Origin of the sequence: Nocardia sp. NPDC005825 (genome assembly GCF_040630175.1) — a bacterium.
In the GTDB taxonomy this organism is placed as follows: Bacteria; Actinomycetota; Actinomycetes; order Mycobacteriales; family Mycobacteriaceae; genus Nocardia.
This window is the reverse complement of sequence record NZ_JBEXXC010000002.1, coordinates 749,730-807,400: the sequence shown is the minus strand read 5'-3', so window position 1 is coordinate 807,400 and position 57,671 is coordinate 749,730. Positions and strand designations below refer to the sequence as shown.

46 protein-coding genes and 1 riboswitch (2 of these 47 cut by a window edge) are annotated in these 57,671 nt (G+C 68.0%); of the genes, 15 read left to right on the top strand and 31 right to left on the bottom strand.

Going from position 1 to position 57,671, the window contains the following annotated elements; all coding sequences use genetic code 11:
• The 3 genes from ABZ382_RS08295 to ABZ382_RS08285 all read right to left on the bottom strand — a co-directional run.
• A protein-coding gene (locus ABZ382_RS08295; protein WP_357085691.1) for an FAD-dependent oxidoreductase crosses the window boundary here: on the bottom strand, nt 1-213 show its start. The gene continues 1,524 nt to the left of window position 1, outside the view; 213 of the gene's 1,737 nt are visible here — the first part of the coding sequence; it begins with the start codon at nt 211-213; its stop codon lies off the left edge, out of view.
• A gap of 73 nt (nt 214-286) precedes the next feature.
• Nucleotides 287-1,030 carry an SDR family oxidoreductase gene (locus ABZ382_RS08290; RefSeq protein ID WP_357085689.1) on the bottom strand — a complete coding sequence of 248 codons (744 nt, stop codon included), beginning with the start codon at nt 1,028-1,030 and terminating at the stop codon, nt 287-289.
• 230 nt (nt 1,031-1,260) lie between these two features.
• The gene (locus tag ABZ382_RS08285; RefSeq protein ID WP_357085688.1) at nt 1,261-2,265 is read right to left on the bottom strand and encodes a ferritin-like protein; all 1,005 of its coding nucleotides are present in this window, start codon (nt 2,263-2,265) and stop codon (nt 1,261-1,263) included.
• 263 nt (nt 2,266-2,528) lie between these two features.
• Here ABZ382_RS08285 and ABZ382_RS08280 point away from each other — a divergent pair, with 263 nt between their 5' ends.
• Both ABZ382_RS08280 and ABZ382_RS08275 read left to right on the top strand, forming a co-directional pair.
• Entirely contained in the window at nt 2,529-5,252 is a 2,724-nt protein-coding gene (locus tag ABZ382_RS08280) for an AAA family ATPase (RefSeq protein WP_357085686.1), read from the top strand.
• Nucleotides 5,253-5,452: 200 nt separating this feature from the next.
• Nucleotides 5,453-6,202: an SDR family NAD(P)-dependent oxidoreductase gene (locus tag ABZ382_RS08275; RefSeq protein ID WP_357085684.1), complete on the top strand. Its 750-nt coding sequence runs from the start codon at nt 5,453-5,455 to the stop codon at nt 6,200-6,202.
• A gap of 13 nt (nt 6,203-6,215) precedes the next feature.
• Here the strand turns inward: ABZ382_RS08275 and ABZ382_RS08270 are convergent, their stop codons facing one another.
• The gene (locus tag ABZ382_RS08270) at nt 6,216-8,969 is read right to left on the bottom strand and encodes an AAA family ATPase (RefSeq protein WP_357085682.1); all 2,754 of its coding nucleotides are present in this window, start codon (nt 8,967-8,969) and stop codon (nt 6,216-6,218) included.
• Nucleotides 8,970-9,318: 349 nt separating this feature from the next.
• On the opposite strand from ABZ382_RS08270, the gene ABZ382_RS08265 reads away from it, so the two are divergent.
• Both ABZ382_RS08265 and ABZ382_RS08260 read left to right on the top strand, forming a co-directional pair.
• Nucleotides 9,319-10,041, top strand: coding sequence for a sigma-70 family RNA polymerase sigma factor (locus tag ABZ382_RS08265; protein ID WP_357085680.1), 723 nt, complete (start codon nt 9,319-9,321; stop codon nt 10,039-10,041).
• Between the two features lie 130 nt (nt 10,042-10,171).
• The gene (locus ABZ382_RS08260) at nt 10,172-10,906 is read left to right on the top strand and encodes an alpha/beta hydrolase (RefSeq protein ID WP_357085678.1); all 735 of its coding nucleotides are present in this window, start codon (nt 10,172-10,174) and stop codon (nt 10,904-10,906) included.
• A gap of 150 nt (nt 10,907-11,056) precedes the next feature.
• Here the strand turns inward: ABZ382_RS08260 and ABZ382_RS08255 are convergent, their stop codons facing one another.
• Genes ABZ382_RS08255 through prpD form a run of 3 tightly spaced genes read right to left on the bottom strand, consistent with a single transcriptional unit; the run spans nt 11,057 to nt 14,597 of the window.
• Nucleotides 11,057-12,181, bottom strand: coding sequence for a bifunctional 2-methylcitrate synthase/citrate synthase (locus tag ABZ382_RS08255; protein WP_357085676.1), 1,125 nt, complete (start codon nt 12,179-12,181; stop codon nt 11,057-11,059).
• A complete protein-coding gene (prpB, locus tag ABZ382_RS08250; RefSeq protein ID WP_357085674.1) occupies nt 12,181-13,095 on the bottom strand; it encodes a methylisocitrate lyase in 915 nt (304 codons plus the stop codon). The genes ABZ382_RS08255 and prpB overlap by 1 nt, the downstream gene beginning before the upstream one ends.
• Complete coding sequence (prpD, locus tag ABZ382_RS08245) at nt 13,095-14,597, bottom strand: 2-methylcitrate dehydratase PrpD (RefSeq protein ID WP_357085672.1); 1,503 nt, start codon at nt 14,595-14,597, stop codon at nt 13,095-13,097. The genes prpB and prpD overlap by 1 nt, the downstream gene beginning before the upstream one ends.
• A gap of 154 nt (nt 14,598-14,751) precedes the next feature.
• Between prpD and ABZ382_RS08240 the strand changes: the two genes are divergently transcribed.
• Nucleotides 14,752-16,176: a short-chain fatty acyl-CoA regulator family protein gene (locus ABZ382_RS08240; protein WP_357085670.1), complete on the top strand. Its 1,425-nt coding sequence runs from the start codon at nt 14,752-14,754 to the stop codon at nt 16,174-16,176.
• Between the two features lie 58 nt (nt 16,177-16,234).
• On the opposite strand, the gene ABZ382_RS08235 is transcribed toward ABZ382_RS08240, so the two are convergent.
• The 4 genes from ABZ382_RS08235 to ABZ382_RS08220 form a co-directional block, all read right to left on the bottom strand.
• Complete coding sequence (locus tag ABZ382_RS08235) at nt 16,235-17,206, bottom strand: methylenetetrahydrofolate reductase (RefSeq protein ID WP_357085668.1); 972 nt, start codon at nt 17,204-17,206, stop codon at nt 16,235-16,237.
• 140 nt (nt 17,207-17,346) lie between these two features.
• A complete protein-coding gene (gene metE, locus ABZ382_RS08230) occupies nt 17,347-19,611 on the bottom strand; it encodes a 5-methyltetrahydropteroyltriglutamate--homocysteine S-methyltransferase (RefSeq protein WP_357085666.1) in 2,265 nt (754 codons plus the stop codon).
• Between the two features lie 138 nt (nt 19,612-19,749).
• Nucleotides 19,750-19,983: riboswitch (cobalamin riboswitch) on the bottom strand.
• 162 nt (nt 19,984-20,145) lie between these two features.
• Nucleotides 20,146-20,910 carry a helical backbone metal receptor gene (locus ABZ382_RS08225; RefSeq protein WP_357085664.1) on the bottom strand — a complete coding sequence of 255 codons (765 nt, stop codon included), beginning with the start codon at nt 20,908-20,910 and terminating at the stop codon, nt 20,146-20,148.
• A gap of 148 nt (nt 20,911-21,058) precedes the next feature.
• Nucleotides 21,059-21,622, bottom strand: coding sequence for a GPP34 family phosphoprotein (locus tag ABZ382_RS08220; RefSeq protein WP_357085662.1), 564 nt, complete (start codon nt 21,620-21,622; stop codon nt 21,059-21,061).
• A gap of 83 nt (nt 21,623-21,705) precedes the next feature.
• Here ABZ382_RS08220 and ABZ382_RS08215 point away from each other — a divergent pair, with 83 nt between their 5' ends.
• Nucleotides 21,706-23,103, top strand: a complete 1,398-nt coding sequence (locus ABZ382_RS08215) for an ATP-binding protein (protein ID WP_357085661.1) — start codon at nt 21,706-21,708, stop codon at nt 23,101-23,103.
• Here the strand turns inward: ABZ382_RS08215 and ABZ382_RS08210 are convergent.
• A complete protein-coding gene (locus ABZ382_RS08210; protein WP_357085659.1) occupies nt 23,079-23,753 on the bottom strand; it encodes a response regulator transcription factor in 675 nt (224 codons plus the stop codon). The genes ABZ382_RS08215 and ABZ382_RS08210 overlap by 25 nt on opposite strands.
• Before the next feature lie 192 nt (nt 23,754-23,945).
• On the opposite strand from ABZ382_RS08210, the gene ABZ382_RS08205 reads away from it, so the two are divergent.
• On the top strand, nt 23,946-24,770 hold the full coding sequence (locus tag ABZ382_RS08205; RefSeq protein ID WP_357085657.1) for a hypothetical protein: 825 nt from the start codon (nt 23,946-23,948) through the stop codon (nt 24,768-24,770).
• A 1-nt stretch (nt 24,771) separates the two neighbouring features.
• On the opposite strand, the gene ABZ382_RS08200 is transcribed toward ABZ382_RS08205, so the two are convergent.
• Nucleotides 24,772-25,521, bottom strand: coding sequence for a hypothetical protein (locus ABZ382_RS08200; protein ID WP_357085655.1), 750 nt, complete (start codon nt 25,519-25,521; stop codon nt 24,772-24,774).
• A gap of 268 nt (nt 25,522-25,789) precedes the next feature.
• Between ABZ382_RS08200 and ABZ382_RS08195 the strand changes: the two genes are divergently transcribed.
• Genes ABZ382_RS08195 through ABZ382_RS08180 form a run of 4 tightly spaced genes read left to right on the top strand, consistent with a single transcriptional unit; the run spans nt 25,790 to nt 30,543 of the window.
• Nucleotides 25,790-27,310: an ABC transporter substrate-binding protein gene (locus tag ABZ382_RS08195; RefSeq protein ID WP_357085654.1), complete on the top strand. Its 1,521-nt coding sequence runs from the start codon at nt 25,790-25,792 to the stop codon at nt 27,308-27,310.
• Between the two features lie 28 nt (nt 27,311-27,338).
• A complete protein-coding gene (locus ABZ382_RS08190; protein ID WP_357085652.1) occupies nt 27,339-28,292 on the top strand; it encodes an ABC transporter permease in 954 nt (317 codons plus the stop codon).
• Entirely contained in the window at nt 28,289-29,095 is an 807-nt protein-coding gene (locus ABZ382_RS08185) for an ABC transporter permease subunit (RefSeq protein ID WP_357085650.1), read from the top strand. The genes ABZ382_RS08190 and ABZ382_RS08185 overlap by 4 nt, the downstream gene beginning before the upstream one ends.
• A complete protein-coding gene (locus tag ABZ382_RS08180) occupies nt 29,095-30,543 on the top strand; it encodes an ATP-binding cassette domain-containing protein (RefSeq protein WP_357085648.1) in 1,449 nt (482 codons plus the stop codon). Before ABZ382_RS08185 ends, ABZ382_RS08180 begins: the two co-directional genes overlap by 1 nt.
• Before the next feature lie 55 nt (nt 30,544-30,598).
• On the opposite strand, the gene ABZ382_RS08175 is transcribed toward ABZ382_RS08180, so the two are convergent.
• Entirely contained in the window at nt 30,599-31,360 is a 762-nt protein-coding gene (locus tag ABZ382_RS08175) for an ABC transporter permease (protein ID WP_357085646.1), read from the bottom strand.
• A 331-nt stretch (nt 31,361-31,691) separates the two neighbouring features.
• Between ABZ382_RS08175 and ABZ382_RS08170 the strand changes: the two genes are divergently transcribed.
• The 4 genes from ABZ382_RS08170 (at nt 31,692) to ABZ382_RS08155 (ending at nt 36,524) form a co-directional block, all read left to right on the top strand.
• Nucleotides 31,692-32,321 carry a DedA family protein gene (locus ABZ382_RS08170; RefSeq protein ID WP_357085645.1) on the top strand — a complete coding sequence of 210 codons (630 nt, stop codon included), beginning with the start codon at nt 31,692-31,694 and terminating at the stop codon, nt 32,319-32,321.
• 103 nt (nt 32,322-32,424) lie between these two features.
• The gene (locus tag ABZ382_RS08165) at nt 32,425-33,633 is read left to right on the top strand and encodes a hypothetical protein (RefSeq protein WP_357085941.1); all 1,209 of its coding nucleotides are present in this window, start codon (nt 32,425-32,427) and stop codon (nt 33,631-33,633) included.
• Between the two features lie 117 nt (nt 33,634-33,750).
• Entirely contained in the window at nt 33,751-34,698 is a 948-nt protein-coding gene (locus ABZ382_RS08160; protein ID WP_357085643.1) for an undecaprenyl-diphosphate phosphatase, read from the top strand.
• Between the two features lie 731 nt (nt 34,699-35,429).
• Nucleotides 35,430-36,524, top strand: a complete 1,095-nt coding sequence (locus ABZ382_RS08155) for a cytochrome P450 (RefSeq protein ID WP_357085641.1) — start codon at nt 35,430-35,432, stop codon at nt 36,522-36,524.
• Between the two features lie 82 nt (nt 36,525-36,606).
• On the opposite strand, the gene ABZ382_RS08150 is transcribed toward ABZ382_RS08155, so the two are convergent.
• From ABZ382_RS08150 to ABZ382_RS08070, 17 genes are all read right to left on the bottom strand, one after another.
• Nucleotides 36,607-37,758: a cytochrome P450 gene (locus ABZ382_RS08150; protein ID WP_357085640.1), complete on the bottom strand. Its 1,152-nt coding sequence runs from the start codon at nt 37,756-37,758 to the stop codon at nt 36,607-36,609.
• A gap of 243 nt (nt 37,759-38,001) precedes the next feature.
• Nucleotides 38,002-38,853: an SAM-dependent methyltransferase gene (locus ABZ382_RS08145; protein WP_357085638.1), complete on the bottom strand. Its 852-nt coding sequence runs from the start codon at nt 38,851-38,853 to the stop codon at nt 38,002-38,004.
• A 40-nt stretch (nt 38,854-38,893) separates the two neighbouring features.
• Nucleotides 38,894-44,377 (bottom strand): carboxyl transferase domain-containing protein, encoded by a 5,484-nt coding sequence (locus ABZ382_RS08140; protein ID WP_357085636.1) that lies wholly within the window; start codon nt 44,375-44,377, stop codon nt 38,894-38,896.
• 95 nt (nt 44,378-44,472) lie between these two features.
• The gene (locus tag ABZ382_RS08135; RefSeq protein WP_357085634.1) at nt 44,473-45,048 is read right to left on the bottom strand and encodes a sigma-70 family RNA polymerase sigma factor; all 576 of its coding nucleotides are present in this window, start codon (nt 45,046-45,048) and stop codon (nt 44,473-44,475) included.
• 115 nt (nt 45,049-45,163) lie between these two features.
• A complete protein-coding gene (locus ABZ382_RS08130; protein ID WP_357085632.1) occupies nt 45,164-45,655 on the bottom strand; it encodes a TetR/AcrR family transcriptional regulator in 492 nt (163 codons plus the stop codon).
• A gap of 59 nt (nt 45,656-45,714) precedes the next feature.
• Nucleotides 45,715-46,461, bottom strand: a complete 747-nt coding sequence (locus tag ABZ382_RS08125) for an alpha/beta fold hydrolase (protein ID WP_357085630.1) — start codon at nt 46,459-46,461, stop codon at nt 45,715-45,717.
• The gene (locus tag ABZ382_RS08120; RefSeq protein WP_357085628.1) at nt 46,451-46,969 is read right to left on the bottom strand and encodes a DUF2505 domain-containing protein; all 519 of its coding nucleotides are present in this window, start codon (nt 46,967-46,969) and stop codon (nt 46,451-46,453) included. The genes ABZ382_RS08125 and ABZ382_RS08120 overlap by 11 nt, the downstream gene beginning before the upstream one ends.
• A gap of 31 nt (nt 46,970-47,000) precedes the next feature.
• On the bottom strand, nt 47,001-47,396 hold the full coding sequence (locus ABZ382_RS08115; protein ID WP_357085626.1) for a hypothetical protein: 396 nt from the start codon (nt 47,394-47,396) through the stop codon (nt 47,001-47,003).
• Nucleotides 47,397-47,433: 37 nt separating this feature from the next.
• Nucleotides 47,434-49,626, bottom strand: a complete 2,193-nt coding sequence (locus tag ABZ382_RS08110; protein ID WP_357085625.1) for an MMPL family transporter — start codon at nt 49,624-49,626, stop codon at nt 47,434-47,436.
• A 27-nt stretch (nt 49,627-49,653) separates the two neighbouring features.
• Nucleotides 49,654-51,099 carry an MFS transporter gene (locus ABZ382_RS08105; protein WP_357085623.1) on the bottom strand — a complete coding sequence of 482 codons (1,446 nt, stop codon included), beginning with the start codon at nt 51,097-51,099 and terminating at the stop codon, nt 49,654-49,656.
• A 73-nt stretch (nt 51,100-51,172) separates the two neighbouring features.
• Complete coding sequence (locus ABZ382_RS08100; RefSeq protein ID WP_357085621.1) at nt 51,173-51,700, bottom strand: TetR/AcrR family transcriptional regulator; 528 nt, start codon at nt 51,698-51,700, stop codon at nt 51,173-51,175.
• A gap of 5 nt (nt 51,701-51,705) precedes the next feature.
• Nucleotides 51,706-53,628 (bottom strand): anthranilate synthase family protein, encoded by a 1,923-nt coding sequence (locus ABZ382_RS08095; RefSeq protein ID WP_357085619.1) that lies wholly within the window; start codon nt 53,626-53,628, stop codon nt 51,706-51,708.
• Nucleotides 53,625-54,251 carry an isochorismatase family protein gene (locus ABZ382_RS08090; RefSeq protein ID WP_357085617.1) on the bottom strand — a complete coding sequence of 209 codons (627 nt, stop codon included), beginning with the start codon at nt 54,249-54,251 and terminating at the stop codon, nt 53,625-53,627. The genes ABZ382_RS08095 and ABZ382_RS08090 overlap by 4 nt, the downstream gene beginning before the upstream one ends.
• Before the next feature lie 48 nt (nt 54,252-54,299).
• Nucleotides 54,300-55,064, bottom strand: a complete 765-nt coding sequence (locus ABZ382_RS08085) for a 2,3-dihydro-2,3-dihydroxybenzoate dehydrogenase (RefSeq protein WP_357085615.1) — start codon at nt 55,062-55,064, stop codon at nt 54,300-54,302.
• Nucleotides 55,061-56,551, bottom strand: coding sequence for an amidohydrolase family protein (locus ABZ382_RS08080; RefSeq protein WP_357085613.1), 1,491 nt, complete (start codon nt 56,549-56,551; stop codon nt 55,061-55,063). Before ABZ382_RS08080 ends, ABZ382_RS08085 begins: the two co-directional genes overlap by 4 nt.
• On the bottom strand, nt 56,548-56,817 hold the full coding sequence (locus ABZ382_RS08075) for a phosphopantetheine-binding protein (protein WP_357085611.1): 270 nt from the start codon (nt 56,815-56,817) through the stop codon (nt 56,548-56,550). The genes ABZ382_RS08080 and ABZ382_RS08075 overlap by 4 nt, the downstream gene beginning before the upstream one ends.
• Nucleotides 56,814-57,671 carry the 3' portion of an AMP-binding protein gene (locus ABZ382_RS08070; protein ID WP_357085609.1) on the bottom strand. Its footprint extends 750 nt past the window's final position, so the window shows 858 of its 1,608 coding nt (coding positions 751-1,608); its start codon lies off the right edge, out of view; the stop codon is at nt 56,814-56,816. Before ABZ382_RS08070 ends, ABZ382_RS08075 begins: the two co-directional genes overlap by 4 nt.

Below are 57,671 nucleotides of genomic sequence, written 5' to 3'. Positions count from 1 at the left end.
CTGCCAGCTGTCCTCGGCATCCATCGTCGACAGCGCTGCATTGATTCCGCCCGCCGCCAGCGTGGTGTGAGCGTCCGCTTTCGGCCGTTTGCCGACCATGAGGACGTCCACCCCGCGCTCGGCCAGTTCGATCGCCGCGCGCAGCCCGGCGCCGCCGGTTCCGATCACCAGCACCGAGGTCGTGAATTGTCGTCGGGTCGAGGAGTCGACCATCGGGTTCATTCCTTTCCGAATTCGAACCAGGGCACGCGGGCGGCCGTGGCAGCGACCGCCCGCGTGCCGGAATTCACTTGCGGGCCAGCCACTCCGCGAGCCGCGTCGTCCCGATCTGCGCGTCCCGGCCGGGCAGCAGGCTGTCCTGCTTCGGGACGGCTCCGAAGTAGCGCGCGTGCGGGTCGGTGACGACCTCGCGCGGATCCGATCGCGCGATCAGCACGGTGCGGATCCACTGGTCGAGACCGAACACCTCGGGGCCGCCGATCTCCACGATTCCGTCGAGCGGCTTGCCCGCGGCGGTCTTGCCCACCATGGCCGCCACTTCTTCGGCGGCCACCGGTTGTACGCCCGAGCCCGGCAACCTGACCTCGCCGTCGACGGTGGCGGAATCGGCGATCCCACCGGCGAACTCGAAGAACTGCGTCGCGTGCACCAGCGAGTAGGGCAGGCCCGATGCCTTGACGAGTTCCTCCTGTGCCACCTTCGCCCGCAGATATCCGGATTCGGGCTCGCGGTCGGCGCCGACTACCGACAAGGCGACGTAGTGGCCGACGCCCGCCCCTCCGGCGGCCTCGAGCAGAGTGGTGGTCGAGGTCCGGAAGAACGACATGACGTCGTCATCGGCGAACGACGGCGAATTGGAGACGTCGACGACCACGTCCGCACCCTGCAGCACCTCCTTCACTCCCTCGCCGGTCAGCGTGTTCACACCGAGGCTGGGCGCCGCCGGAACCGCCTGGTGGCCGTGCTCACCCAAACGAGTGACGACCGTCGAGCCGATGAGCCCGGTGCCGCCGATGACGACGATTTTCATGCTCTTTCCTTTCGTGGTGGAGACTTCTCGGGGGCCGAAGAACCTGCCTGTACCGAGGACAGGACAGGCCGTCGATTTGTGACGATTGGTTGGTTGGATGGGTCCGGCGGCGGGTGGGACCAGCCACGATCTGCTTGACGCATACTCCTGGGAGCCGTCTGAAACCCGGTGTTCCCGCTCTTATCTCGCGACTCGGCCGAACCTGGCCGGAGGGCGTTCCGCCCGGGCGCTCACGCTCGCTGATCGAGCGGCACGAATTCGAAGGTCGGGCCCGCGGTGGTGCGGCCGTCGCCACTGGGCATCTTCATCAGCGCCTGGGCCTGGGATTTCAGTGCGTACATCGCCCCGACGGCGTCTCGCATCTGCGCGGGGTTGCCGTTGAAGGTGTCCTCCAGCAGATACAGCAGCAGGCAGTAGGTGTTGTTGAACTCCTCCTGCGCCAGCCGCACCGGACTGCCCTCGGGATAATCGGTGGTGCGCGGATTGGCCCGCATCGGGAGCACCCCGCCGGGATCCGTCGCGATCGGCTCGCCGGTGGGGCCGGACTGCGGAGTGTCGCCGCTGCGGAACCGGCGGCCCTGCTTCAGCTCGACGAAACGGTAGTAGTGGGCGACCTGTTCACGCTCGGGATGGAAGACGTCCTTGTCGCCGTCCCACACCTCGGTGCGGGCCGCGCCTTCGCCCTGCTCGATGATCTCGGCCACCGCGGCCAGCGCGGACTTCAGATCCCGCACCGGAATGACCTGCCCCCCACCGCTGCTGAAATGCATCTCTTGCAGCTGCCGGTCCGGGTCGCCGCAGAAGACCACGTCCTCACCGAGGGTTTCGGTCAAGGTGCGCAGCCCGGATTCGAGCGCGGCATAGAACTGCCCGATCGTGTGGTAGCCCTCTGCTTCCGGTTGCCCCTCGACCGAGGCGGGCCGCTCGACGTTCAGGAACAGATCCAGCGCCTCGGGTCCATACGGCAACAGGTTGATCTGGACCGACGGATCCCCGTGCGGCAGTGGATGCGGGTACGCCGGGAGCAGGTGCGGCGCATCCAGCTTCGGTTCGCCGCCGACGGCGTTGAGCAGATTCGCGGCCAACGCCAGATGCAGCATCTCTTCCACGAACACGCCGCTGATCACCTGCGCCGCTTCGACGTTTCGACCCGGATCCAGCGAGTACAACGCGCACAGATAGGGCGGGATGGTCGCGTGCTCGAGCTCGATCGCCCATTGCAGATGTCGGCGCAAGTCTGCGAGTGAATCGATGGCAGGAAGGCCGGTGTCCATGCGGGTACCTCGTCTCGGCAAAGTCGTCGGAGTCTGTCGGCAACTAGGACAAGACATCTCGGCGATTCGTGACGAAGCGTCGCCGTCGGGGTAACCGCCGGTGGCGCCGGCCGGCGGACCCGGTCCGGCACGGCCCTTTCGAATCGGGTTGTTTCCGTCCAGGATGATCTCCGAGTGATTGCTGGGAGTTTCCAGCGCGGGTCGACGGGTGAAGGTAGGGCAAGGTGGCGTTTCGGGGACTGGTGGGCAGGGCATCGGAATGCGCGGCGCTCGATCAGCTGATCGCCGCCGTGCGCACGGGCGAGAGCCGAGTCCTCGTCGTTCACGGCGGCGCCGGAGTCGGCAAGTCCGCGCTGCTGGAGTACCTCGAGGACACCGGGGCCGGGCTGCGCGCGCTGCGGGCGGTCGGCGTCGAATCCGAGATGGAGCTGCCGTTCGCGACCCTGCACCAGCTGTGTGTACCGCTGCTGGATCGGCTGTCCGCACTGCCCGCGCCGCAGGGCGACGCGCTGCGGACGGTCTTCGGAATGCGCACGGGCACACCGCCGGAACCGTTCCTGGTCGGCCTCGCGGTGCTGAGCCTGCTCTCGGACGCCTCCGAGCAGGGCCCGGTGCTGTGTGTCGTCGACGACGCGCAGTGGATGGACCAAGCCTCCGCGCAGGTCCTCGGCTTCGTGGCCCGTCGACTGCTCGCGGAGTCGGTGGCCCTGGTCTTCGCCGCTCGACTGCGCACCCAGCATCTGCTGGGCCTTCCCGATCTCGAGGTCGCGGGTCTCGCCAAGGCCGACGCCCTCGCGCTGCTCGACGCGGCCACGCATGCGCGACTGGACAGCCACATTCGCGATCGGGTCGTCGCCGAAGCGGCCGGCAATCCGCTCGCCTTGCTGGAGTTACCGCGCGAGCGCACCGTCACCCAGCTGGCGGGCGGATACGGTCTACTGCACGCCGATACGCTCCCCACCCGTCTCGAGCAGAGCTTTCTGAGCCGGATCGCGGCGCTGCCCGCACCGAGCCGATTGCTCCTGCTGATCGCCGCCGCCGAACCGGTCGGGGATCCCACTCTCGTGTGGGGCGCCGCCGAGCTGCTCGGTGTCACACAGGCGGCCGCCCTCAACGATGAGACCGACCGGCTGGTGTCGTTCGATATCCGGGTGACCTTCCGGCACCCGCTGGTGCGATCGGCCGTCTACCACGCGGCCGAGGACGCCGAACGCCGCTCGGTGCACCGTGCTCTGGCGACAGTGACCGACTCCGGTACCGATCCCGACCGGCGGGCATGGCATTTGGCCGCGGCGGCCGCTGGACCGGACGAAGCCGTCGCCGCGGAACTCGAGCGATCCGCTGATCGCGCGCAGGCGCGCGGGGGGCTGGCCGCGGCCGCGGCGTTCCTGCAGCGATCGGTCGTGCTGACCGGCGACTCGACGCGACGCGCGCAGCGTGCCGTGACCGCCGCCGATGCCAGTGTGCGGGCAGGCGATCTGGATGCCGCGCGGCGGTTCATCGAACTCGCCGACCTGGAGGGGCACAGTGAATTGCTGCGTGCTCGCTCGGATCTGGTGCGCGGCCGCATCGCTCACGCGGCCGGGTTCAACAACGAGGCGCCGCCGCTGCTGCTCGCGGCGGCGCGGCGACTCGAACCCTTCGACACGGAGCTCTCACGCGAGACGTACCTGCTCGCGTGGGGCGCGGCGGCGTGGGGCGCGGCCGATGCCGACAATCTGGTGGCGATCTCGAAGGTCATCCGGGAACTTCCTGCCCCCCAGGGCGATCCGCGTCCGATCGATGTCGTGTTGGAGGCCTGTGCGCTCCTGGTCACCGAGGGACCGGGCACGGCCATCACCACCTTGCGCCGAGCGATGGGCGCACTCGTGGATCTACCGGTGCCCGACCTCCTGAAATGGGGATGGGCGGCGTGTGGCCTGAGCCCCGCGGTGTGGAGCGAGCAGATCATGATCGAGACCTATACCCGGGCAGCCGAAGTGGTCCGCGCCGCCGGAATCCTGACCGAGCTGCCCATCTACCTGGCGTCGCTGGGAGCGGCGACCTCCCTGATCGGGGATTTCACGACAGCGGCCGGGATCGTCGCCGAATCCGAGGGCCTGGCCGCCGCCACCGGCATTCCGCTCGCGCCGTACACCACGCTGATCCTGACGGCCATGCAGGGCCGGGAGGACGAGGCCGCGGCGATCATCGCCGCCACGATCGAACAGACCAGCGCCGACGGGCAGTTGACCGGTGTCACCACGGCGCACTGGGCGGCCGCCGTGCTCTACAACGGGCTCGCCCGCTACGAGGAGGCGCTGTCGGCGGCGCGGGCCAGTATCCGGATCACCCAGTTGATCGTCTCGGTGTGGGTCCTGCCCGAACTCATCGAAGCCGCCGTCCGTGTCGGCGACGACAAGGCCGCACGGGAAGCACTCGGCCGCCTGGTGGAGGCCGCGGAGTCCGGCGACACCGACTGGTCGCACGGCATTCTCGCGCGCTGCCGGGCGCTGCTGGAGGACGGGGACGCCGACCGGCTCTATCGCGAATCGATCGTGCGACTCGAGGGCACCCTGCTGCGCCCGGAGCTGGCGCGGGCCCACCTGCTCTACGGCGAGTGGTTGCGCAGGCAATCCCGTCGACTCGACGCACGTCGCGAATTGCGCACGGCCTACGAGATGTTCGTATCGATCGGCATGGCGGCCTTCGCCGAACGCGCCCGCCGCGAACTGCTCGCCAGCGGCGAGAAGGTCCGCAAGCGCACCATCGAAACCACCGATGACGAACTGACACCGCAGGAAAGGCAGATCGCGCTGCTCGTCGGCGCGGGACTGTCGAACCCCGAGGTCGGTGCGCGACTGTTCCTCAGCCCGCGGACAGTCGAGTGGCATCTGCGCAAAATCTTCGCGAAGCTGTCGATCACGTCGCGGCGTCAGCTCCGTGACGCCCTGCCACACGGCGAATAACCGCGCCGCGCAGGAGAACAGCCTCGCCGGTGCGTGACGACGAGATCCGGGGCGGTCGCCGCGCGCCGGTCCCTGGTCCGAGAGAACCAGGGACTCTCCCGGGGGCGACCGGGGAGCCGGGCACGCGAATCTGAGCGTGTCGGCGCTGCGTGCCGATCGTCCTCGAATCAGGAAGTGAGGCAGTCATGTCAGATCGCCCGTTGAGCGGAGCCGTTGTGCTCGTGACCGGCGCCGGCGGCGGCATCGGGGCGGCGACCGCGCGCCGTCTGGCCCGCGAAGGCGCGGCCGTCGCACTGGTCGCCGGCCGTGGTGACCGGCTGGACCGTGTCGCGAGCGACCTCACCTCCGGGGGCGGCCGCGCCATCACGGTGGCGGCCGACATCACCGAACCCGCGCTGGCCTATCAGGCGGTCGAGGAGGCACACGAGCGGCTCGGACGATTGGATGTCGTGGTCAACAGCGCGGGTCTCATGGTGCTCGACACCGCGCTGCACGCACCCATCGAGGAATGGGACCGGATGATCTCGCTCAATGTGACGGCACTGGCGCACATCACCCATGCGGCACTGCCCTACCTGATCGATGCGGCCGCGACCTCGCCACGACGGGTGGCGGACCTGGTCAACGTGGGGTCCCTGGCCGGACGGATCGCGCGGCCGACCGGCAGCGTCTACAGCCTGACCAGGTTCGGTCTCCACGGGTTCACGGAATCGCTTCGGCAGGAACTGCTTTCGGACCGCGTGCGGGTCAGCGTGGTGGCGCCCGGGACCGTCGACACGAGCGTGCGGGACACCGACGGCACGGCATGGGACGCGGCGCGCCGGACCGCGGACCCGATGGCGGCGCTGCGTCCCGCGGATGTCGCCGACGCGATCGCCTACATCGTTACGCGCGAACGGCACGTGGCCGTCAATGAGATGGTGGTCCGGCCGGGCGGGCAAACCGGTTAGCGCAGCGGAGAATTCACGAATCCAGAGCGGCGCGCAGTTCTTTGCGGGAGGTGAGGTCCAGCTTCGTGAACACCTTGCGCAGATGCCACTCCACGGTGCGGGGACTGATGAACAGCTCCGCCCCGATCTCGGAGTTGGTCAAACCATCGCTCGCGAGCCGGGCGATCTGAACCTCCTGCGCGGTGAGAACGTCGCTCGCCTCGACACCGTGCCGGCGGACCGACTCCCCCGCTGCCGACAATTCGCGGCGGGCCCGCTCGGCGAAGGCATGGGCGCCGAACCGATGCAACATCTCGTAGGCGGTGCGCAGCTGCTCACGCGCCTCCGTACGCCGGTCCTCGCGTCGCAGCCACTCGCCGTACACCAGGTGGGTGCGGGCGAGATAGACGGCGATTCGGGTCCGCGACAGTCGTTCCAGGGCTTCGCGATACGACGTCTCTGCCGCGGCGCCCTCGCTGAGCAGCGCCTGTGATCGTGCCAGCATGCCGAGCGCCCAGTCGGTACCACTGGCCTGTGCGCGGCGCTCCAGCCGACCCAGTGCGGCGCGGGCGGCCGCCCGGTCGTCGGCTCGCACTCCGGCTTCCACCAACTCGGCGAGCGCATGCCCGACAGCCGCGAGATCGTCGTGCTCGCATGCCTTTTCCGCACTGTCGAGGGCGGCCTGGTACTGGCCCTGGCCGTTGTAGAGCACCGAGAGCAGGTAGCAGCCGGTGCCGATCGTTCGGCCCTCACCCCAGTCGGTGGCCTGTCCGAGCTTCGCCTCGATCAGCGCCGAGGCCTGGGGATCGGTGCCACGCCAGGCGACGAGCAACAGCACGGTGTAGCCGAGCGGTGAGTTGCCCGTCGCCGTCGTCAGATCCACGGCCTCCTCCACCAGTGCGGAGGCCACCCCGAATTCACCGGCGTGCAGGTGCACTGCCGCGAGGTAGGTCAGAGCCAGCGGCAGGAAGTTGAGCGCACCTGTCTCCCTTGCGGTTCGAACTGCCTGGGTGGTCAGTTCGTGCCAGGCCTCGTCGTCCCACAGGTCGGCGGCAGCGGGCCAGGTCAACCACAACCAACGCATGATGTCGTCATCGGCGGCGGCCCCACCGCGAAACGCCCGCAGTGCGTGACGCATCGGCTCCGCACCCGCGACGTAGCCGTCCGCGAAACGCGCCGCGAGCCCGCCGAGCAGCACGTCGACCGCCCGGGACCCGGACTCCGGCAGCGTCGTACGCGCGAGTTCCGCCACGGGGCGCGCCCCGTCGGGTCCGTTCAGCCTGCCCGCGAACACCGCGGATCCGATCGCCTCCAGGTAGATCTCGCGCGCCTGCTCCGGCGACGGAGCGTGCATTCGGCGAGCCGCGGCGACCAGCAGGGGCAGCGCTTCGCCGCCTCGCCTGCGCGCGAAGACAATTTGGGCGCGCAATCGCGCCAGTCGCGCCCGCTGAAACTCGTCCAGCGGTCCCATTTCCGCCGCCGCGAGCAGCTCCAGGGCTCCCTCCGGGCTGCCGGCTTCGAATGCGAACTGCGCCGCCTGCAGCGCTCTCGCTCCGCGGGTGCCCGGATCGGGCGTCAGGCCGGTCGCCCGGCGCAGGAACGCGGCCGCCGCCGCGACGCCGCCGCGAGCCCGGGCCCGAGCAGCGGAACGCTCGAGTTCGGCAGCTACTTCCTCATCGGGTTCGACTGTGGCGCTTGCCCGATGCCACGCTCGCCGGTCCGGGTCGGTGACCGGGTCCGTCTCCTCGGCCAGCGCGCGATGCACGTGCTGGCGTTCTCCCGGGTCCGCGGCACGATAGGCCGCCGAACGGACCAGTGGATGCCGGAACCGGACCTGCGCCCCGAACTCGATCAAACCGGCCCGCTCGGCAGCCGCCGCGGCGTCCGCTCCGGTACCGAGCCGTTCGACGACCCGTCGCAGCAGCGCCATATTCCCCGATGGTTCCGCCGCCGCTGCCAGCAGCAGTCGGCGCGCGGCGTCGGGCAGCGCATCGATCCGCCGCAGGAAGCTCTGTTCGATCTGGGTCACCACCGGCTGCACGTCCGGCCTGGCATACCCTCCCGCCAACTCCGCGTTGGTCAGTCCGCGGGGCAATTCGAGCAGGGCCAGCGGGTTACCACGGGCCTCGGCCACGATCCGATCGATGACGTCCGCATCGACGCGGCCCGGAATGACCGACTCCAGGAGCGCACGGGAGTCGTTGTCGCGCAAGCCCCGGATGACCAGTTCCGGCAGACCGGTGAGTGGATCCGCGCTCGGATCGGCTATCGGGGTGCGTTGGGCGAATACGAGCGCAACCCGCTCGGCCAGCAGTCGGCGCGCGACGAATGCCAAGGTTTGCGCGGATACCCGGTCGAGCCACTGCGCGTCGTCGATGACGCAGATCAACATCTGATCCTCGGCCGCCTCGGCCAGCAGGCTGAGCACCGCCAGCCCGACGAGGAACCGATCGGGGACGCCGCCCGTGCTCAATCCGAAGGCTACGGACAGCGCCTCCCGCTGCGGGGCCGGGAGACGATCGAGGCGGTCCATCATCGGCGCGCACAGCTGATGCAGACCGGCGAAGGCCAATTCCATCTGGGACTCGACGCCGGTGGCCCGGGCGACCTGGTAGCCCGCGGCGTTCCCGATCAGGTATTCGACCAGCGCTGTTTTCCCGATGCCCGCCTCACCACGAAGTACCAGCACCCGGCTTCTACCGGACTGCACGTCAGCGAGGACTCGATCCAGCGGCTCGCACTCGTTACGCCTGCCGCGCAACGGGTGCGCCCGATCGCTACTCGACATCACCACCACCGCTAGAAGGTTCTGCCCCGCCCGTGAGGGGCCAGCACATCCTTCCACCCGGTAACGACAGTCCGAAGATCCACCCGGGTGGCATCGGCCACAGCGGCGATACCTTCCTCGCATAACCGCTGGCCCGAGCCGAATGACGTCCCCAGCCCCGGGCCCCTGGGGGACGCGGGCATCGCGGGTCACGCGTCCCTGGCCGCCCGTGCCCAGGGGATTCGCCCGCGTTTTCCAAGGGCGCGATCGGCATTCACGGCGGGCAACGGTGGATGTGCGGCTCATCCGGGCCGTGCGTTCGATCGCCGAGACAGGTGGCGGTCGAGTCCACGATGAAGGGACGATCCCCATGCGCTCGACGACTATCACGGCCGTCATTCCCGAAGCCGACACCGTGCCCGAACCGGTACCGGGAGCGGATGGGTCGGCAACTGATTTCCATGGTCTGCGTCCGCGCCTGTTCGGTATCGCCTACCGAATGCTGGGACGGGTCGCCGATGCCGAGGACGTCGTACAGGATGTCTGGCTGCGCTGGCAGAACGCCGACCGCTCGCAGGTGCGGGACCGGGTGGCGTTCCTGGTGACGATCACCACGCGCCTGACCCTGAACGCCGCCGGCTCGGCTCGCGCCCGCCGCGAGATTCCCGTCGATCACTGGCTGCCGGGGCAGGCGCTCACCGCCGAGGATCCGTCGATGCTGAGCGAACGATCGACGGACCTCGAGAACGCGGTTCTGCTTCTCCTACAACGGTTGTCCCCGAACGAACGCGCGGTCTTCGTGCTGCGCGAGGCATTCGACTATCCGTTTCGCGACATCGCCGACCGTCTCGGAATCAGCGAGGCCAACGCCCGGCAAATGGCGCGACGAGCTCGCACCCACCTGGGACAGCCACGGCACGTGCCGGTACAGCGCACGGCCCGCGACCGATTGATGAAGGCGTTCCTCGCCGCCGCGCGAGACGGCGAGGTGGGCCATCTCGAACGACTGCTCACGAAGGACGCCATGTCCGCGCCCACCCGTGCGCGACATACCAGGTCGCCACGCGTGGAAGCCGCGGTGCCGACCGGATAGCCAGGCGGCACAAGCCATTTCTCCCCATCCGTCACGAAGTCACGGAGTCACCGGTCCTTGATCACAGGACACCGCAGAAGGGCACCCCGATGAACCGCATTCCACTGATCACCGACCGGAGGAAACCATGATGACCCAGCAACCGACAATCGTCCTCGTCCATGGCGCCTTCGCCGAATCCGCGAGCTGGTCCGGCGTGATCGAGCGCTTGCACGACCACAATTTCCAGGTCGTCGCGCTCGCCAACCCATTGCGCGGCCTGCCCGGCGACGCCGCGTATCTGCGCGATGTCCTCGCCGAGATCGACGCACCTGTCATCCTCGTCGGCCATTCCTACGGCGGCATGGTGATCACGGCGGCCGCCGCCGGGAACGCCAAGGTCACCGCCCTCGTCTACGTCTGCGCATTCGCGCCGGCGGCGGGAGAGTCCGCGCTCGAGCTGTCGACCAGATTTCCCGGCAGCACCCTGGGCGAGGCGCTCACCGCGTATCCGATCAGCCAGGGCGGCAACGAATTCGCCATCCGGTCAGAGGCGTTCCACCTCCAGTTCGCCGCCGACGTGTCCCAGGACCGGGCGGCCGTGATGAGCGCGACCCAGCGCCCGGTCACCGAGATCGCCCTCACCACAGGTCTGCCGACCATCATCCCCGCCTGGCAGGAGATCCCGTCGTGGTTCGTCTACGGCGACGCGGACCTCAACATCCCGGTCGCCCTGCACCGATTCATGGCCCACCGTGCCGGTGCGAAGGCGACCCACGAGGTCGCGGGGGCGTCCCACGCCCTCAGCGTCTCGCAGCCGGATGCGGTGACGGCATCGATCCTCGACGCCGCACGGGCGACGACGGGCGGCGCCGCTAGGCGATGACCAGCAGTAGATCGCCGCCGTCGACCTGTTGGATGGCACCGATGGCGATCCGTTCGATCACCCCGGCGCGCGGGGCGGTGATCGCGGCCTCCATCTGGACGGCCCGCACCGGTGAGTGCGGGCCGTCGGGAATGTCGAGCGCTGGGGCTGTCAGGCCACGACGGATCGCTGTGGGACGCCGACGTATTCGCTCAGCGGTCGGATCAGCGCGTTGGATTCACCCTGCTCGATGATGTGAGCGGTCCAGCCGGTGATGCGGGACATCACGAAGATCGGGGTGAACACCTCGATATCGAAACCGAGCAGGTAATACGCCGGGCCGGTCGGGAAGTCGAGGTTGGGCTTGATGCCGGTGGCCTCGTTCATGGTCTTCTCGAGGATCTCGTACATCTCGACCCACCGCCGGCCATCGGTCGCCGCGGCGATGTCCAGAAAGGCCTTCTTCATGGTGGGCACTCGAGAGTCACCGTTCTTGTAGACCCGGTGGCCGAAGCCCATCACCTTTTCCTTGCGGGACAGCTTGTTCCGCATCCACTCTGCGGCCGCTGCCGGATCGCCGATCGCGATCATGTCGTGCATGACCGCCTCGTTCGCGCCGCCGTGCAGCGGGCCCTTGAGCGCACCGATGGCCGCCGTGACCGCGCTGTAGATGTCCGAGAGCGTGGAGGTGACGACGCGGGCGGCGAAGGTGGAGGCGTTGAAGGAGTGCTCGGCGTACAGGATCAGCGACACCTCGAACGCCTTCACCAGCTCCGGCGCGGGTACCTTGCCGAAGCACATGTTCAGGAAGTTCTCGGCGAAGCCCAGATGCGAATGCGGCCCAATGGGTTCCAGGCCGTGCCGCTTACGGTGGTCGGCGGCGACGATGGTCGGCAGCACCGCCATCATGCGAAGTGCCTTGGCGCGGTTGGCCTTCGGGGAGTTGTCCCCTTCGGCGGGATCTTCCGCACCGAGCCAGCTGATGGCGGTGCGGACCACGTCCATCGGGTGGCAGTTGTCCGGCATTTTCGCGATGAGCGACAACAGCGAGCGGTCCACGCGGCGGGAGGCACGCTCCTGCTGCAGGAACTGCGCCAGCTGGGCGTCGTTCGGGAGTTCGCCGTACCAGAGCAGGTAGGCGACCTGCTCGAAACTGCAGTTGGCCGCCAGATCCTGGACCGCGTAGCCGCGGTAGGTCAGCGAGTTGGTTTCCGGCACCACCTTGGAGATAGCGGTGGTGTCGACGACGACGCCTGCGAGACCCTTGTAAATGGTCGGTATCGCGGTCTCCGTCATCATTGATTCCTTCCCAGGGTGAAATTGAAGATGTCGGAATCGAATTCGTTGTAACGCTCGTACTGCAGGAGTTCGTACAGGCGGCTGCGATGCTGCATCCGATCGAGCAGCCCGGCCTGCGTACCGGAGGCGAGGATCTCCCGCAGCCCGGTCTCGGCGGCGAACATCGCCAGCCGCAGCGTGGTCACCGGGTAGATGACCGCGTTGTAGCCGATCGACTCCAGCGTCGCCGCCGCGATGAGCTCGGACTTGCCGAACTCGGTCATATTGGCCAGCAGGGGAATCGACACCGCGGCCCGGAACTTCTCGAAGTCGGCCTCGGTGTTGAGGGCCTCGGTGAAGATCAGGTCCGCGCCCGCGTCGGTATACGCCTTCGCACGCTCGATCGCGGCGTCGATGCCTTCGATCCCCGCGGCGTCGGTGCGCGCGCAGATCACGAAGTTCGGGTCGCGGCGGGCGGCCACCGCCGCGCTCAGCCGCCGGACCATGTCCTCGGTGGGCACCACGGCCTTGCCGTCGAGGTGGCCGCAGCGCTTCGGATTGACCTGATCCTCGAGATGCAGGCCGGCGATGCCGGCGTCCTCCATCACCGTGACCGTGCGCGCCGCGCTCATCGGCTCACCGAATCCGGTGTCGGCGTCGATCAGCACCGGCAGGTCGGTGACCCGAGCGATCTGCTGGCCGCGCCCGGACACCTCGGTCAGCGTGGTGAGGCCGATGTCCGGCAGGCCCAGATCGGCGGACAGCACCGCGCCGGAGACGTAGACGCCCTCGAAGCCGATCTCCTGGATCAGCTTGGCCACCAATGGGTTGAACGCACCCGGGAAGCGCTGAATCGTGCCCGAGGACAGGCCGGCTCTGAACGCGGCGCGCTTGTCTGCGGCAGAGCTGTTGGCAGCGAGCAGGCCGGTCATCAGAACAGTCCCTTCGGCGACTTGGGCGCGCGGGCGAGCACATCCGACGAGACGGTGAAAGTGAGCTCCGACAGCTCATTCGCGGACAGCTCGCCCGCGCGCTGGACCACTTCGAGGAAGCGGTCCTGCTCGGCAGGCTCGACGACGCCCTCGGCCAGGGTCCGGAACTTGGTGATGTACTGATCGCGGGCGAAGGGACGCGTACCCAGCGGGTGGGCGTCGGCGACGGCCAGCTCGTCCACGATGACCTCACCGCTCTTCAGCGTGACCTCGGCGCGCGCGCCGAACGCCTTCTCATTCGGGTCGGTCGAGTGGTAGCGGCGCGTCCATTCCGGGTCCTCGGCGGTGGAGATCTTGTTCCACAGCGCGATGGTGTCCGGGCGCTGCGCGCGCTCGGGCGCGTAGGAGCGCTCGTGATGCCAGGCGCCGTCCTGCAGCGCGACCGCGAAGATGTACATGATCGAGTGGTCGAGGGTTTCGCGAGAAGCCTTGGGGTCGAACTTCTGCGGATCGTTCGAGCCGGTGCCGATCACGTAGTGGGTGTGATGGCTGGTGTGCAGCACGATCGTGGCGATCTGCTCCAGGTCGCCGATCCGCTCGCGCAGGCGGAACGCCAGATCGATCGGGGCTTGACTCTGGTACTCGGCCGAGTGCTCCTTGGTGTAGGTGTCGAGGATGCCGCGCTTGGGCTCGCCCGGACCCGGTAGCGGGACAGAGTATTCGGCGTTCGGGCCGCCGAGCAGCCAGGCGATCACGCCGTCCTCGCCCTCCCAGATCGGCGACGGCGCGCCCTCGCCACGCATGGCGCGGTCCACGGCTTCCACGGCCATCTTGCCCGCGAAGGCGGGGGCGTAGGCCTTCCAGCTGGAGATCTCGCCCTTGCGGGACTGCCGGGTAGCGGTGGTGGTGTGCAGGGCCTGGCCGATGGCCTGGTAGATGGTCTCGGTGTCGAGGCCGAGCAGGGTGCCGATACCCGCGGCCGCTGACGGGCCCAGGTGGGCGACGTGATCGATCTTGTGCTCGTGCAGGCAGATCGCGCGGACCAGATCGACCTGGATCTCGTAACCCGTTGCCAGACCGCGGATCAGGTCACGGCCGCTGCGGCCGGTGTGCTGGGCGACGGCCAGGATGGACGGGATGTTGTCACCCGGGTGCGAGTACTCCGCGGCCAGGAAGGTGTCGTGGAAGTCCAGCTCACGCACCGCGACCCCATTGGCCCAGGCGGCCCACTCCGGCGAGAAGCGGCCCTCGACCCCGAAGACGGTGGCGCCGGGCTGGTACGGGTGCGTCATCGCCTGGGCGCGGGCATTGGCGACCGGGCGGCGGGTGAGGGAGGCCGCGGCGACCGCGGCATTGTCGATGATCCGGTTGACGATCATCTCTTCGGTCTCCGGAGCAACCTCCACAGCGTCCGCGGCGACTTCGGCGATCCGCCACGCCAGGTGCTCCTCGCGAGGGAAATCCTCGGCGGAGCGGTGGGTGCGGACGAGATGGTTCTTCACTGTCGAAGTCCTCCAAGTGTCGTGTTTCACCGGTACATTTCGCACGCTACACAGCACAGTGAGCGGCGGAAATCCCCCGCAAATGCCTAATTTTGTGGAAACGGTTCTGTAAAACTGTGAAAGTTGTAAACGTTGTGCTTGCTAGATTGAAGCCATGCAGAAGATGTACGCGGGAGCACGGTTGCGTTCGCTGCGTGAACAACGCGGGCTCTCCCAGTCGGCGATGGCCAAAGCGCTGGAGCTTTCTGTCAGCTACATCAATCAGCTCGAACACGACCAGCGGCCGATGACCTTGCCGGTGCTGCTGCGCCTCAATGCGCGCTTCGATCTGGACATGGGCTTCTTCGCCGCCGACACCGACGCGCGGCTCATCGCCGACCTGCAGGATGTCTTCGCGGAGGATCCCGATGGCGCGTCCATCACCAACGCCGAGATGGACGATCTGATCGCCCGTGTCCCGGCAGCCGCGCGCATGCTCGTGGGCCTGCATCGGCGGCTCCGTGGCGCGACGGAGCAGATGGAACGCTTCTCGGCCGGAATCGACGGCGCCGCAACCGATTCCACCAGCGCCATGCCTTACGAGGATGTGCGTGACTATTTCTACGATCGCCGCAATCACATACCCGCGCTCGATGGCGCGGCCGAGGAACTGTTCGCGGGCAACGGATTGACGCTAGGCGGGCTCGATCTGCAATTGACTCGACTGTTGCGGGACCGGCACGACATCACGGTGGTGATCCGCACCGACGACCCGGCGCGCCCGGGGCCCAAGCGGCGCTACGACCCGGAGTCGCGGGTACTCACCATCGCCCGCCGGCTCTCCGCGGGCCAACGAGCCTTTCAGATGGCGACGCAGCTGGCTTTTCTCACCCAGGCCGCGCCCATCGACGACCTCATCGAGGAGGCCGAGACCATGCCCGAGCAGTCACGCGGACTGCTGCGTATCGGGTTGGCCAACTATTTCGCCGGGGCGTTGATCCTGCCCTACACCGAGTTCTGGAATTCGGCCGAAGCGCTGCGATACGACATCGAATTGCTGGCCGCGAAGTTCGAGGTCGGCTTCGAGACGGTGTGTCACCGCCTGTCGACCCTGCAGCGGCCCGGCAAGCGCGGGGTGCCGTTCTTCTTCGTCCGCACCGATCGCGCCGGGAACATCTCGAAACGCCAGTCCGCCACCGCCTTCCACTTTTCCCGGGTTGGTGGCAGCTGCCCGCTGTGGGTGGTGCACGAAGCGTTCTCCACTCCCGGCAGCATCCGCACCCAGATCGCCCAGATGCCCGACGGCCGAAACTATCTGTGGCTGGCCCGCACCACCGACGAGAAGACGCCCGGATTTCTTTCTGCCAAAAGGGATTTCGCGATCGGACTGGGCTGCGATCTGGCCTATGCCGACAAATTGGTCTACTCTCACGGCCTGCCCATCGACGACCCGCGCACCGCCGTCCCGATCGGCGCGGGCTGCAAGGTCTGCGAGCGCACCGACTGCGCACAGCGCGCCTTCCCGCAGCTGGGCCGCCCGATCCGGGTGGATGACAACAGCTCCCAGAACATCCCGTACGTGCCCACGACGATCGACTGACGCCCGTGCAGGTCCACCGCACCGTCCGACCCGCCCGGCGTCATTATCGCCGGCCCGTTCAGGCGATCTTCGGTGCGGCGGTGACCCGGTAGCCGAGGTTGGTCAGCACCTCGGTGGTCGCCTTCGCGAAGTTCAGCGTGATGAAGTGCAGGCAGGGCGCGCCCTCGTCGATGAGACGCTGAGCGATCTCGGTGGCGATCTCGATTCCGGCTGCCCGGACCGCGGCGCGGTTCTCCTCCGGGCCGTCACCGGCGGCCTTGTGCAGTCGATCCAGGACGGCGGCGGGAAGTTCACGACCGGACAGTTCGACCGCGCGCCGCACCGTGCGCAGCGAGGTGATGGGCATCAGTTCCGGGATGATCGGCTTCGCGCCCTGCACCGGATCGTGCGCGGCGACCCGGTCGCGCAGGCGCAGGTAGTGTTCGGGGTCGAAGAACATCTGGGTGATCGAATAGTCCGCCCCCGCACGGAGTTTGGCGACCAGGAACGCCGTGTCGGAGTCCAGGTCCGGGGATCGATGGTGGCCCTGCGGGAACGACGCCACACCGACGTTGAAATCCCCGAGGTCGCGTACGATGCGCACCAATTCGTCGGCATACTCGACCCCTTCGGGATGCTTGCGCCAGGCGCCGAGCGGATCGCCCGGCGGATCGCCGCGCAGCACGAGCATGTTGCGGATCCCGCAGTCGGCGTACGAACCGACGAGAGCACGCAATTCGGCGACGCTGTGGCCGACAGCGGTCAGGTGCGCGACCGGTAGCAGGGTGGTCTGCTGGGACAGCTGACCGGTGATACGCGCGGTGCGTTCCTTGGTGGAGCCGCCCGCGCCATAGGTCATGGAGACGAAAGCCGGGTGCATGCGCTCGAATTCGCGCACTGTGCGCCACAGCCGGGCCTCCCCCTCGGCGTCGCGTGGCGGGTTGAACTCCACAGAGAAGGGCACGCGCGGACCGGAGTGGACACGCAGGCTGTCGACGACCGAACGGACACCGGTCGCGGGTGGGGATTTACGCGCGAGCCTGCCTGCCATCGCATGTTCCTCCGGGTGTGGGTAACGCATACTCGCCTTGCAATCAGTGTGGATGGATACGACCTGTCGTGGTGTCCGCATGACTGACACCACGACAGGTTTCGACGCGAACCGCGGCGGCCGACGTCAGACGATGACCGTCAGCGCAGGGCCTTGGCCGCGTCGACCATGTTGTGCAGCGAGGCGGTCACTTCCTCGGTCCGACGGGTTTTCAGGCCGCAGTCCGGGTTGACCCAGAGGCGTTCGGCAGGAACGGCTTTCAGAGCCAGAGCGAGGGACTTCTCGATCTCCTCCGCACCGGGCACGCGCGGCGAGTGGATGTCGTAGACGCCCGGGCCCACACCCAGGTCGAATCCCGCGGCATTGAGGTCGTCGAGGACCTCCATGTGCGAGCGGGCCGCCTCGATGGAGGTGACGTCGGCATCCAACCCCGCAATGGCTCCGATCACCTCGCCGAACTCCGAATAGCACAGGTGCGTGTGGATCTGGGTGCCGTCCGCGACACCCGAGGTGGACAGCCGGAACGCGTCCACCGCCCACTCCAGGTAGGCGGCCTGCTCGGCCTTGCGCAACGGGAGCAGCTCTCGCAGGGCCGGCTCGTCCACCTGGATGATGCGGATGCCCGCGGCCTCGAGGTCCACCGTCTCGTCACGAATGGCCAGGGCGATCTGGCGCGCGGTGTCGGCCAGCGGCTGATCGTCGCGGATGAACGACCAAGCCAGAATGGTCACCGGACCGGTGAGCATGCCCTTGACCAGTTTGTCGGTCAGCGACTGCGCGTACGTGCTCCAGCGGACGGTCATGACCTCGGGGCGTACGACGTCGCCGTACACGATCGGCGGGCGCACGCAACGGGTGCCGTAGGACTGCACCCAGCCGTTGCTCGTGGCCGCGAAACCATCGAGCTGCTCGGCGAAATACTGCACCATGTCGTTGCGCTCCGGCTCACCGTGCACCAGCACGTCGAGACCGATCTCCTCCTGCAGCGCAATGACTTCCGCGATCTCGGCCTGCATCCGCGAGTCGTACTCGGCCTGATCGATCTCACCCTTGCGCAGCTCCGCGCGTGCCACCCGGATACGGCTGGTCTGCGGGAACGAACCGATGGTGGTGGTCGGCAGCAGCGGCAGATTCAGCTCGGCCTGCTGCACGGCGCGCCGCGCGTCGGCCGGAGCACGACGAATCGCGTCCGCGGTCAGACTCCCCAGGCGGTCGCGCACCGACTCGACCCGCAGGCGCGGATCCGCCTTGCGGTCGGTCACCGCGGTGCGGGCGACCTCCAGTTCACCGGCCACAGCCTGCTCACCCTCGGTGAGAGCGGTTGCCAGCACACGGATTTCGGCGATCTTCTCCTCCCCGAACGCGAGCCAGCTGCGCAGCCGTTCGTCCAGGTCGGTCTCGGGGGCGAGGCTGTAGGGCACGTGCAGCAGCGAGCAGGAACTCGACACCGCCACCGTCACGCCGGCCTCGCGGATCCGAGTCAGCCGCGGCAGCGCGTGGTCGGGATCGACGCGCCACACGTTGTGGCCGTCGACGACACCGGCGACGATCAGCTTGTTGGTGATCAGCTGCGCGGCCGCTACATCTGTGTCGCCGCCAGCGACGAAATCGACGGCGATACCCTCGATGGCGGTCGCCGCCAGCGCGGGCAGCGTGCCTCCGAGGCTGCCGAAGTAGGTCGCCACCAGGATCGACGGCCGGGCCGCCACTTCCGAGAGCCGCTGGTAGGTGGTGCGCACCGCGCTCAGTTCGGTGACGGTCAGGTCGGTGACCAACGACGGCTCGTCGATCTGCACCCACGTCGCGCCCGCCTCGGCCAGCAGGCCCAGCAGTTGCTCGTAGAGCGGCAGCAGGTCGGGCAGGCGGTCGAGCAGATTGCTGCCGTCCAGCGACTTGGCCACCTCGAGGAAGGTGATCGGGCCGACGATCACCGGACGGGCCGGAACGCCCAGCGCCAAAGCCTCTTTCAGTTCGGCGAGCGGCTTCTCCGGGTGCAGCGAGAACGTCGTGTCGGCCGCGAGCTCGGGCACCAGATAGTGGTAGTTGGTGTCGAACCACTTGGTCATCTCGAGCGGCGCGACCTCGGCGTTGCCGCGGGCGGCCGCGAAGTAGCGGTCCAGCTCGTCGGTGATCCCGGCGACCCGCTCGGGCAGCGCGCCCAGCAGGACGGCGGTGTCGAGCACCTGGTCGTAGTACGAGAAGGTGCCCACCGGAACGGAATCCAGCCCGGCGTCCCGGGCGGCGGTGAGCTGCTCGGTGCGCAGCTCCTTCGCCACCTGGTGCAGGCCGGCGGCATCGAGCCGGCCCGCCCAATAGGATTCGATCGCGCGCTTGAGCTCCCGGTTCGGACCGATACGCGGCAGCCCCAGCACTGTGGCGGTGAAAGTGTTGTCAGGGTTCAACATCGAATGAACTCCATAGTCAGCAGCCAGTGACCGCCGCCCATTACGAGCGCACGCTGAAGGAGCCCATAGCAGCATCATCCCGTGCCCGGGGCCCACTCGGCGTACCGCCCAATCCACGAGGCGACGACCGCCGGATACGGCGTATCCGGCACAACGGGCAGGTCTTCGGACTCATGGGCACCGCCCAGAACGGGCGACCCGGCGCTCCAGGCCCGGGCTGGTCCTACTGACCGTCGCTTCCCAGGCATCACTCAATGCGCCCAGTGCGAATGACGGCTGTCGTTCCCACTTACCGCTGCGGGACAGTCCCGGATTTCCACCGGGTTCCCTCTCACCCCACGGCGCCTAGGCACCGCTGGGCTTCGACGCCGTCAGGTCGGATCAGGGGCTCCTCGACTCCGCCTCCGGCGAACCAGCTGCGTTGGCGAATATAGCCAATCGCGATGGCAAAGCAAAAGGCGGGTCCACTCCCATCCCAAGGGCTGGACCCGCCTGGCGATTGTTCGCGATGTCAGAAGCCGAGGAAGTGGCGGCTTACACCAACGGTTCGGACAGTTGCCGAGCCAGTACCTGCCTTGCCTCCACGAGTGAGGGGCCGTACCACGTCAGGTAGCGACCATCGACCAGGGCGACGGGAGTTCCCGGAAACGCCTCGGGCCCATCGGTTTCCGTGAACCGATAGGGCTCGTCCGGGAGCACGGCGAGTTCGATTCCCGCCGTCAGCTCGCGCTCCGACACCCTCGGATAGCGCTGCGGACCCTGCGCATGCACCAGCCGCAACCCGAGCCGGCCCGCCAGATCCCCGGTGAAGGTATCTCGGCCCACCACCATCCACGGGTCGCGCCAGACGGCGATGACCGCCGCCCGTTCCGGCTGCGGCGGCGGAGCAGCCCACACCCGCCCGGCGCGGCCCAGCCAGTCCGGCACCCCGGTACCCAGCGCGACGGCGAAAAGACGTTCCATCGACGCCAGCGCTTGCGGCAGAGTGCGAATCGTGGTCACCCACACGGCAATTCCCGCCGCCCGTAATCGATCGACGTCGATACGCCGATTCTCCTCCTCGTTGCACACCACCAGATCGGGTGCGATCGCGATGATCCGGCGCACATCCGGATTCTTGGTCCCCCGCACCCGGTCGACCGACAGATCCACCGGATGCGTGCACCAGTCGGTGGCGCCCACCAGCAGCCCGGGCGCGGTCACAGCGATCGCCTCGGTCAATGACGGAACCAGCGACACCACCCGTTTCACCGGATATGCCACCGGCACCACCGCGCCGAGGTCATCGACGAGGTCCACGATCAACCAGCGTAGTCACCAGCATGCGGGTGACACGGATGCTCAGCCGACGCTGCCTGTGGAGCCGCAGCCGCGCCAGGGCGACGGGGCAGGCGCGCCCGCCGGAGCCGACTCGACAGTGACCGTCAAGGTCTTCACACTCCGGCCCTCATGCGGCTCCTGTGTAGATCCCGGCCTGGGCAATGCAGACCGCTCTCTTGACGTGTTCGGCTGCGGCAGTCGATATGTAGCGGTATTCGTACGCTCGGGCGGCGCGTTCGACGAGTTCCGGTGACCATCCCGCGCAGTAGGCGTCGGTGGCGCGAATCGTCGACAGCAGCACGATCAGCGCTTCGGTGTGCCGGTCCACGCGCAAAGAGTCCAGCAGTGCGCGCCGAACAGCGGTGCGCAGGCGTCGTTTTCCTCTCGCGTCGGCGGTCGGGAAGGCATCGACGGCGAACATGCCGAGTCGGCGAACACGGGCTCGGCGAACCTTTCCCGCGTCGACCAGCCTGCACAGCAAGGATTCCCGTAGCCCGCGGCCAGTGTGGAATTCGCGCGGAAGCGCGACGCATGACGTTTCGACTCCGAGGTGGTCCGGGTCGGGGCCGGTCGCCTCGAGCAGGATCGCGCCGGCCAGGAGGCGGTCGATCACCGGGCGGGCGAGCAGAGCTCGGCCGGTGTCGTCATCGTGCAGCAGCCACAGCAAGTCCTCGGCGATCAGCGATGTCATGGCGGCCACGCTGCCAGCGGCTCGCTGTGAACACGCTGAGAGGAAGCGGCGTCGAAGCAGGCACTGCCTGCATGATGGCGGGCATGGTTGACATGTCGGTCCTGTGGCGGCCTGCCCGGTGGGGATTGCGCGCGCGGTCCGCGGTGCTGAGCACCGCGGTCTTGGCCGTGGTGTTCGGGCTCGGCGCACTGGCGGCCTTGTGGGTCATCTATCGCTCGACGCTCGAGGCAGTCGACTCGACCGCGGCCGCCCGGGCGAGCGAGCTGGCCGGGCAGCTAGCCCAGCTCTCACCGGCGCAGGTCGACGACGCACTGTTCGCGCACGACCGGGTCGTGATGGCTGTGCAGGTGCTCGACAGCCGAGGTGAGGTCGTGCGGGCGTCCGCCGATACCGCGAGTACGCCGCTGCTCACTCCGCTACCGGAGACGGTCACCGGGCGGGAGGTGCCCGGTCTCGACGACGTGCGGGCGGCGACGCGCACCGTCTCGGGCGGTCACGGCACCTATACGGTGCTGGTCGCCGTCAGCAACGAGGAGGCCGAGGAGACCGTCCGCAATGTCGCGATCGTGATCGGCGTGGTCGCACCCTTGGTGCTCCTGGCGTCCGCGGCAGCCACGTACGCGCTGGTCGGGAGGTCGTTGACCTCGGTGGACGCCATCCGCAGCCAGGTCGCCGCGATCGACGCCAACCGGCTCGGCGACCGGGTGCCGGTGCCGGTGGCCACCGACGAGATCGCCCAACTGGCGGTCACCATGAACGCCATGCTGGACCGGATCCAAGCCGCCGACACCGCCCAACGGCAGTTCATCGCCGATGCCTCCCACGAGTTGCGCAGTCCGCTGGCCACCGTGATCGCCGCGCTCGAGCTCGGCATCGACCACCCCGGCATGCTCGACGCCGACATGATCCGCGCCACCGCCATGCCCGAAGCCCAACGCATCCGCCAACTCGTCGAGGACATGCTGACCCTGGCCGCCGCCGACGAGAACCGGCTGCACCTGATCACCGTCGACGTCGACCTCGACGACCTTGCCGCCGCCACGGTCGCCACGCTGCGTCACGATCACCCGCTGCTCCAGGTGGCGGCTACATTCAACCCCGCGCGCGTCCTCGGGGACCCGAACGCGCTGCAGCGGGCGATCCGCAACCTCACCGACAACGCCGCGGTGCACGCGCGCACCCGCGTCACCGTGACCGTCGATTCCGACCCTTCGGCCCGAACGGCCCGAGTGGTCGTCGATGACGACGGGCCTGGCATCCCCCGGTCCGAACGCACACGGGTGTTCCAACGATTCGTTCGCCTCGAAGACGATCGCGCCCGCATCTCGGGAGGAACCGGTCTGGGGCTGGCGATCGTCGCGGAAATCGTTCGCGCACATAAGGGTTCGGTTCGCATCGAGGAATCACCGCTGGGCGGCGCGCGGCTGGTCGTGGAGCTGCCGCTGGGTGACGAGGTTCAACCGGACTCGGTGAACCGGTAGCCGACCCCGCGACGGGTTTCGATGCTGGCACGCCGGAACGGGGTGTCGACCTTGCGCCGGAGATAACCGATGTAGACCTCGACGACGTTCTCGGGACCCTCGTAGTTGGCGTCCCACACGTTGCGCAGGATCTCGGTCTTGGTGAGCACAACTTCCTTGCGGCGCATCAGGAATTCGAGCAGCCCGAATTCACGGGGCGTCAAGTTGATGTCGGCTTCACCTCGCCGCACCGTGCGCTGGGAGGGATCCAGGGTGAGGTCACCGACACGCAGGATCGGGTCCTGCTGAGGGACACGGCGACGCAGCAGCGCCCGCAACCGGGCGACGAGGACCACGAACGAGAACGGTTTGCTCAGGTAGTCGTCGGCGCCCAGGTCCAGGGCGTCGGCGATCTCGTGGTCGCCGTTCTTGGCCGTCAGCATCAGTACCGGCGTGCTGGTGTCGCGGGCGCGGATGGCGCGCAGTACCTGATAGCCGGTCGCGCCGGGCAACATGATGTCCAGGATGATGACGTCGAACTGTTCCTGCTCAGCGAGTTCGATGCCTTCGAGGCCGGTCGTCGCAACGCTGACAACGAACCGTTCCAGCCCCAGCCCCCGCACGATCGTTTCGGCGAGGCGGGCTTCGTCTTCGACCAGCAAGACCCTCATCGGCGGGGGTCACTCCTCTCGTGTGCACCTGCGGTCGAGCTTCGAACAGGCGCTCAGCCCCATTCCATCATGGTGTCCCGTCGCGGCCAGCGCGCCTGTCGCCTCACCGGCAGTCTCAGCGTGTTCTCAGCGACTCAATGCGACGCTGTCCCTGTCGTTGATCTTCGAGTGATCGAGTCGAACAGGAAGCCCTTGAGCACGAAACTCCATCGCAGCGACTACAAACTTCCCCAGGTGACCGCAGGGTTCTGGGTTCTCAAGATCGCGGCCACGACCCTCGGCGAGACCGGCGGCGACCTGCTCGCGCAAACCCTGAACCTGGGCTATGCGGCCGCCTCGGTGCTGTTTCTCGCGATATTCGCGGTCAGCCTGCTCACGCAGCTGCGGGCCCGCCGCTTCCACCCGGCGCTGTACTGGACGGTCATCGCCGCCACCAGTACCGCGGGGACCACGATCTCCGACCTGCTCAATCGCGGCCCCGGGTCGGGTACCTCCACCGACGGCGGCCTGGGTTACGGCGGCGTTGCGGCGATCCTGATCGCCGGGCTGGCCATGGTCTTCACCATTTGGAAGCTGAGCGGCCAAACATTCGACGTCTCCGCCGTCACCAGCGTGCGCGGCGAAATCCTGTACTGGTCGGCGATTCTGCTGTCCAACACCCTCGGCACCTCGGTCGGCGACTACCTCTCCGACTCCTCCGGGCTCGGGTACTGGGGCAGCGCGATCCTCATCGCCGCCGTCATGGCCGCCATCCTCGCCGCGCACTACCTCACCTCCATCTCCGGTGTGCTGCTGTTCTGGATGGCGTTCGTGCTGACCCGCCCCCTCGGCGCCACGGTCGGCGACCTGCTGTCCAAGCCACATGCCAAGGGCGGGCTGGGATTCGGCACCTGGGGCACCAGCGCGGCATTGCTGCTCATCCTGGTCATCGGAGTGGCGGTCAATCACAACAATCGACGACGCGCGCCCGAGAACGACGCGCGCGTCGACGACCTCGACTCCGAGTACAGTGCATGACTCAGTGGCCCAGCAGCGCAGGCTCGCTTCGGGATTCACGTGCCGCGCCCCGCGCCAGGACCGCGATCCCGGCGAGCATCGGCACGGTCACCGCCAGCGAGATCCAGCCTGTCCCCAGCCCCAGCCCGTCCGCATGGGAAGAGGCCAGCCAATCGGTGATCGACGCGCCCAGCGGCCGGGTCACGATGTAGGCCGACCAGAAGGCGGCGACCGATCCCATCCCCCACCAGCGATGAGCGATAGCCGGTACGGCGATCGCGACGGCGAACAGCACCGCCGACGGCAGATAGCCCAGATGCAAGGTGGCCGCGGTCAGGTCTCCGGCGACGGTGCCGAGCGCGAAGGTCGTCATCACCGTCGCCCAGTAGAACCGTTCGCGCCGCCCAGCCGTAATGCTGTGCACGGCAAGGGTTTTCTCGCTGCGATACCACCAACCCAGCAGACCCGCGAGGACCAGTGCGAACACCACGGTCGAGGCGGGCAGCGGGATGCCGACCACGAAATCGACGATGTCGGCGACCATCGTGCCCACGATGCTCACCATCACCACCGCCGCCCAATACGTCCACACCCGGTAGCACTGCGCCCGGAACTGCCACCACAGGCTCACCACGAGCAGCAGCACCCCGCCGCCCACCGCGGCCTCGGGTGGCGCGGCATTGACCAGGAAGTCGGAGAAGGTCTCGCCCATGCCGGTCGAGAGAACCTTGATCACCCAGAACAACGCGGTGATCTCGGGAACCTTGATCAACGACGCACGCCTGGGCGAATCAGCCTCTGTCACATGATTTATCACGAGCACAGACTGCCGACGAGACGCTGAGAAACCGTTGTGAGACAGAACTTGCGAGCCCCACCCCGGTGTGCTGCGGCAACGTGCCGCCCGAAGTCCTGGAAACTCGAGCGAGCTGGTTCGTCGGGCGTCTCTGCTCATTTCGAGGTCGTTGCCACCCAGTTCACCCTAAGTTAGGTTATGCATTCCAAAGCTGAACTGCGTGTGCTGAAGTGAGGGTATGTCCGTGAAGTTCTCTCGTCGGCAATTCATCGCCGCGTCCGGGCTGAGCGCCGCCGGGCTCCTCGCCGCCTCCGCGTGTGGAGCCTCCAACTCGGATGGCAGTCCGCGCGACGGCGGGACGCTGCGGGTCGGCGCGCTGGGCAAAACGTCGAAGATCGAGCGTGATCCGCACAAGACGTTGAGCAACGACAGCGATTTCCTCATCGCCTCACTGGTGTTCGACGCGTTGACGGTTCCAGGCGCGAATCCCAATGTCGCGCCACGGCTGGCGTCGTCATGGAAACAGCTCGACGACCCGCGCGTGTGGCGGTTCACCCTCGCCCCGGGCGCGCGATTCCACGACGGCACCGCGGTCCGCGTCGACGATGTGGTCTGGTCCCTGCGTCGGCTGCGCGAGATGGCCGGTGAGACAAAGGTGCCCGTGGCCTCCGGCGACGCGATCACCAGCGACGGCACGGACGGGGTGCTGATCACCACGGCATCGCCGAACCGGGATCTACCGATGCTGCTGCGCCTGATGACGTTCGTGGTGAAGTCCGGCACCACCGATTTCAGCGCGCCCGTGGGAACCGGCCCATTCCGGCTGGAGTCCTACTCCGACGGCAACGCGCGCCTGGTGCGCAATCCGGACTGGCACGGCGGCGCGCCACGCCTGGACGCCATCGAGGTGCACCGTTTCGAATCCACCACGGCCCTGGCCAATGCCGTGATGGCGGGGCAGATCGATCTGGCCTCCAATGTCGGCGCGGTCGCGGGGCGAACGGCGGTGGGCCGGCGCGATCTCTCGGTGATCCGCCGCGCGAACGACGTGGTCATTCCGATCGTGATGCGCACCGCCGACGGACCGTTCGCCGATGTCCGGGTCCGGACCGCACTGCGGCTGGCCGTCGATCGCGACACGATGGTCAAACAGATCACCTCCGGGTACGGCTCCGCGGCCAACGACGTTCTGGGGACCGCGGACCCGACCTACGACACCGGTCTGCCGAGGCGCGGTCGCGACTTCGACCGAGCCCGGGCACTGCTGGCCGACGCGAAGTTCGACACCGGCCGCACGTATCCGCTGATCACCAAGGACGAGGCGGTCGGTGAGGTCGATTCCGCGCGTCTATTCGCCACCCAGGCCGCCGAAATCGGGGTGAAACTCGACGTCGTGGTGCAGGACGCGAACGTCTTCTATGACGAATCCTGGTTGAAAGCACCTCTGTACACCGCGAACTGGGGCACCAACGACTCGGTGATCTTCTTCGCCAGCAAGACGATGGTGTCGACCACCAAGTGGAACGAAGCCGCCACCCACGACCGCGACCTCGACGCGGCATACCTGCGCGCGCTCTCGGCGACCGACGACACCGCCTACACGACGGCCAGCCGCGACATCCAGCGCATCGAATACGACCGTGGCGGCTATCTGGTGTGGGGAACCGCCGACGGCGTCGACGTCGCCTCGGCCAAGGTACGGGACCTTCCGACACTGGCCGGATACGGACGTGTCCAGCTCGAACGCGCCTGGCTGGCAGGCTGAACGCATCAATCGGAGGGGGGCGATTCTCATGTCGCACAACGGATCCGCAGTGGTCGCCGCCCGCTGGGCGCGACTGGTCATGCTGCGTGCGGTCTGCCTGCTGGGCGTGCTGATGGTCGTCTTCGCGGCCGTGGCGCTGCTGCCCGGCGGCGGGTCCGCCGCGGTCCTCGGGCGTGACGCGTCCGCCGACCGTGTGGCCGCCTACCGGGCCGCGAACGGGATGGATCGGCCACTGCCCGTGCGCTTCTGGTCCTGGCTGACCGGGCTGCTGCGCGGTGATCTGGGCACCAGCCTGCGCGGCACATCGGTCAACGACCTGCTCGCGGCGAAGTTCCCGAACACCCTGCTGCTGGGCGGCATCGCGCTGCTGGTCACCACCCTCGTCGCGACGGCGGTCGGTTCGTGGTGGTTTCTGCATCCGCGCGGGCCGGCCCGGCTGCTCGGGCCCGGCACCACGGCCGCGGTCGCGGTTCCGGAGTTCGTGGTGGCGACCGCGCTGGTGTTCGTGTTCGCGCTGGGCTTGGGTTGGCTGCCCGCGGTAACCATGACCGGTGCCGACGGCACGCCCGCCGATGCCGCCGCGCTGGTGCTGCCTGTGCTCGCCCTCGCGATCCCGCAGTCGGCGTGGAACATTCGGGTCACCCGCGCTGCCCTCGAACAGGCCGCGGACCTTCCGCACGTGCATGCCGCGGAACTGGAGGGCTGCCCGCCGAGGCGCCTGCTGCTGCGTCATGTACTGCCGATCGCCGCCCCGACGATCGCGGCCTCGCTGGCGACCTCGGTGGGCATGCTGTTGGGCGGTGCGATCGTGGTGGAGGCGGTGTTCAACTATCCCGGTATCGGCTCGGTTCTGGCCGGGTCGGTCAGCGACCGCGATCCCGCCGTGGTCGCCGCGGTCGTCGCGCTCACCGGGACTGCGATCAGCGTCGTGCTGATCGGGGCGGACCTGGTGCGCAGCTGGTCGGTGCGGGGAACCCTGTGACCGCCTCGACCGGCCGTGCCCGACGCTCGCTCGCAGCGGTGATCCCCGCGGCGGCAGTCGTTCTCGTCGCGGTGTGCGGGCCGTTTCTCGCCCCGCACAATCCGCACGACAGTGTCGACATCCCGTTCGCCACGCCTTCGAGTGCGGTATGGCTGGGCACCGATCACCTCGGACAGGACGTGCTGAGCAACCTGTTCGCGGGCGGCTGGGGGCTGATCGCGATCGCCGTCGTCATCGCGGTCGCGGTGACCCTGTGCGCTGCCGTCCTCGGCGCGACGGCGGCGCTGCGTCCTCGACTGGGTGTGGCACTCGAGCGCATCACCGACGCGCTGATGCTCGTTCCACCGATTCTGGCGATCCTGCTCGTCATGCTGTCGTGGCCCGGGGCGGGGTCAGCCGGTCTGATTCTCGTCGCCACGCTCATCGGTACCCCGTACTCGGCGCGAGTGTTCGCCGCGGCCGCCGCGTCGATCGCGGCGAGCGGATACGTGGAAGTCGCGACCGCCTCGGGTGAATCGCTGCCGTACGTGCTGTTCCGCGAAGTCCTTCCCAACCTGCGCCCGACGCTGCTCGCGCAACTGGGCCTGCGATTCGTCGAGGCGACCTACCTCGTCAGTACTGCGGCGTTCCTACAACTGCCCGCGGCGCTGGGCACCACGAACTGGGCGATCATGGTGCGCGACAACAGTTCCGGCATCACGCTCAACCTGTGGGCGGTCCTCGCGCCCGCCGCAGCGATCGCGATCGTCTCGATCGGCGCGGCGTTCACCATTCGGCTTGTCGGCGATCAGGAGCGGATCTGATGAGCACGCAGCCCGTTGTCGTCGAGCACCTCACCCTCATCGATGAACGCACCGGAACCGCTGTCCTCGATGACTTCTCCGCCACCCTGCCCGCCGCCACCATCACCGGATTGACCGGCGTCTCCGGTTCTGGCAAGACGACGTTGATGAAGGCGCTGACCGGCTGGCTGCCCTCCTCGATCTCCCGCGCGAGCGGCTCGATTCGAGTCGATGGCGCACCGGTTTTCGAGCTCGGGTCGCGGGAGTTGCGGACGCTGCGCCGCACCCGGCTCACCTTCGTCGGCCAGGATCCCGGTTCGGCGCTCAACCCGACCATGCGGGTACGAGCCCTGCTCGCCGAATTCGCCGCCGACACCACCGCGATCCACGACGCCCTGGCCCGGGTCGGTCTGTCACCCGAGTTATCGGATCGGCGGCCGACGCAACTCTCGGGCGGGCAGCAACGCCGGGTCGCCCTCGCCCGGGCGTTACTGCGCGACACCATGATTGTGGTGATCGACGAACCCTTCGCCGGACTCGACGCCCACGCCCGCCGCACCGTTGCCGGTCTTCTGCGCGAGATCGCGCACGAGGGCGGCAAGACCGTTCTCGTCAGCGGACACGATCTGCTCGCCCTCGAGTCGCTGGCCGATCAGACCATCCACCTGGGCGGCGCACGATTCACCGCACCAGCCACGCAACACCGTCTGCTACCGACACCCCCCGTGGACTCGAATCTGTTGTCCGCCCGAGGAATCGGCGTCCAGCGCAGCGGCCGGAGCCTGATCTCGGATATCGATCTCACCGCGCCCGCAGGCCGCATCACCGCGATACTCGGGGAGTCCGGCGCAGGCAAGACCACCCTGGCGCGCGCCCTGGCCGGGCTCGAACCGACCACGACCGGAACCCTCGCCGTGCGCGGGCGGACGGTCTCGCTGAATGGGCGACGGCGCGGCGGGGCTGCATACACCAGAATCCAGCTGGTACCCCAGAACCCTTTGTCCACCCTCAACCCACAGCGCACGATCGAGCAGATCCTCGAACGCCCGCTGAGCCGGAATGGAGTTCGCAATCGCGCACGGCGAGCCGCCGCCGTGACGGCCGCGCTCGAAGCCGTCGACCTGAGCCCGCGGCTGCGCACGCGCCGCTCCCCCGAACTCTCCGGCGGTCAGCGCCAGCGCGTCTCCATCGCCCGCGCTCTGGCCGGCGAACCCGACGTCTTGATCTGCGACGAAGTCACCTCCGCTCTCGACTCCGCCACCGCCGACAACGTCATGAACCTGCTGGCCACGGTGGCCGCCGACACCGGAATCGCGGTCCTGGCCATCAGCCACGACCTGGCACTGCTCGCTCGCCATTGCGCAGCAGGCATTGTCGTACATGAAGGGACCGTGGCGGCGGCCGGTCCGATGCCCGCCCTCCTGGGTCATCTGGGCATCAGGACCGTCGACAGCGCAAGCTCGACCTGAAGCTCGCCTCGAACCGGCAGGAGGTCTCGATGAGGTTCGGGCGGGTGCCGGCGCATCAGCGCAGGACGCGCCCCGGTCGGTGCACTCTGCCACGGGCAACCATTTCGATCGTGATCGCGACCGCGCACGCTTGAGCGAGCAGCAGTCCCAGCAACACGAGAACTTGCGTCGCCGCCGCTTGAACCGCGGATCCGCTCGCGATCAGCACGCCGACGAATGCGCCGGGCAGGGTGACCAATCCGACGGTCCGGGTCTGGTCGACGCCGGGCAGCAAAGCATCGAACGCCGTGAGACTGATGATCTCCCACCGTGCGTCGCGGGCGGTGAATCCCAGACTCAAAGCGGCCTCGACCTCTCCCTGGCGGGTCTCGAGCGCATCGAGCGCCCTCCGCGAAGCCAACGACGTCGCGGTCATCGTGCCGCCCAGCAGGATTCCGCCGATCGGTACCACCGTCACCCCGGTCAGCGGGACCACGCCGCCGACGAGCATCGGTAGCAACGAGGCGCACGCACCGGTGCCCAATGACAGGGTCAGCCAGCTCGCCGACCAGCCGGCGCCCGAGCGGCGTGCCGCGGTGACCGTCGCCGCGGCGAACATCGCGGCCAGCACCAGCAGCGAGGACCACAGCTGCGACAACGCGACGACCAATACCGAAGCGACGGCCGCCAGCTGAATCACCGCTCGTGCGGCGGCCAACGGCGCGGTGACGACCGGACCCAGTCGAGCAAACCAGTAGATTGCCGCGGCGGCCGCCACCAGAACCACACAAACAACCGCCAACCCGATACCAGGACTCGCTACCGCGTCGATACCCATCTCCCTTCCGATCGCGATCGCCGATGTTCGCCCAGCAGCCGAGATCAGCCGTGAAGCTCACGATCCCACAGGCGACACCGCCTATCGGGTACCGACCTGGCTCCTGAGCGCAGCGCGAGTCGACTGGGCCGACCACCATCCCGGGTCGTGGCCGTCCCTCTCAGTGATTTCACAGCGGTGGTTTGCCAAGGTGGCCGCAAGGCACCTGGCCTCGGCGCGCCGATTGCCTCGCTTGTCGAGGTTCTGGTGGGCGCTCACTCCTTCGGCACGCGCGGCATCACCGTGCGCCGATGCGGTCGTATTTCATTCTCAGACAAGGACATTCGAGTAGATGCAGCACTTGATCGTCACGTACGGGCTATTGGCCGTGTTCGTGCTGATGGCAGCAGAATCCGCGTGCATCCCGATCCCCTCGGAGATCACGATGCTGTTGGGAGGGGCCCTCGCCGCGGGTGCGGTCGCTGGTCCCCACCCGAACATCGTGGCGGTCATCGCCGCGGGAACCGCCGGCAATCTCGCGGGTAGCTATCTGGCGTGGCTGGCCGGCCGTTATGGTGGTCGCCCGGTATTGCACCGGTGGGGCCGCTACATCCTGCTCAGCCCCGACGATATCGATCGTGCTCAGGACTGGTTCGTCCGACGCGGCGCGGCCTCGGTGTTCTGGGCTCGGCTGCTGCCCGGCATCCGCACCTTCATCTCCTTGCCGGCCGGCATCGCCGGGATGTCGCCCACCCGTTTCGGCCTCTACACCCTCGCCGGCTGCCTGCCGTGGAGCGCGGCGCTGGCCCTGGCCGGGTACGCCGTCGGCGCCAACTGGCATCAACTCGAAGACACCTTGCGCGGCCCCAGCTATGTCCTCGCCGCCATCGCAGCGGTCGCGATCGCCGCGGCCGCTGTCGCCGCCCACCGTCGACGTCGTCGCGCCGAAAAGTCGACCCAGCCTGCCGATCTCAGGCCCTGACCATTCCACCCCGCCGGTCTTCTCAGCGTCGTCACAGCGGTCGCTGATTACCGTCCGTGCTGTGACGGAGATCGAGAATTCACCGGTCGGCGCAGGCCGCCGGATGCTGAGTAAAGTCCCCGAGGTCACGGCGTGGTTCTGGATCATCAAGATCCTGTGCACCACGGTCGGGGAGAGTTTCGCCGACTGGATCAACGTGACCCTGGGGGTCGGGTTGAATCTGACCGCGCTGCTGTTCACCGTTGCGCTGGCAGCGGTGATGGCCTGGCAGTTGACTCTGACCCGCTATGTGCCGTTCGTGTACTGGCTGACCGTGGTCGTGCTCAGCGTTGCCGGCACCCTCTACACCGACATCCTCACCGACAACCTTTCGGTCCCGCTCGCGGTGAGTACCAGCGTTTTCGCTGCCGCGTTGGCGCTCGTGTTCGGGATCTGGTTCGCGCGCGAGCGCACCTTGTCGATCCACTCCATCGTCACCACGCCACGCGAGTTGTTCTACTGGCTGGCCGTGCTGGTCACCTTCGCCCTCGGCACCGCTGCCGGCGACTGGACCCTCTCGATCACCGGCTGGGGACCCGGGGTGTCGGTGCTGCTGCCGGCCGGGCTCATCGCCGCGATCGCCCTCGGATGGCGGCTCGGTGCAGGCGCTGTGCTGTCGTTCTGGCTCGCCTACATCCTCACCCGCCCGCTCGGCGCCAATCTCGGCGACTGGCTCGCTTCTCCCACCGCCGACCACGGGCTCGGCCTCGGAACAGCACTCACCAGTGCGCTGTTCCTGGCCGCGATCGCGGCCACCGTCAGCTACCTCACCCGCACCCGCACCGACGTCATCCCCAACCACACCTCCTCTCCCGCAACCGGACCCGCCACAACACCGGCACGCGAGCGACTCATGCTCGGCTACTACGCGATCGTCGCGGTCGCGGCCGGTGTTCTGCTGGCCTGGGCGGGATCACAGCCGCACTCGAGTACTGGCAGCGATGAGGAAACCGCCGCGCCGACGCTCGCCGTCGTGGCTCCCGGTCAAGGAGCCGCGCACTTCCCGGCCGACAAGATTGCAGCGTTCCGCACCATCGCCCAAGAAACCCTCGCCAAAGTGCAAGCCGGGCAACAAAACGATGCCAAGAAACGGATCAAGGATCTCGAGACCGCCTGGGACCGGGATCAGGACGCCCTGCAGGCCGTCGACAAGCAGACCTGGAATGTCATCGACGGCCAGATCGACGGGGCGCTCCGAGCCGTCCGAGCCGCGAAGCCGGATCCGACTACCGAATCCCAAGCTCTCACAACGCTACTCACGACTCTGGGCTGAACTTTTCGCCACATCCTTCTCGTCTCCGTCGAATCCGGCGGGCCGACAACGTGTTCGGAAATGCCTGACGTGCCGGACGCGTTCTCGACCCACGCCTCTACTCCACAGGAAGATTGCATGGCTATCAGCTATCTGGAATCGGTCGCCGTCGGCGCATTGCAAGGCGTCAGTGAGCTGTTCCCCATTTCGAGCCTCGGGCACAGTATCTTGGTTCCGGCCTGGGTCGGTGGCCGATGGGCCCGCGATCTGGACATGTCGGCCAAGGACTCTCCGTACCTGGCGTTACTCGTAGCCATGCACGTGGCCACCGCTCTAGCACTGGTGGTGTTCTTCTGGCGAGAATGGGTGCGCATCCTCGGCGGGCTCTGGGACGTCGTACGCACCCGCAGCATCCGCACGCCCGAAGCCCGGCTCGGGGTGCTGCTGATCCTGGCCACGATTCCTGTCGGGCTCGCCGGCCTCGCTCTCGAGAAGGCTGTGCGCAACTATCTCGGCACACCGATCCCGACCTCGATCTTCTTGGCGCTCAACGGAGTAGTGCTGCTCGCGGCCGAGCTCCTGCGCAAGCGAGCACCACGCCCCGATTCGGTCCTGACACCTACCGGCGCCGCCGCGGACCTCTCCGCCATGGAGACCATGGTGCTGCCGGTCACCGATCCCGACCGCGCCTCCGATATCAAGCTGTCGCGGCTGAGCGTCTCCGCCGCTGTCGGGATCGGCGCCGCCCAGATCGCGGCACTGCTCCCCGGGATCAGTCGCTCCGGCGTGACGATCGCCGCAGGCCTGTTCAAGGGCTTACGCCATGAGGACTCCGCCCGATTCGCGTTCCTGCTCGCCACGCCGGTCATCCTCGCCGCCGGCGTACTCAAAACCCCTGAACTGTTCAAACCCGAAAACCACGCCATCCTCGGCCCAGCCCTCGCCGGTTCGGCCGTCGCGGGTGTACTCGCCTACCTCTCCGTCAAATTCCTCACCGCCTACTTCGAGACCCGAACCCTGACCCCGTTCGCGATCTACTGCCTCACCGCCGGACTCGCCAGCCTCACCTACTTCACCCTGCACTGATGGCGAACCGCGCAGACCAGGTCGGATACTCGCGCACAAGCCACCGCGCCGCCTGCGGTCCGTAGCGGTGTTACGAGACTTCGGAATTATGTCCTCCCGCTGTGCAACCGGGAGAAGGCGGGAGGAGGCAGGCGAGGAGGTTGCCGAGGAACTGCAGTGCACCCGCTGACCCGGTGGCGGAGCCGGTCTCGGCGATCGGGGCGGCGAGGGTGGGGAGCGGGGCGGCTGCCGCGTGTCCGGCTCCGACGGTCAGTGCCGTGGCAATGCCAACTGCCGCAAGGAGAGTGCGCATGCGGGAAAACCCTTCGATCGAGCGTGCGGCCGAACCTCTCGGCCCATCGCCGGAGAGTTAATCATTTCCATTTCGAAACGACTGATGGATTCCGTCTATCCGACGGCCCCGAATTCCATGGGCGCCCTGGAATCACTGCCGGTGCGACTTCCCGACATCGCGCCGTCGCCGCAGTCGTTCGCCGAGTGAGGAATCTCCCGGAAACCGTTGCCAACCAACGACATCGGCTACTTTTGTGAAGGCCCGGAAGCCGCGGGGCAACACACATGCCGCCGCAGGCAGGGTTCACGGTCAGATTGGAGTTCACATGCAGAGCCACACCGACGACCCCATCGTCCTCGACCCCGAAGGACCCGACATTCAGGGTGAGATCGCCCGCATCCGCGAGCGGGGACCGGTCACCGAGGTCTTGCTCCCGGGAGGAGTGCCCGCCTGGTCGGTGACCGATACGGCCATGCTCAAGGAGATCCTTTCCAGCTCCATGGTTTCCAAGGACCCGCGCCAGCATTGGCCAGCGTTCCGGGACGGCAGGATCGGCAAGGAGTTCCCGCTCCTCAACTGGGTGAACACGTGGTCCATGTTCACCGCCTATGGGCCGGATCACCGTCGGCTCCGCGCCCCGCTGGTGCCGGCGTTCACCGACCGGCGCACCGCGGCGCTGGAGCCGCGCATCCAGGCGATCGCCGAGGACCTGGTGCAAGGGCTGGATGCCCGGACCAGTGGTGAACCCATCGATATCCGCCAGCATTTCGCCTACCCGCTACCGCTGCGTGTGATCAACGAGCTGATGGGCGTCCCCGAGGACCTGATCGAGCCGTTGCGGAAATGCGTGGACGGAATCTTCGACGTCGCTCTGAGCGAAGCGGAAGCCGTAGCGAACTACCAGGCAATGATCGGGCTCCTGCAGGACCTCGTCGCGTACCGTCGCGACAATCCGGCCGAGGACTTGACCAGCACCCTCATCGCCCACGCGGACGATCCCGCAACGGTTTTCAGCATCGAGGAGCTCATCGGGACGCTCTATCTGACGATCAACGCCGGGCACGAGACGACCGTGGACCTGCTCGACCAAGCGATCTTCCTGTTGCTCACCCACCCGGACCACCTGGGTGCCGTGCTCGACGGCAGTCTGCCCTGGGCAGACGTGATCGAGGAAACGCTGCGCTTCGAACCGTCGATCGCGCACGCCCCACTGCGGTACGCGGTGAAGGATTTCGTTCTCGGCGACGTGGCGATCACCGCAGGCGATCCGATCCTCTCGTGCCCCGCCGGCGCCAACCGGGACCCGAAGGTGTACGGCGACAGTGTCGGCAAGTTCGATCCCACCCGGACCGAGAAGGGCCACATGGCATTCGGGCATGGCCCCCATCGCTGCCCGGGGGCGCCGCTGGCACGGCTCGAGGCACTCGTGGGTCTGCCCGCGCTGTTTCAGGCGTTCCCGCACATGAAGCTCGCCGTCTCACCCGACGAGCTCGGCACGGTGCCCGGTTTCATCGCCAACGGGCACGACCGCCTGCCGGTATTCCTGAAATAGGCGCGACCGCCTCACCTCGGCGAGCGGCCGATCGCTGACACGCCGCGGGGCCCTGTCCGGAAAGCCAGGGCCCCGCCGGTCACTACGCCGTGGGCGCATACCCCAGCGGGTCCGGAAACGGCTTCGACGGCGGAAATTCGACGGGCAGCGCTGTCAGCGCGCGGTGGAACGGCCCGGGCCGCCAGACGAGATCGGCGACGTCCACCGCCAGTTTCATTTCGGGCAGATAGTCCAGCAGTTGATCGATGACGTCCTCCGCGAGCAGGACACCGAAGGGCCGGGCGTGCGCGGGGCAGGCGTGCGGGCCGGACGAGAACGCCAAGTTCCAGCCGTTGTCGAGAGAGCTACCGGGCTTCAACTCCGGGTCGGTGTTGCAGGCAGCCATGCTGATGATGACCGGTTGATGCGCCGGCAGCCACACCTTCTCCAGCATGACCGGATGCTGCGGGTAGGTGATGCAGTAGTTCGCCATCGGCGGGTCGGACGTCAAACGCTCGTCGATCGCGACGCGCGTGGGCAGCGGGATGCCTTGAACGCTGCTGCTGGTGAATCGGGGGTCGGTCATCATCAACAACAGCGTGTTGGCGATGAGGTTCGCCGCCGGCTCGACGCCGGCCGCGAACAGCAGGACCAACTGATGCACCATCTCCTCGTCACTGAGCCCCGCCGGATGCTGGACCAGTCGCGTGACGACGTCGTCGGCGGGCTGGGCTCGCTTCAGCGCGGTCAGGTCGAGCAGCGCGTCGCCCATCAGCCGATTCACTTCCGCGGTGTCCACGCCATCGAACATGGCGGCATTGACCGCGGCGATGCGCTGACCGATTTCCGGTGGGCAGCCCACGATCTGGCAGAAGGCCGAGAAGACGAGCGGGAAGGCGTATTGACCGAGTACGTCAGCCTTGCCGTCCCCGCAGAAACCGTTGACCAGCGGCAGGGCGGTGCGCTCCACCATGGTCCGCACAGAGTGGAGGTCGATCCCCGCGAGCGCGTCGTTGATCGTCCACCGGTAGCGGGCATGGATGTTGCCATCAGTGCGTATGGCATTGGGCCGGGCTTCGAGCATGGGCATGATCGGAATGCCGGTGGGCACGGTTTTCTGCCAGATGCTCGGATCGGACGGAAAGTGGACGGGATCGTTGAGGATCTGCACCGCGGTCGCGTACTTGATCACCAGGGTCGCCGGCACTCCGGGCCATATCTCGACCGGCACCAGCGGTCCGTAGGTGCTGCGCATCCAGCGGTAGTGCCCGTGCGGATCGGCCGCGAACTCGGGACCGTAGATCGAGACTCGCGTGTGATCGGACGAACTCACGCCTCGAGTCGTACCCTGGTGCGCGGACTGCGGATCCACATGGTCTCCCACTGTGCCTTGAATTCGGTTGCGGCAAAATATAACCCACGCGCGTGTCGGCCACTTCCACGGCGTGATCAACGTCCCTGCTGACCGGGAGCTGCGGAGGCCGGGAGGCGGACGGGTTCAGTGGGTCAAGCGAAGGACGGCGCTCCACGGGATGATCGTTCCGGGTTTGCGCGGATTCGGCTGGGGTAGCCCGGCGAAGAGTCGGTAGAGCGGTGAGAGGCGTCGAAATCGGCCGGCAGCCAGCAAGATCGACTCGATGTCGAGGACGGCCCATCCGTCTTCCTCGAAGAACGCGACGCCATTGGCCGGGGTGAAGGTGAACGGCGCGTTCTTCAGCAAGCCGTCGCCGCTGCGCTCCAGACGCTCGGCGATCACCACGGACACGATGTCGACGACCCACCAGGCGATCTCGCGCCGCCGGAAGTCGAAGGACAGCTCGCGGACCTCCTCCGGCCGCAGGTACATGACCAGTCCTTCGGTGATCACGAATGCTCGTGACGCACCTGCCAGGGCGTCGGCGAGGAACACCTTGCGCGCGATCGGATCGGCGAGATCGACTCCGCGCCTGATCAGTCGGCAGCGCGGCGTCTGCCATTCGAGCAGTCGCTTCTTCTCTTCCAGCAGCGCGGGCAGATCGGCCTCGACCCAGACCAGGTCCTTGGGCAGGTCGAGCCGGTACGGTCTGGTGTCCAAGCCGGCGGCCAGGTTGACGACGCGGTCGCACCCCTCGGCGATCGCCGAGGTGATCATGTCGTCGATCAGCTTGGTGCGGGCGACGATCGGCCATCCGTGCTCGCCCATCACCCGTCTGGTCTCCGCCGCGATCGCCGGGCCGACCTCACCGGCGAGCATGCCGGCCAGCGGATCGTGGAACAGGGCGTCGGGGCGGTCCGATTCGATGGCCCGGTAGACCGCGACCCACCGCGCGGTGTCGGACACGCTGGAGATGATGGGCTTCATCTCGGTCATGGGAAGCCTTCCTGTGTAGTCGTCCGAGGGTGTCCGGGTCTCACCCGACGGCGGCTATCGCCGCCGCGATGCGCGCACGCAGTTCGGACGCCGGGATCACCGCGTCGACCGAGCCGACCCGCACCGCCCGCTGAATGCTGTGCACGCCATCGAATTCGGTTCCGACCGCGGAGAGGTGCTCGGCGCGGACCGCGACACGGCGGTCGGCGAGTTCGGTGACCAGCTCGGCGCGCTTTCCGGCGTCCTCCGCCACGGCGATGTCCGCCTGCAGGGCGCGGATCCGCGGGTCGGCGGCGGTGCGGGCGTCGACGGCGCGGGCGAACACCACCGCGGCGGCGGGAGCGCCGCCGATCACCGAGGCGAAGGAGCCCTCGACGGCCAGCACGGTCATGTTCGGGTTGAGCGCCTTGGAGAACACGACGAAGGCTCCCCCGTGGTAACGCGAGATCACGCAGAACACGATCGGGCCGTCGAAATTGACGATGGCACGGCCGATTTCGGCGCCGTACTCGAGTTGCAGTCGCCGCATGGACTCCGGTGACCCGTCGAAGCCGGAGAGGTTGGCCAGCACCACGACGGGGCGATTGCCGCTGGCGGTGTTGATCGCCCGTGCGACCTTCTTCGACGACAGCGGGAACAGTGTTCCCGCGGTGAAGGATTCGGGTCCGTCCGCGGGCGGGAAGCCGTGCCGCGCCACCTGGGCCGATTCGATGCCGATCAGGCACACCGGCCACCCGTCGACGCGGGCGTCGGTGACCACCGCGGTCTCGGCCTCGGCCATGTCCGCCCACCGCTCCGAGAGCCGGTGGTCCTGATCCGAGACCGCCCGCAGGACGGCCCGGATGGAGAACGGCTTCTTGCGGTCCGGGTTGGTGTCGGAGCCGAATATCTGTCCGACGGTGGTGAATTCGCTGTCCGGGTGGTGGTGCGGGAAGTCACCGATGTCGCGGCTCACCGGGTCGGTGCTGGTTGCCCGGCGCGGACCGGCGTCGCCGGCAGCGACGTAGGTGTGCTCGTAGTGGTTCATCAGGATCTCGCGGGCGGCGGCGAGGTCCGGTGCGAAATACTGTGCTTGGCCGTTGGCGCCCATGACCCGGGCGTAGCCGCCGATGCCGAAGTTGTCCTCCGCGGACACCCCGCCGGAGAAGTCCAGCGATTGCTTGCCCGTGAGCACCATGGCGCCCGCCGGGGTCATGATCAGGATGCCGCGGGTGTGCATCAGCATCGTCGCCTCGGCGTTCCAGTACGGCTGGGCGCCGACATTGATGCCGGCCACTACGATATTGATCTCGCCGCCGTTCTGGGTGAACCGGACGATGCGGCGCAGGACGCGGGCGACCCAGTCCATGTTCTCGGTGCCGGAGTCCATCGAGATCCGCGCACCCGAGGACAGCGAATACCATTCGAGCGGAAGCCCTTCGCGCTCCGCCAGGACGAGTGCGGCGTCGATGCGGGCGCATTCGGGCTCGCCGAGCGCCCCCAGTTCCCGGTACGGATCGCCGAACAACACGATCCGGCGGATTCCGTCCGGATGCAGGCGGGTGGGGGTGCTCACGGTTCCGACGACGATGCCCGCATCGTTGTGACCGCGCGGCCGGTCGGTCTCGATCAACCCGTCCCCGTCCGGAGCCAGATCCAGCTCGGTGAACGTCCCGTCCTGGCCCCGGACCAGGTCGATCATCTCGTACGGGTAGACGGCGCCGCGCCGTCGTACCCGCAGCACCTTCTGGTCGTAATCACGCAGCGGGGCAAGGGGTTCGGCGGGCGGGGCGTCGACGGTGACCTCGGTCCCACCGGTCAGGTCGTACCGGAAGCGCGTGACCTGGAAGTCGTACGAGCCGTCGGACTGCCGGACCCGGCCGTGCACGACGACTTCCTGGATACCGGCGCGGACGATCTGCGGTGCGGTGACGTGCAGCCAGTCCGCCAGCGCCGCGGTGTCGACGTCGATCACGGGCCGGATGTCGAGCCACACGTGATTGAGCGCCAACCTCGTCCCGGCCGGATCGAGATCGCGACGCGCCCGCGCCACGACCTCGGCGCACGCATTGAGCACCGTTTCCGTGCCGCGCACGGTGACGATCGCCCCGGCGCTGTCGCGGACGGGCTCGAACCTGCGGACCTGCGCGAGCGCCACCAACCGCTCGTCGGACGAGTTGTCCTTGGCGACCGCGTGATACACGATCATGTCCGGTGGCGCGGGCAGCCGGTCGAGGTGGAAGTTGCGCAGTCGCCACAGGTGCAATCGGCGGCCCACCAGTGGGTGCGCACCCCGGATCACGGTGTCCTCCACCAATTCACCGCCGCGGCTGCGGAAGGTGAAGTGTTCCACCGGGCCGTCGTGCGGCGGCGCGAGAGCCACCGTGATGCGACGCGCGTCCGAGGCCAGTCCGGCGTCTGCCAACGCGTCCAGCAGTCCCCGGGCCCGTTCCTCGATGGAATCCGGGGCGTCGGCCCACGCCAGCAGGATGTCGGCCACTCGAACGTGGTCGGCGGGCGCGCCCGCCAGCAGACCGCGCAGTGCGGCCATGGCGGTACCGGACGGACCGTCCCGCAGGTCGCTCATCCGCCCCATGGTGGCCACGCAGGTCGTCGGCACGGTGTTGCCCGGGCGCAGTTCCAGCTCGTAGTCGCAGAGCACGAAGGCTCGGCCCGCGGTGGTCACCGTGCGCACGTCGCGGAGGTTCTGCTCGCCGTAGCGGCGACGGCACAGCACCTCCAGCAGGGGATCCACCGGAAGGTGGCTGTCGCGCTGGAGACGAGCGGTGACGAGATGGTCCAGCGACTCGGCGATGTCGGCGATCGCCGCGATGCGCCGCGTCCGTTCGGGCAAGTCCGGCAGACCGGCGAGGATGCGCAGTTCGTCGGGTACCCCGGCGAGCGCGCTCGCCTTCGCCGCCTCGGTCTCGGGGTGCAGGTACCACCGGAATTCGACGCTGCGGGCGAGATCGGCGAGCACCGGAGTGCGGGCCGCGCCGACCCGGATCAGTCGCTCCAGCGCGGGCCGAAGACTCTCATCGTGGGGGCGAGGCTCACTGAGCCACACCTTCAGCAGCTCCTGCATGACGTGGCCGGAGTCGTCGAACCGCCGGGTGGCCAGCACGATTCGGTAGACCGCCGCTTCCAGTTCCGGCGACCGGTCCACACCGTCGACCGCGTAGCGGCCCAGCGCACTGGCCAGGGCCTGCCGGAAACCTGTCGTCAGACGACCCCGGTTGGCATCGAGGGTCTGCAGGTAGATGTGCAACTGCTCCCGCCGCGAGCGGTGCGAGTCCTCTTCCGGGCGCGGGTCGCACAGTTCCGCTATGTCGCAGAACGCTTCGATCAGCTCGGCTTCTGCCGCCAGCGGCGCGCCCGCGTCGGCGACCAGATCGCTGCGGTCCCGAAAGTAGCGCGTCGCCGCCGATTCGGCCTCGAGCGCACCGTCGAAACCGAGGATGACACCGGAGATCTCCCGCAGTGCCCGCGCGGCGCGCACCGCCGGGGACGGCTCGTCCGACTCGGGCAACATCAGATCGACGGGCTCCTGCGGCGCCGCCTCGGTGGCCCCCTCCTCCAGGACCTCGAGTTGCGCCAGCAGCATGCCGGTCGATACCTGACTGCCCGCGGCCACCAGCAGCTTGCGGACGCGCGCGTCGAACGGCGCGGGGAGCACGGTCTCCATTTTCATGCTCTCGAGGACGAGAACCGGTGTGCCCGCGGCAACTACGGCGCCCTCGGCGACCGGGGTCGCGACCACGAGCGCGGGGGCGGGCGCCCGCATCGCACCGCCTTCATCGCGGCTCACCCGGTGCGCGACACCATCGACCTCGATGACCTGCACGGTGCCGTGGGTGGCCGTCACGACGTGGTACAGCTCGTCGCCGACGCGGAGCTGGCTGGAGTGCGTGTCGATCCGGACGAATTCAACATCGAAGTCGATGTCGTCACCGATTCCGACGTGGAAGCTGTTCCCGCCCGTCTTGGCCGCGATCACCCGGTGATTCCGGCCGGCGAGTTTCACCTCGACGGCTCGCAGCGCTTCCTCGAGGACCTGCGGGCGTCCTCCTCGTCCGGTCTCCCACAGGCGAATCCGCCCGGCGGCCTCGTCTTCCTCGTACCCGGCGATGGCCGCCGCCGCGAGCGCGATCCCCGCGCGCTGGACGGCTTGCAGCTCGCCTGCGGCGCGGGCTCGGTCGACCCATCGGGTGTCGGCGGTGGCGTTCACCACCTCGGGAGCCTCCAGCAGGGACATCAGCAGGCCCTTGTTGGTCGCGCCGCCCTCGATGACGACCGTCGTCTCGGCCACCGCCCGGCGCAGGCGCGCGATCGCCTCGCCTCGATTCCGGCCGTAGGCAATGATCTTCGCGATCATCGAGTCGAAATCGGAGGGGATCTCATCACCGTCGACCACGCCGGTGTCGATGCGCAGGCCGGGACCGACGGGCCAGCGCAGCATCTCGATCCGGCCCGGCGCGGGCGCGAAGTCACGGTCGGCGTCCTCGGCATTGAGGCGGGCCTCGATCGCATGGCCACGCTCACGCGGCTTGTCGCCGCGCAGGGGCATTCCGGCCGCGACTTCCAATTGGGCTTTCACCAGATCGATCCCGGTGGTCAGCTCGGTGACCGGGTGCTCGACCTGCAGCCGGGTATTGACTTCGAGGAAGGCGAACAGCCGCTCCTGCGGCTGATAGAGGAATTCCACCGTCGCGGCGCCGCAGTAGCCGACCGTCTGGGCCAGCCGCTCGGCCGAATCCTTGACCGTCGCTATCTGTTCGGCGTCCAGCAGCGGCGAGGCGGATTCCTCGATGATCTTCTGGTTGCGCCGCTGCACGGTGCAGTCGCGCACACCCAGCGCCCAGGCTGTACCGTGCGAGTCGGCGATCACCTGCACTTCGATGTGCCGGGCGCCGGAGACCAGCCGCTCCAGAAAGACGGTCCCGTTGCCGAACGACCGCGCCGCCTCGTCCCTGGTCCGCGCGTAGGCCTCGCGCAACTCCTGTGGCGTCGCGACGATCCGGATGCCGCGGCCACCGCCGCCGGCCGTCGCCTTGAGCATCAACGGGTAGCCGATCGCATCGGCCGCACTCAGCGCGCCGTCGAGCGATTCGACGGGCCCGCGACTCCACGCGGCCACCGGCACGCCGACCTGCTCGGCCAGCAGCTTGGCGCCGATCTTGTCGCCGAGGGCCCGCATCGCCGCCGCGCTCGGACCGATGAACGTGACGCCGAGCCGGTCGCACAGCTCGGCGAAAGCCGGATCCTCCGCGACGAATCCCCAACCGACCCAGGCCGCGTCGGCGCCGGATTCGGTCAGCGCCCGCTCGAGCACCGCCATGTCCAGGTACGGGCGGGCCGCGGCCGGTCCCAAGCAGTAGCGCTCGTCGGCGGCGCGAACGAACCCCGCCTGCCGTTCACCGTCGGTGTGGAGCGCGATGGTGCGCAGCGGCTCCCGATCGCGATGCTGGGCGTTGAACTCCCGGACCGCGTGGATCAGGCGACGGGCGGCCTCTCCGCGGTTGACGATGGCGATGCGCGTGAACATTGACTACTCCAGGCAGGATGTTTCGAGGAACAGAAACGCGATCAGCGACGCGGCGGAGCCACGCCGAGGCTTATCGATCCGGTGGTCCGGCTGATTCAGGCCACCCAGCTCGCGGCATCGGGCGGGAGCAGTGCGCGCAAGCGATTCAGCGCGCGCCCGCGCAATGGGCCGATCGATCCGCGCGGAACGCCCAATTGGGCACTGACACGGTCATAGCTCGGAGCGGCATCGGTCATCAATGTCTCGAGCAATAGCTGGTCGCGGGCCGGCAGTCGACGAAGCGCGGCGCGGACGTCGCGGACGGCGGCAATCCGCGCGACGTGGTCGGCCACCGTTTCGTACTGATCGGCGAATTCGGATACGTCATCGGGCTGGGCTGTCAGCCGTCCGGTCTCGGTCGCCGTGTGCTTCAGGCATTCTCGGCGGGTGGTCGTGGTCAGCCAGGCTTTCAATGATTCCGGTGCGCGCAGTGCGCCCAGATGACGCACCACATTCACCCACGTCGACTGGTAGATGTCTTCGGAGTCGTGTTTCGACAATCGGAACGATGCGATGATGGTCCACACCAGCGGCGAATAGGCGTCGACCAGTATTCGCCACGCTTCCGGACTGCCGTGTACACACGACGACACGAGTTCCCGAACTCGCTCGTCCCTGATGTCCTCGGCCATGTTCAACCTTTGTCTTTCGCAACAAGACTCGCTCCCAGGCTATGGGCGCGGACGCGAGGACTGGAGTCCACTTTGGAGGTAATGGCGTACTTCGAAAGAGGTAGCCGGGCAAATCTCAGGACACGCGGGCTCGAAAGCCGATCGTCCGCACCAGCATTTCGCCGAGCAGCGCGTTCGCCCTCGAAACATCGCCCTCCAGCGAGTCGAGGAGCAGGACGCCCACCCGGGCGAAGCCGTCGGTCGTGGCCCGCGCGATCTCCTCGTCGACGCACGCGATGCTGTAGAGCTGCACCAGGAATCGGACGACGGTCTCGTCCTCGAGCAGACGACGGCAGGTCTCGTCCGCGACCGTCCCGCGCGGAGCGCCGGTCTGCCGCGACACGTCGGACAGCTGCCGTTCGACATGACCGAACACGTGCTCGGCAGCGGCGATGAAGATCGCCGGCTTGCTGGAGAACAACCGGACGACGTACGGCTGGGAAACCCCGACGCACCGAGCGATCGCGTCGGTGGAGGCCGCGGCGTAGCCATGGGCGGCGAACACCTCGACCGCCGCGACGGTGATCTGCTGCCGACGTTCGTCGGCCGTCATCCGTGGACCGGTCACCGCAATCCCTCCGAGTCTCGATACTGCCTCTCACGAATACAGAGGCGCGAGAGCGGCACTCAGATACAGCAATTGATCACATGCGCGATCTCCGCGGGTCGAGCGTCGAGGTAGAAGTGCGTGCCGGGGAAGATATGCAGCTCGAACGCCCCGGTGGTGTGGGTGCGCCAGCGTTCGAGCTGCGCGGGGGTGACCACGGGATCATCGGCGCCGGTGAGCCCGACGATCGGACACCGCAGCGGTTCGCCGGGCGTGTGGACGTAGCTCTCGATCGCGTGGTAGTCATTGCGAATCGAGGGCAGCACCGCGGCGGCGAGCGCGGCATCGGTGCGCAGCACGGCCACCGACCGCGGATCGTTCGCCAAGCGCTCCATTTCGGCGATCAAGGTGGCGTCGTCCGTGTCGATCGTCGTCCCCGGCGGCGGCTCGGAGGGAGCGGTCCGCCCGGACACGAAGAACGTGCGCAGGCGGCGGCCGCGCGCCTCGAGCCGCAGAGCTGTTTCGAAAGCGACGGTGGCGCCCATGCTGTGGCCGAAGAAGGCCAGCTCACGGTCCAGCAATGGTTCCAAGGCCTCGGCCACATGATCGGCGAGTTCGGTCAACGAGGTGATCGGCGGCTCGCTGATGCGATCGCGACGGCCGGGATACTGGACCGCGTAGACCGCGACGCCGTCGACGATGTGGTTCGCCAGCGCCCGATACCCGCCCGCCGCTCCCCCGCCGGGCGGAAAACACACCAGGGTGGGTTGCCCCGGCGCGGCGGGGCGCATGCGCCGGGTCCAGGTGGCGAACAGGTCATGCGCCACCGGGAAGCACCCCACCCCGTGATTTCAGCCAGCGCTCGGTGAACGCGTCCACCGCGCCGGAGTCCTCGATGACGCCCTTGGCGAAGGCCCCCGCAATCAGCCGTCCGGCCATGGGAATTCCCGATTCGACGGTCACCACGTACTCGCAGAGGCACCCGTCCGCGGTCTCGCGCAGTTCGTAGGAACCGGACATCGTGCCGATGGCCGAGATGGCGGCGCGCACCTCGGCCCGGGCCGTTCCGTCCACGAACGGCGACCAACGCTCGGAGTAGTCCAGGCGCAGACCGGCCGGCCACGCCTTCGACAGCCGAGGCGGGATCCGGTCCGCCGCAAGCGGTTTGGATACTGTCGCGATCACCGCACCCGCATCGTGCCGGACCGACAGTTCGGCGTGCGGGCCGTCCAGCTCCGCGACCCGCGCCCGCCAGTACTCGGCGCTGACCATCGCGCCGTGGAGTTCTCCGGCCGAGAAGGGGAACTCACTGATCAAACGAATCTTCTGAGCCACAACCGATCCTCTGTTCTCCGCCGCGCGGCCCTCAGGGCAGCAGCTTCTGGATTCGCACCCGGGCATCCGACCACGACAGCGGAATGTCCTGCGTGGTCGCGGTCGAGTCCACGAAGGTGGGATCGCCGATGCGGCCCTTCATGTCGGCGAGCATCTTCGCGTGGGTTCCGCTGTGCGCGAAGTTGTCCATGGCCTCCTTGTCCGACCATGCGGACAGGGTCCAGAAGGTCTTGGTGATCAGCTTCGCGTCCAGGGCGAACCCGACGCAGCCGGGCGCGGACTGCAGCTGGCCGCGGATCCGCATCGTCCAGTAGAGGAATCGGGGCACGTCGGCGTAGCTGCGCAGCGGCAGCCGCGAGGTGAGGACGTGGAGCTGATCACCGGTCGCGGGGGTGTGGGTTCCGGTGGTCCAGGGCAGAGCGGGCATGACGGGCCTCTTCTTTCTGTTGCTGGGATTTGTCGGGTCAGGACGGGGTGCCGGAGACCGCTGGTTCGGACTCGATGGCGGGCTGCTCGACCTCGGCGTCGCCGTCGGATTCACGGATTCCGAAGCGTTCGTAGAGCCGGCGCAGCGGAGCCGGGGCCCACCAGCCGGCGCTGCCGAGCAGCCGCATGATGGCCGGGACGAGCAGGATGCGAACCACGGTGGCGTCCAGCACGATCGCTACGACCATGCCCACACCGAACAGGATCATGGTCAGCACCTTGCTGGAGGCCATCGCCGCGAGCGGCACGCACATCAGCAGCGCGGCACTGGTGATGAGCCGGCCCGTGCGCTGCACTCCGGTGGCCACCGCCGCGGTCGGGTCGCCGAGGGCGTCGTACTGCTCGCGCACCCGCGACAGCAGGAAGACCTCGTAGTCCATCGACAGGCCGAAGATCAAGGCGAACAACATGATCGGCATGTTCGGTTCGATATTGCCGGTGGACTGGAATCCGAGCAGACCGGAGAGGTGACCGTCCTGGAAGATCAAGACCAGCACGCCGAAGGTCGCCGACAGCGACAGCAGATTCATCACGATCGCCTTCAGCGGCAGCAGCACCGAGCCGAACGCCAGGAACAGCAGCAGGTAGGTGACGACGGCGATGTAGATCAGCATGGCGGGCAGCGCGTCACCGAGCCGGTTCAGCGTGTCGTCGTAGGTGGCGGTCTCGCCGCCGAAATACACCGACGCGCCGGCGGGTGCGGGCTGATCACGCAGCCGGTGCAGCAGTTCGCGGCTCGGCTTGGACACCGCCGCGCCCTCGTAGGCCACCGACACTCGGGCGACCGTGCCCTGGGCGCCCGTGATCTCGGCTCGCCCGGCGCCGGGGACGCCGCCCAGTCGGCGGGCGTAATCCGTCAGTGCGGCTTGCTGATTCGGCGTGTCCGCACCCGCGGGCAGCATGATGACGGCGTCGATGGTTTTCGCCGCCCCACTCGGGAAATCCTTCTCGAGCATGGTGAAGACCTGACGGCCCTGCGCCGAATCCGGCAGCTGCCGTGCGTCGTTCACGCCGAACTCGATGCGCAGCACGGGCGCGGCCAGCACCAGCAGCAGTGCGATGGCGGCCGTCGCGATGAGCACCGGCCGGCGCATGACGCCCTGGGCCAGGCGGTACCAGAATCCGGTGGCGCTCGGAATCACCGACCGCTGCTTCCACAGCGACAGCGCATTGATGCGGTGCCCCAGCAGGGACAGGGCCGCGGGCAGGGCCACCAGCGAGAAGAACATCGACAGCAGCACGGCCGCCACACCGCCGTAGGCCATCGACTTCAGGAACACGAAGGGGAAGAAGCTCATCGAGGCGAGCGCGACCGCGACCGTGATGCCGGAGACCGCGACGGTGCGACCCGCGGTCGCCAAGGTGCGGGCCAGCGCGTCACCGCCGGTGCGGCCCTGTTCCATCTCCTCGCGGTAGCGGCTCACGATGAACAGGCCGTAGTCGATGGCGACGGCCAGGCCCAGAATGGTCACCAAACTCATTGCGAAGACGGAGATGTCGGTGAACTGCGCGAAGACGCGCAGGACCGCCATCGAGCCGAGGATCGACAGCCCGCCGACCGCCAGCGGCAGGCTGGCGGCGACGAATCCGCCGAACACGACCACCAGGAAGATGAACAGGACCGGGAACGACAGCCCCTCGGCCAGGCCGAGATCCGTGCCGACCTGATCGCCGGCTTCGTATCCGGCGGGCGTGTTTCCGCCGCGGACGGTCTGCAGACCCGGAGCGGAGAGCCTGTCCTTGATCTTCAGGTAGCTGTCCTGCTTGGCGTTGTCATCGTCACCGACGAAATTGAGCAGCGCGTAGGTCGCGTGCCGGTCGTGGCTGACCAGCTCCTGCATCCCGGTGCGCCAGTAATCGACCGATCCGGTGACCGCGGTGTTCGGGAGTCCGTCCAGCACGTCCTCGACGGACTTGCGGAACGCCGGGTCGTCGACGGTGCGGTCCCCGCTGCGATAGATGATCACCGCGTCGGGGCTGCGCTGGGCCAGCGACTTGTCGGCCAGCTCGGCCGCTTTCCGGCTGTCGGAGCCGCGGGCCTCGAAGCCGTTCGGGACCATGTCGCCGAACACTCCGAGCCCGTAGATTCCCGACAGGACGGCGATGACCGCCGACACGGCCAGCACCAGCAATCGTCTGCGGTGGATGAAGTAACCCAGTCGTTCGAGCACTGCTTCGCCCCTTTCGAGCAGTTGAGGTCAATGAGTCGTTACGGATTCGGCGGCGGACGGCGCGATCTCGGCGGTGTCCGTGGACGCGCCGAGGTCGGGCCGCTCGTTGCGGCGCGGGAGCAGGAGCGCGACGATCACGCTCACGGTCAGGAAGCCGCACGCCCACCAGAGGGCGGGGACGTAACCGTCGGTGAAGGCCTGCCGGTTCGCATAGCTGCCGTGGGCGGCGAACACCGCGCCCAGCACGGCGATTCCGAGCACCGTGCCGAAGTAGCGCAGTGCGCTCGAGACACCCGAGGCGACGCCTTCGTACTGCGGCGCAACATATTCCAGCGCGAGGCGGGCGATCGGCGGGAAGAACAGGCCCATGCCCGCGCCGCTGATGACGAAGCACGGAACGAGCACCGCGTAGGAGACATCAGGGGTGGTGACAGCGGCCAGCCAGCCCAGGCCGATCGCCTGCAGCAGCAGACCCGTCACCAGAATCGGCTTGCCACCGATCTTGTCGATGAGAATGCCCGCGATCGGCGCCGTGAAGGTCGGCATCGCCGTCCAGGCCAGAGTGTGCACACCCGCCGACAGCGCGGAGTAGTGCTGGACCGTCTGCAGGAACTGCACCAGGAAGAACACCGCGCCGAACATGCCGACCGACATGCCGAGCGCCACCAGGGCGGTCAAGCCGAAGCCGCGGCTGGTGAAGATCACCGGCGGCACCATCGGCTCGGAGACCCGGTTGATCCACACCACGAAAACGATCAGCAGCAGCGCGCCGCCCGCGAGCGAGCCGACGACGCCGGCACTGGTCCAGCCATGATCATTGCCGCGGATCAGACCGAACACGATGCCGAGCAGGCCGAGGGCGACCAGGGCATTGCCCACCAGGTCGAGCCGGGCACTCGTGCCGAAGCTCTCCCCCACCAGCGTGATCGCGAGTGGGATGAGCACCGCACCGATCGGCACGTTGATCCAGAAGATCCATTGCCACGACGCGTAATTCGTGATCGCGCCGCCGACGACCGGGCCGAGGCCGACCGCGAGGCCGCTCATGGCGCTCCACATGCCGATGGCCGCGCCGCGCTTGGCCGGCGGGACCGCCTGGGCCAGCAGCGTCAAGGTCAGCGGGATGACGATGGCCGCGCCGACGCCCTGCACCGCCCGGGCCGCGATCAGCGCGCCGATCGACGTGGACAGCGCGCAGGCCGCGGACGCGGCGGTGAAGACGACCATGCCCACCACGAAGGTGCGCTTCCGGCCGAATCGGTCACCCAGCGATGCCCCGGCCAGCAGCAGGACGGCTTCGGTCAGCGTGTAGGAATTGATGATCCACTGCAGACCGTCCAGGCCGGTGTGCAGTTCCATTCGAATTGTCGGGAGCGCGTTGAAGACAACCAGATTGTCCAGCGAAACCATGAAGATCGCGATTCCGCTGACAATGAATGTCCACAACACACGACGAGAGTCGGTGTTCGACATGGTGGTTCCTTATGAAGAATTATGGCGTAGTCCGTGATTCGACTGCGCTGAGAAACCGCCAGTAGCCCGGACGTTACTCGTCGACGTCCGGGTTCAACAGTTCCAGTTCCAGCACACTCGTGACATTCAGCAACATGCCCTGTGCCATGAAGTCGAACGCTCCGCCGGCATCACTGCCCGACAGTTCGCGCACCGTCCGGTAGAGCCGATGGAAGCGTTCACGCGCCAGGGCGCGGATCTCGTCGTCGAGAGCCGACGCCGCGTACACCTGCAGTTGAAAGGTCAGCGACTGCCGATCGCCCAGTAGATCGATATAGGCGTCGGCCATCGCGTTCATACGGTCGTCGTCCGCGCACTTCTCGGCAGCCGCGCGAAACGTATTCTCCACCACGTCGAATCCTTGATTCGCCGCCGCGAGAAAGACCGCCTTCTTGTTCGGGAACAAACGGAACAGGTAGGCCTGCGAAATTCCGGCCCGCTGGGCAATCGACTCCGTTGACGTCGCCGCATAGCCACCGGCCGCGAACTCGGCAATGGCCGCGGCCAGCACCTGTTCGCGTCGCGCACTCTTCGACATGCGCGTCCTGATCGGTGAGCTCATGCCCCTTAGTTTAGTGAGCACTCACCTAACCAAGCAACCCGCTGGGCCGACAGTTCAGCGGGCGTTAACAATTCCGTGACCAAGCGCGCCACGATGCGACTTCCGTTGCGGGACATGACCGATGCCGGGTGGAACTGCAGCGAGGCGAATCCGTCCCCGCGCAGACCGTGCACTTCACCCGTGTGCTGGTCACGGGCCACGGCCACCGGCCGGGACCCGACGCGGGTCTCGAACGCATCGCTGTCGCTGTGCGCCTCGAAGGCGTTGTAGAAGTACACCGGCTCCGCGGCGCCGAACAGATCGATCACCCTCAGTACACCCTGATTCGACACCGCCCGGCGGCGGACCGGCAGCCCCAGCACCGTGCTCAGCACCTGATGGCCGAGACACACCGAGAAGAACGGCTGACCGGTGGCGAGCAGCTCGCCGGTGATCTCGCGCAGTCGCGCGATCTTCGGATCCCGCGCGTCGCGCGGATCCCCCGGTCCCGGTCCGACAACGGTGAGGTCGAATTGTGAAACATCGAGCGCCGCATCGAATCTGCGCACGGTGATCTCGAATCCGAGCGCCCGCATCATCCTCGCGCCCATCGCGGTGAAGGCATCCTCGCCGTCGATGATCACCGCGGTGCGACCGATGTGCTCCGGCGACGGCGCGGACGGTTCCAGCCACAGCGGCGCGAGCGGACCGTTGCGCGCACCGAGCGCCTGCCGGATGGCGTCGTGGTCACCGATGCCCGCATACCCGGTCGGCGCCGCGTTCCGCCGCAGGGCGTTCAACAGACCCGCGGCCTTGGCTCGTGTCTCCAGCGCCTCCGCGTCGGGATCGGAGTCACGAACGACGGTGGCGCCCACGCTGATTCGCATGCTGCCCGCGGAGTCGATATCGGCCGTCCGGATGAGAATCGCCGAATCCATGCGCCGGGAACCGTCGGCGTCGAGGCCGATCAGGGCCGCCACCCCCGCGTAATAGCCGCGTCCGGTCGGCTCGAAGCGGGCGATCACCCGGCACGCGTTCTCCAGCGGGCTGCCGGTGACCGTGGGCGCGAGCAGGGTTTCCCGCAGAATCTCCCGATAGTCCCGTTCACTGCGCCCGGTGATGTGGTAGCGCGTGTGGGCGAGATGCGCCATCTCCTGCAGTTCCGGGCCCCGCACATAGGGCGCGTCGCAGATTTGGCACATCATCTTCAGCTCTTCGTCGAGCACCATGTAGAGCTCGTTGGTTTCCTTGCCGTCGGCAAGGAAATCCAGCACACCCGCGACCGTCGGCCCGCCGGCCGGGTAGCGGTAGGTGCCGCTGATGGGTGTCATGGCCACGGTGCCGCGATCGAGGCTGACGTGGCGTTCCGGGCTCGCGCCGATCAGCATCCGCTCACCGGTGTAGACCAGGAACGTCCAGTACGCACTGCGTTCTCCGGTGAGCAGGCGCGCGAACAGGGCCAGCCCGGCCGCGACGTCCCAGTCCTCGATCTCGGCCCGCCACGTGCGCCGCAGGACGAAGTTGGCTCCGGCGCCATTACCGATCTCCTCGGCGATGACCCGGGCGACCAGGGCCGCGTACTCCCGGTCGTCGAGGTCGAAATCGCCCTCGCCCACGGCGATTCGCCGCTCGGCGACCGCGGCCCGGAATGCCTCCGGATCGAGCTCGAAGCTCTCGGTGACCTTCAGGTACGACACCGGCTCCGTGTCGGGCGGGTGCGCGAAGCCGCGTTCGCCGACCACGCGGTAGGGCAGCAGCGCCAGCAACTGGTGACTGTCCGGGCCGCCCGTCTCGGCATCGGGCAGATTCGCGGTGGCCCCGACCTCGTGCATCTCGCCCCGGAGGACCTCGATGCGATCACCGGGGCCGCTCTCGGGGCGATAGAGCATGGCGAAAGGTTGTCCACCACAGATTAATTCGGCGAGCCTTTGCTGGACGACGATGGTCAAGGCACTCTCGTCTCGTACAACGCGAGTTCGGTGTCGACCTGCGCGCTGGTGACCACGCGACCGCAGCGGGTCGCCACATAGTCGGTGGCCATCTTGTGGTACTCGGGCGTGAAGTCGGCCATGGCGTCGGCGACCACGAAGGCCTGGACATTGTTCGCGAACGCGTCGGCGGCGGTCAGCAGGATGCCGACGTGTGCGTACACACCGCAGATCAGCAGCTGATCGCGCTCGAGGCGCCGCAGTCGTTCGAGCAGATCGGTGTTGTGGAACGCGCTGGCCCGCCACTTCGTGAGAACCGGATCGCCCAGTGCGGGCGCGATCTCGGGCGGGATGCCCCGGTCCTCGGGCAGGGCGGTCATACCCGGACCCCAGAAGTCCAGCAGCAGGCCGCGCTGCGCCCGGGTCATGCTCCCGGGCTGCGCCGTGTACATGACCGGAATGTCCAACTGCTCAGAGCGTTCCCGCAGCCACCGCACATTCCGCATCAGCGTGTTCCGCGGCTCGGATCCGTCCTCGAACGGCTCCAGGAAGTAGTGCTGCATGTCGTGGATCAGCAGCACGGCTCGATGCGGCTCGATCGCCCAGTCGACGACATTGTCGGGCAGATCCGGCTCGGCCGGCATGGGATAGGGGGTAATGGGCGAAATAGCCACGGAGACAGTCCTCCTCGATCAGACACCCAGGGTCGCGCCGCCGTCGACGACGAGCTCCTGCAGAGTGATGTGGGCCGCGGCGTCGGAGAGCAGGAAGCGCACGGCCGCGGCGATATCGTCGGGCTGCGCGATGCGGCCCAGGGGTATGCCCAGCCGGAAGGCCTCCGGGACGCCGTCCACCGCGACGCGTTCGGCCTGCTCGTACTTCCACAACGCGGTCAGCATCGGTGTGTCCGTCGAGCCGGGAGCCACCACGTTGCAACGGATCCCGTACTTCGCGAGCTCGAGCCCCAGGCAGCGGGTGAACATCGTCGCGGCCGCCTTGGAAGCGGCGTAGGCGGCCATGCCCATCCGTGGTGTCGAGCCGGCGTTCGAGGACACGGTGACGATCGCGCCGCTGGATCGGCGCATCATGTGCCGCGAGACCGCGCGACTCATGTGGAATACGCCGCCGACGTTCACCGCCAGGGTCGAATGCCAGTCGTCGTCGGTCATTTCGGCGACCCATCCCGATTGCAGGACACCGGCCGCGTTGACGAGATAGTCGATGGGCCCGAAGGCATTACCGGCCTCGAGCACAGCGGCCTCGGCCTGTTCGGCGCAGCTCACATCCGCGACCAGGCCCAGCACTCGGCAATCCTCCAGGCCGAGTCCGGACGCCACCCGCTCGAGCGCCGCCCGATCCCGGTCCACCATGGCGACGGCGATCCCGGCGAAGGCCAGCTCGCGGACGATCGCCTCGCCGATTCCTCCGGCCGCGCCGGTGACCACCGCGACCTTCATCGCGCGACTCCGCTCAGGATGCCGCCGACCACGTCACCGGGCACGCGCAGGCAGCGCGTGGTGAACGAGCCCAGCGCGTCGAGGTAGCGGTCGCGCAACTCCGCGAAGGAGGTCCCCACCGGCTCGCCGCGGGCGATCAGGGTCCGGCCCGCGACCATCACGGTGTCCACGTCGGCGGAACCGCCGAGCCACAGGAAGCTTTCCAGCGGACGGGGATTGAGCAGGTAGCGCCAGTCGTCGGTGCGGACGAGGACCAGGTCGGCCTGTTTGCCCGGCTCGAGACTGCCGATTTCCCCCGACCACCGCAGGCCCTTGGCGGCGATGCGGGTCGCCATGGCCAGCGCGTCGGTGGGCAGCACCTCGATCTGGCTCGCGGCCATCTCGTTGTAGCTCAGCCATGCCGCGCGCATCGTCTCGGCCATTCCGGCGTTGGGCAGCGAGGCTCCGTCGGTGGACAGGGAGACGTCCATGCCGGCGCGTCGCAGCGCGGGCACCACACCGGTTTCGGTGATCGTGGATTCGCCCGCGGGCCCGTACTTCCCCGGCGAGTGGCTGATGTGGACCCCGGCCCGCAGCAGCAACTGCTGTTCCTCGGCGTCGACGAAGGCGCAGTGCGCCGCCGTCAGTTTGTCGGTCAACAGGCCGAGGTCGTGCAACCGGCGGACACCGGTCGTCCCGTAGAACGTGCGCAGCACCTCGGGTTCGTTGCGCACCGCGCCGACGTGGGTGGCGAAGCCCACGTCATGGCGTTCGACGAGATCGGCGAAGCCCGAGCCGAGTTCGTCGGTCATATTGGTCACGTAGGCGATGCTCGGACGGCACCGGATGCGTCCCGTCGTATCGGAGTCGCATTGCCGCAGCAGGTCTTCGACCGCGGACAGGACTCCGTCGGCGTCACGCGTGCGCTCGAACTTGTCGCCGCCGAGCGGGCACACGGCGTCGCCCGCCCAGGTGGTCGCGCTGAATCGAATCCCGAGATCCAGTGCGGCTCTGACCATGTCGTGGGGGCGATTGAGCGAGCCGACGTCGCCGATCGTGGTGACACCGCCGCGCAGCTGCGTCCACATCGAATACTGGGCGATGGCGTAGGCCTCATCGGGTGTCAGACCCGTGATCAGTCCGTCGAAGGAGTCGAACGTCCGCGAGATGGTGTGCATGTCGCCGCCGCCGCCGAAGAAGCCGATCTCATCGGCTCGATCCGCCGCGGGCCGCAACGCACCGCGCAGGGGGAAGCCCATGGCGAACATGTCGTGCCAGTGCCCGTTGACGAGGCCCGGCAGCACCATCATCGCCCGGGCGTCGATGACTTCCAGGGAATTTCGGGCCGGCTCGTCGAGCGCGGCGACGACGGATCGGACGTCCTCCACCGAGCCGACGGCGGCGATCCGCTCGCCCACCACCAGGACCGAGCCCCGGGAGATGACGCTGTCACCGAGGTCGGCCGGGTAGACGCAGCCGCCTTCGATCAGTACCGCGCGCTCGCTCATCGGCCGGTCTCCAGCCCGGCGAAGTACGTCACCCAGGCCCGGAGCGTGGGAACGTCGATCAGCACCTCGAAGTCCGCCGGGATGCCGGCCTTGTTCCAGCGCCCCACCATTCGCATGATCTCGAGCGAACTCAGGCCCAGCAGCACGAGATTCGCGTCCGCGTCGAGCTCGGCCGGGGCGGCCAACTCGAGTGGAACGGCCAGTATCGCTCGCAGTTCGTTCTCGCCGGGCATCGTGGAAACACCGTCAACCGCACCGTTCGTCACGACGGCACTCCTTCCTCTGTGCGCGCCAGCGCCTTCTTGTCGACCTTGCCGAGCGGGGTCAGCGGCAGTTCCGCGACCACGCGCACTTCATCGGGCAGCTTGTAGTCGGCGACGCCTCGCGCGTGCATCGCCTGCCTCACCTCCGCGACCGTCGGCGCGGTCCCGGACGGCACGATGAACGCGCAGATGCGTTCGCCGAACAACTCATCGGGCAGGCCGACCACGGCGGCCTGCGCCACGGACTCGTGAGCGAGGAGGTGTTCCTCCACCTCCACCGCGTTGATCTTGTCGCCGCCGCGGATGACGACGTCCTTGATCCGGCCCTCGATGACGACGTCGCCGCGTGGTGTCAGTCGCGCGAGATCACCGGTGCGGTAGAAGCCGTCCGGGGTGAACGCGCGCGCGTTGTGTTCGGCCGCGGCGTAATAGCCGCGAATCGTGTACGGGCCGCGCGTGATCAGCTCGCCCACCTCGCCCGGTCGGACGAGCTCGTCGCCGTCGACGATGCGGATCTCGTCCGCGTAGGACACGGGCCGGCCCTGCGTGGTCAGCTTCACCTCGAGCGGGTCGTCCTGACGAGTGAAGCAGAGCAGTCCCTCCGCCATCCCGAAGACCTGCTGCAGATCGCAGTTCAGTGCGGGGATCACCTTGGCCGCCAGATCGCGGGTCAGTTTCGCGCCGCCGATCTGCACCAGCCGCAGGCTGCGCAGATTCGCGGTGGACCATTCGGCGACCTCGACCCACAAGGACACCACCGAGGGCACCAGCGAGGTGAAGGTCACCCCTTCGCGCTCGATGAGCGGCAGGCAGGCCAGGGGATTCGGGGTGTCGGACAGGACCACGGTGCCGCCGGC

What these genes read in the sequence shown, in the direction of transcription:
- ABZ382_RS08290 (WP_357085689.1), bottom strand. Translation starts at nt 1,030, where the DNA reads ATGAAAATCGTCGTCATCGGCGGCACCGGGCTCATCGGCTCGACGGTC.
- ABZ382_RS08270 (WP_357085682.1), bottom strand. Translation starts at nt 8,969, where the DNA reads ATGTCGAGTAGCGATCGGGCGCACCCGTTGCGCGGCAGGCGTAACGAG.
- ABZ382_RS08265 (WP_357085680.1), top strand. Translation starts at nt 9,319, where the DNA reads ATGCGCTCGACGACTATCACGGCCGTCATTCCCGAAGCCGACACCGTG.
- ABZ382_RS08260 (WP_357085678.1), top strand. Translation starts at nt 10,172, where the DNA reads ATGACCCAGCAACCGACAATCGTCCTCGTCCATGGCGCCTTCGCCGAA.
- ABZ382_RS08255 (WP_357085676.1), bottom strand. Translation starts at nt 12,181, where the DNA reads ATGACGGAGACCGCGATACCGACCATTTACAAGGGTCTCGCAGGCGTC.
- prpB (WP_357085674.1), bottom strand. Translation starts at nt 13,095, where the DNA reads ATGACCGGCCTGCTCGCTGCCAACAGCTCTGCCGCAGACAAGCGCGCC.
- ABZ382_RS08240 (WP_357085670.1), top strand. Translation starts at nt 14,752, where the DNA reads ATGCAGAAGATGTACGCGGGAGCACGGTTGCGTTCGCTGCGTGAACAA.
- ABZ382_RS08235 (WP_357085668.1), bottom strand. Translation starts at nt 17,206, where the DNA reads ATGGCAGGCAGGCTCGCGCGTAAATCCCCACCCGCGACCGGTGTCCGT.
- metE (WP_357085666.1), bottom strand. Translation starts at nt 19,611, where the DNA reads ATGTTGAACCCTGACAACACTTTCACCGCCACAGTGCTGGGGCTGCCG.
- ABZ382_RS08220 (WP_357085662.1), bottom strand. Translation starts at nt 21,622, where the DNA reads ATGACATCGCTGATCGCCGAGGACTTGCTGTGGCTGCTGCACGATGAC.
- ABZ382_RS08215 (WP_357085661.1), top strand. Translation starts at nt 21,706, where the DNA reads ATGGTTGACATGTCGGTCCTGTGGCGGCCTGCCCGGTGGGGATTGCGC.
- ABZ382_RS08210 (WP_357085659.1), bottom strand. Translation starts at nt 23,753, where the DNA reads ATGAGGGTCTTGCTGGTCGAAGACGAAGCCCGCCTCGCCGAAACGATC.
- ABZ382_RS08190 (WP_357085652.1), top strand. Translation starts at nt 27,339, where the DNA reads ATGTCGCACAACGGATCCGCAGTGGTCGCCGCCCGCTGGGCGCGACTG.
- ABZ382_RS08180 (WP_357085648.1), top strand. Translation starts at nt 29,095, where the DNA reads ATGAGCACGCAGCCCGTTGTCGTCGAGCACCTCACCCTCATCGATGAA.
- ABZ382_RS08175 (WP_357085646.1), bottom strand. Translation starts at nt 31,360, where the DNA reads ATGGGTATCGACGCGGTAGCGAGTCCTGGTATCGGGTTGGCGGTTGTT.
- ABZ382_RS08170 (WP_357085645.1), top strand. Translation starts at nt 31,692, where the DNA reads ATGCAGCACTTGATCGTCACGTACGGGCTATTGGCCGTGTTCGTGCTG.
- ABZ382_RS08165 (WP_357085941.1), top strand. Translation starts at nt 32,425, where the DNA reads ATGCTGAGTAAAGTCCCCGAGGTCACGGCGTGGTTCTGGATCATCAAG.
- ABZ382_RS08160 (WP_357085643.1), top strand. Translation starts at nt 33,751, where the DNA reads ATGGCTATCAGCTATCTGGAATCGGTCGCCGTCGGCGCATTGCAAGGC.
- ABZ382_RS08150 (WP_357085640.1), bottom strand. Translation starts at nt 37,758, where the DNA reads ATGCGCAGCACCTACGGACCGCTGGTGCCGGTCGAGATATGGCCCGGA.
- ABZ382_RS08145 (WP_357085638.1), bottom strand. Translation starts at nt 38,853, where the DNA reads ATGACCGAGATGAAGCCCATCATCTCCAGCGTGTCCGACACCGCGCGG.
- ABZ382_RS08140 (WP_357085636.1), bottom strand. Translation starts at nt 44,377, where the DNA reads ATGTTCACGCGCATCGCCATCGTCAACCGCGGAGAGGCCGCCCGTCGC.
- ABZ382_RS08135 (WP_357085634.1), bottom strand. Translation starts at nt 45,048, where the DNA reads ATGGCCGAGGACATCAGGGACGAGCGAGTTCGGGAACTCGTGTCGTCG.
- ABZ382_RS08115 (WP_357085626.1), bottom strand. Translation starts at nt 47,396, where the DNA reads ATGCCCGCTCTGCCCTGGACCACCGGAACCCACACCCCCGCGACCGGT.
- ABZ382_RS08105 (WP_357085623.1), bottom strand. Translation starts at nt 51,099, where the DNA reads ATGTCGAACACCGACTCTCGTCGTGTGTTGTGGACATTCATTGTCAGC.
- ABZ382_RS08100 (WP_357085621.1), bottom strand. Translation starts at nt 51,700, where the DNA reads ATGAGCTCACCGATCAGGACGCGCATGTCGAAGAGTGCGCGACGCGAA.
- ABZ382_RS08090 (WP_357085617.1), bottom strand. Translation starts at nt 54,251, where the DNA reads ATGCCGGCCGAGCCGGATCTGCCCGACAATGTCGTCGACTGGGCGATC.
- ABZ382_RS08085 (WP_357085615.1), bottom strand. Translation starts at nt 55,064, where the DNA reads ATGAAGGTCGCGGTGGTCACCGGCGCGGCCGGAGGAATCGGCGAGGCG.
- ABZ382_RS08080 (WP_357085613.1), bottom strand. Translation starts at nt 56,551, where the DNA reads ATGAGCGAGCGCGCGGTACTGATCGAAGGCGGCTGCGTCTACCCGGCC.